The following is a 48,954-nucleotide window of genomic DNA, read 5'->3' on the forward strand; positions in this document are numbered from 1 at the left end:
CTGCACTGGAGTTGGAAAAAGATCTCCTTCGGAACCGCCATACCCTGACAACGAGCCCACCCTTGTAAAGCAGCACCTTGATTCTTTACGGCTTCACTACGCCCGCAACCTGCTCTCCCAGGTCCCCAAATCCGCCCAGCCGTGGGTGGCCACGCTCCTGCGGACCGTCTTCGAACAGCCCGACGCCGACGCCGTGAAGGCCCAGATGAGGCGTGTCCTGGACGCTCTGGAAGCCAGATTCCCCAAGGCTGCGAGCCACCTCGATGCCGCCCAGCACGATGTGCTGGCCTTCACCGCGTTCCCGCGCGAGATCTGGCGGCAGATCTGGTCCAACAACCCGCAGGAACGGCTCAACAAGGAGGTCCGTCGCCGCACCGACGTGGTCGGCATCTTCCCCGACCGCACGGCCCTGATCCGCCTCGTCGGTGCCGTCCTGGCCGAGCAGAACGACGAGTGGACCCAGGCCCGCCGCCACATGGGACTCGACCTACTGGCCAAGGCCCGCCCCACCCGATCGAGTCAGAAACAGACGACACCGACCTGCCCACCGAACTCACCGCATAGCCTCGAAGACGAGATCACCGAGTGGCCGTCGATACACCACTCCAGTGGACGTGACCTGGACCCGGTTCGGTGGCTTACGCATGGGGGTGAGGATTCGTGGGGCGTGACGAACTCGTCCCGTCGCGGGCGCTCAGCCTGAAGGAACCCCCGCGCGACCGTGGGCGACCGCCGAAGACCAGCTGAATGCAGCTGCCTCTGCGGGCCATGTCGAAGTTGCGTTTTCCCTGTCCAAGTGGCCTCTCGCACAGGTCCTTGCGGGAACTGGGGCGGTGGCGCTGCCTGCCGCCGTGGAAGTCCGCATCGGCCCAGCAAATACCGAGAAGCAGCATCGATGGATCCGGCCTGTCCCGGGTCCTTCGGCGATGGTGGCTTGGGCGGATTGACGTAGAAGATCACGTGTCCCAAAACCGGACAAACAAGGAAAAGATCGCGCCATGGATCTTGTGCGGCACCAGCGAACCCCCGAGGAACGACGGCGGCACGACACGCGTTCGATTTCACTGAGGGGGAAAGTGAAGGCACGTTTTGTCGCCCCGCTTCTCGCGGCGGGGGCCCTGCTGCTGTCGGCCACCACGGCGTCGGCTGTGCCGGCTCCGGTCGGGAGTACGGGCAAGGTCACCGTGAAGAATCCTGGTGTGTACGTGTGGTGCACGTTTCAGGGCGAGAAGCCGTTCCAGCTCACTCACAACGGGGGACTGATCGCCCAGGGGCACTACACGGGTTGCTCGACTCCGGCGCCCGACAAGTGCCGGGCCCAGGTCGATCTTCAGCGGCTCGAAGCCTATGACGGGCACTGGCACGCGGTGAAGCACAAGGACAGCGGGTGGACGAAGTGCAGCGGCCGTGTGACGACGAAGCCGCTCAAGTGCGTGCATGATGGCCACAAGGAAACGTACAACACGCAGGCGACGCTTCAGGTCGAGTACCACGGACGCTTCAGCGAACCCGGTATCGCGGACTCGCACAACACTTACGTGGACTGCTGACGAAGGAGCCCCATGGAGTTCGCGTTCGAGGCCGTTGATCTGGAACACATCCGTCGTTTCTGGAGTCTCGTTCCCGGAATGGACGGCATGACGATCTCCCAGGGACCGGTGTCGTCCATGCGGCCGGTCACTAGTCCACTCGTCGGAACAGTCCAGGAACTGGCCGAGACGCTGACCGCTATGGGGGGCCGGGTGCTGGAGTGGGACGAAGGTGGATGGGCTCTGATGGCTGATCCCGAGGGGAACGAGTTCTACGTCCGGCCGCCGGAGGATCTGTAGGCGCCGATCCTGGTACGTCTCACTAACTGATTACACCTCGAAGCCCCCGCCGGCCGGATCTCTCCGGGGCGGGGGCTTCGGGCTGGGGCAGGCTGCGGCGTGCGCGTCGAACGGATCCAGCGGGGTAGCGGAGCTCCTTCTGACGTCAAGGCTGATGCCGTGCCGTACCGGCCATTCGCGACACACCCCTGTGTCCGACGGCGGACAGCGCCCCTGCCCCGTTCCTGGGTGCATCAAGGACATGCCCAACGGCACCGACGTGGCTGTGACGTGGGGCATGGTCACTTTCCGGTCAGCCGTGTTCTGGGCGCGGCGTCAAGGTTTCGTGACCAGGGGTGATCATGGCTATCGTGCCTGGGCTGCTTCTGTTACGGATGGAGGTGGCAGGGGAGGGGCAAGGCGAGCGAGTGGCCCAGGGTTTGTTGAGGGGCTGACTGTACGGGGGGAGGACTCGATGGGCGACAACACGGGGGATCCGCAGGCAGCTGCGGCTGCGATGGAATCAGCGGCCGGCGCACTGGCCGCGTCCGGCATCGGGCCGATCGCAGGGATCGGTGCTGCCATGGCCCGGGAACTGCGGGTCGAGGCCGAGACTCTGACTGCCTTCAAGAACAGGGTGAATGACCTTCTGACTCGACTGGAGAAGTCGAAGGCTGCTCCGCACAGGATTGCGGACGGCTCCCTGCCGACGGGACGGTTGGGCAATTTCGACGAAGCTGACGCGCTCCACGGTGCCTACACCCAGGTGCACTCCCAGCTTGAACACCTGTCCAAAATGCTGGCGCTGCAGATCGAGGGGCTGATGGTGACGGTCGACGCGTCGAAGAGCGACTATCACCATCTCGACGCCGACGTTCGCGATCGCCTGCACCGCATCCGTGTCGAGGCCGACAAGCTGGCTGCCGATGAGGCCCGGCCGAAAGCAAAGGGACACGCTCACGGCGGGGCGGATGCGTCCGGGCATGGCGGACACGGCTCCACGTCGGACTCGCAGGCAGGTGGTCTGTGATGTCCGTGGTGAGGAGACTGCGCGACGGGATGGTCTTGACAGGAAAGGTGGCGGGGGTCCATGTCTGACTTTGCCGGCCGCATGTGGGAGACGGTCAGGCAGGAGCGGTTTCTGCTCCAGGACCCCGAACAGTTGTGGGCCATGGTCGAGCCGGGCGACGGGCCGACGGTCAGTGCTCTCGGTGAGCTTCTGACGGAGGCCGCCAAGACGATCAAGGAGATCGGCGGCGATCTGCGGACCCACAGCATGGCGGTCGAGTGGGAGGGTGAGGGCGGCAAGGCGTTCCGGACCTGGTGCCATCAAGCGGCGCTCACCACAGTGAAGTTGGGCGACTACAGCGAGAGCGCGGGCAAGTGGCTGGGTCACGCGGCGGACACGCTGCACGAGGTCAAGCCGCAGCTTGAGATGTTGAAGAACCAGAGTGTCAGCGCGCGTTCGGTGCTTGATGCGCATGCGGCGAAGGCGACGGATGTCGGCAGCCACGACGGCAGTCCGTCGGACTCCGCGGTGACGAAGGCCAAGACCCAGTACGCCAACACCCGTGGCGAGGCCGGCGGGCTGATGATGAAGCTCGCCCAGTCGTACACGGCGTCGACGGAGCAGATCAGCGCGCTGGAGGCACCGAAGTTCCCGGAGCTGCCGGAACGGTTCGTGCCGCCCAAGATCGATGGCGGAACGCACGTCTCCGCCCCGACCACACAGGGAAGCGCAGGTCCGGGGACGGACACGCGGATGAAGTCGAACACGTACGACGGCAACGCCGGTTCCCGTTCCGGCGGGACCGGTTCGGTGTCTCAGCCGTCCACGTCGCATCGTCTGAAGGACCCGGCCGATGGCCCCCATCATGTGCCGCCGAACGCTCGCATTGATGTACCGCACACGGCGATCGACAGCGCAGGAACCCTTCCGCCCGCGCCGACGGCGCCTTCCACTCACTCGGTGCCGTCGGCTGGGCCAAGCGGGCCGGACGTAGGGACGCCGTCGACGACAGGCGTGCTGCCACCCGTGTTCGGAGCTGGAACAACGCGGCCACCGGGTGTCCGGGAAGGCGGTGAGCGTCCCGTGTACAGAGGCCGGGACTCCTTGCCCACACCATCGGGACCCGGCACCTCAGGGAGCCCGCGCATTCCGGGAAGCGGGCCGTTCGGTCCCAGCGTGACCGGGAGTGAGCCCGCCCCTCAGCGCGGGTCGCTCAGCCCTGCTCCCGCCCGAGGCGCCAACGGCATCACGGGCGGCCGCCCGGTCTCACCATCGCCAGGACGGCCTGCTGGTGCGATTCCGCGCGGCAATGTCGTTGGTGGCGCTCCGAACCAGCAACAGCCTCCAAGGGGCCGTGGTGCGGTGTCCGGAAGCCCTACTGCCAGGAAGACGTCATCCCGCGGCGACAACTCCGCCGTGAACCGTGAGGGCGCACCGAGGGGGCGCATGCCTGGCACCTCCAACGGCATCGTAGGGGGACAGCCCAGACCAGCTCGCGACCGTGGACGGGCAGGGACCACTTCGCGAGGCCTACGGCCCGCAAGCGAAGCAGCCGCAGAGGAGCCGCTGCCGCGCCGTGGTGGACCACCTCGTGGTTCCTCGGATCCTGCCCCGAACCGCGATGACCGCTCCGCTCGCGACAAGCACTCGGGCAGCCGCGAGACCGACCAGGCGGAGGACAAGGATCTCCAAGCAGAGGACAGGAACAACTCACCGGTCCCGCCTTCCGTGCCCAAAGGGCCTGATGGAGACATAGGACGAGAAGCATGATCACGCTCAACCGTGGCGAGCACGCCAGATGGCGCGCTCGGGCCGTATCCGCAACCGTCGGGGTCCTGTTGGCGGGCATCGCCGTCACACCCGCGCACGCTGACACCGTCCGTGAGCGGCAGTGGCACCTCGATGCCATGCACGCCGATGAGATGTGGAAGACCAGCACGGGCAAGGGCATCACGGTCGCGGTGATCGACACCGGTGTCCAGGCCGACATTCCCGACCTGCGTGGCCAGGTCGTGCCTGGCAAGAACTATTCCAGGCATCCCGGGAACGAACGCAGTGACTACGACGGCCACGGCACCGGTATGGCCGTCCTGATCGCCGGCACGGGCGCCCGTGGCCCCGCCAACGGCTCCTACGGCCTGGCCCCGGCAGCGAAGATCATGCCGATCCGTATCCCGGACTTCATCGAGCAAAGCCGCGCCGATGGCAATCCGGATGACTACCCCACATACATGGCCAAGGCCATCCGGTTCGCGGCCGATTCGGATGCCCAGGTCATCAACATCTCGCAGGCGAGTACCGCACACTCCCAGGAACTGAGTGATGCTGTCGCCTACGCGCTTTCCAAGGGCAAGCTGATCTTCGCTGGTGTGGGCAATGACGGCGCTGCGCTCAACCGGGTGGAGTACCCAGCGGCCACACCTGGTGCGGTGGGCGTCGGAGCGATCGACAAAAGCGTTAAGGCGACGAAGGAGTCCGAGCACGGCCCCCAGGTCGATCTGGCCGCGCCCGGCGAGGACATGGTCGCCGCGTGCCTCGGCGGCACGGAACTGTGCAAGACGCACGGCACCAGCGACGCCACCGCCATCGCCTCCGCCTCCGCCGCCCTGATCTGGTCCAAGCACCCGAACTGGACCAACAACCAGGTCCTGCGGGTCATGCTCAACACCGCGAGCAAACCGACGAGCGGCAAGGAGCGTACCGACTACCTCGGCTACGGCGCCGTCCGCCCCCGCGTCGCGTTGACCGACCCCGGCGACCCCGGCCCGGCCGGCGTCTACCCGCTGCCCGACTTCAAGCAAGCGGCCTCCAAGACCCCTGACGGGTCGGCCACGGCCTCCGCGAAGGACGGCAGCAGCCCATCGCCTGCAGCATCCGCATCCTCGGGCGGCGGCTCTGCGCAGCCATGGATTCTCGGGGGTGCGGGAGTTGTCGTCGTTGCGGGTGGGGCTGTGGCTGCTGGGGCGGTACGCAGGCGCCGACGTGCGGCGACGGTGGCCCAGGCTCACGTGGCACCGGATGGACACATCGGCCGATAACGGCAATGCACAGGCCCGCGGCATGGCGGGAGCTCAGTGATGACACAACGACTTCGTTCCCCGCGAAACAAAGAAGTTCCGCCGCACTGACTAGGCGGCAGGGGATGCAGGCCAGCGGGACCGTGTCGGTGGGTAAGGAGAGAGACGGTCATGAACAAGCGCATCCAGGCGCCATCGCCATCCGGTAATGCACCTGACGAGCAGTCGCTGCGGGACGCCGACCGAATGGAAAAGTGGTCAATCCTTTGGATGCTCATGGCGATTGGCGTGTGGATCTGGTTTCTCTACCTACTCGTTTTCGGATACCACTCCGGTGGAGTCGATTGCCGTGCGCCGATGTTCCATGCCAATCAGGATGACGGCCCCTGTGACAGCGGCATGCGCCGGTGGCCCGTGCTTCTTGGCGTACTTGCCCTGGCGATCGTTCCGACGGTCGCTGCCGCGATCACATCGCTGTACGCGAAACTCCTCTACCGTATCGCCGGTTCGCCGAATCAGAACGCACATCAGAACCCACATTCCTCCGCGGGATCGTCTTCGTGAACTCGCGGGCGAGTGCTTGAACCTGGCCCCACCGGCACGACGGCCGGTCGTGACCACGTGTTGAGCGTGACGTCTGCGAAACGCGTTGTGAAAGGATCGGTCAGTCGCCCAGGACCCGCTCCCACAGCAGCCCGTCCCGCCAGCTTCCGTCGAGAAAGATCGAGGAGTGCGCGACGCCGTACGGGCTGAACCCGTTGCGCCGCAGCACCCGTTGCGACGGCAGATTCTCCAGATGGGTGGACGCCTCAGCGCGGTGCAACCCGAGTTCCTCCGTCATCACCTGAAGTGCAAGCCCGACGGCGCGCCCGGCGTGCCCTTGATTCTGGGCGACGACGGCGATCCAGTAGCCGACGGAACCGCGGCGAAGGTGCGGCTGCGGCAGGATGCCTCCGATGGTGACCTGCCCGATCACCCGGTCGTCGGCGAGTACCACGCCCGGCCAGGCCGTGCCGGCCCGGTATCCGGCCAGCAAGCTGTCGATCCGCTCCGCCTGGCCCTCCGGGGTGAAGAAGCCGGCCGGCTGGGCCGGTTCCCACGGCCGGAAAGCCTCGAAGTCCCGCGCCCGATGCGCGGCGATCGGGGCGGCATCGGTGGGCTCTATCAGGCGGATCCTGGTGCTGTCGTGCATGGACTGATCCTCGTCGCGGCGCGTCGGATGGGACCGGCCAGCCTATTCCCGGGCGGTGTTCGACGAGGGTGGGGGACGGCGACCACGTCGTCACGGCCCTGCACCGGCACCGCCGCCGTCATGGACATCGTCGGCGTCGTCGCACATGCCGCCCTAGCCGAGCATGTCGGGGAAGCCCGGATCGGTGGAGTCGGTGTCCGGCATCATGGCCGCGAGGATCTCCGCGGTGATGGTGGCCTGCTCGATGGAGCGGGGCAGCATGACGTTCTCGTACGCGGCGACAGCGTCCTCGATGCCGGGCCGGTCGACGACCGCCCGGGCGAGTTCGGCGCCGTCGAGCATGGCGAGGTTGGCGCCGACGCCGACGGGCGGCATCAGATGGGCGGCGTCGCCGAGCAGGGTGATGCCGGGGACGCGGTTCCAGGTGTGCGGCACCGGCAGGACGAACACGGGCCGGTCGATGAACGTGCCGTCGTTGTGGCGGATCAGGTCGAGCAGGCCCTCGTCGAAGCCCTCGTACATGCCCAGCAAGCGGGCGCGCACGGCTTCGGTGTCGGCCAGGTCGATGCCCGCGTGCCAGTCGAGCGCCCCGTGGACGGCGATGTAGACGCGGACGTGGGCGTCTGCGTTGCGCTGGGCCATCAGGCTCAGGCGCCCGGCCTTGGCCCACATGGTGCCCTGGCCGACCCGTTCGGCGATGGCGGGGAAGCGTCGGTCGACGTCGGTGAAGTGGACCTCGACGAAGGTGACGCCGGTGCAGGCCGGTTGGGCGTCCGAGAGCGCGGTACGCACCTGCGACCAGGCGCCGTCCGCGCCGACGACCAGGTCGAATTCTCCGGCGGTGCCTCGTGTGAGCTCCAGACGGACGCTGCCGTCGGGCAGCGGTACGGCCTTCTCGACCGGGTGGTCCCAGCGCACGGTGCCCGGGGCCAGGGAGTCGAGCAGGAGGGTGCGCAAGTGCCCTCGGTCGATTTCCGGGGCACCGGTCTCGCCGGGCTCGGGCCTGTGGTGGTGCAGCAGGGTGGCCGACCGGTCCATGAGGCGCAGTTCCTGGCCCTCGGGCCGGGAGAGCGCGAGGAACTGGTCGAAGAGTCCGGCGGCGCGCAGGCCCACCTGGCCGGTGTCCTCACGGATGTCGAGGGTGCCGCCCTGCGGCCGGGAGTCGGGGGTGGCATCGCGCTCGAAGACGGTGACGGGTATGCCGTGCTGCTGAAGCGTGCGGGCGCAGACGAGGCCACCAAGGCCCCCGCCGACGATCGCGATACGGGGGGTGGAAGACATGGTGGTGCTCCGATCGGAGGAAGGGGGGTACGGGAGCGGGCAGGCGCGTCCTGGCCGGCTCTGGGGAGGGCTGGGACCTGTGGCTCGTCAGGTGGTGAGGCTAGCGACCGGGTAGGTGAAGGGGCCACTGATATTTGCTCGTTGAAGCCCCGAACGCCCCATGAGCCCCTGGTTCCACATGACGACCTTGCGGATGACGGTCCGGGCGCCGATGGAGGCTTCCTCCTTGCGGTCATGCCGAATCGCCGGTCAGGGGCTTGACCATGACACGTTGATAAGGTGTGCCCTGGGTGCCGGAGGTGGTCCCGATCAACACGACAAACGGAACCCCGCACAACATTCATGTGGCCGACGCCCTGCGGGCCGAGGACTCGTCGGTCCGGCTTCAGGCGGCCCTGGCGGTCGGCTCCGACCCCCACCCCGACTTCCTGGAGACGCTCGTCGAGCGGTGCGCGGTCGAGCCGGACTTCTTCGTGCGCGACATGCTGTCCTGGGCGCTGACCCGCCTGTCGTCGGAGATCACCCTGCCCCGGATTCGCCGGGAACTCGACTCCGAGCGGGCTCAGGCCCGCAGCCAGGCGTTGCACATGCTTTCCAAGATCGGCGACAAGAGCGCGTGGGCCTGGATCACGCGCGACATGCTGCGCGACGCCGACGACGAGGTCGCGCGGACCGCGTGGCGCGCCGCGGTCGTCCTCGTGCCCGAGGACGAGAAGCAGGACCTGGTCGGCGAACTGGTCGGGCAACTCGGCCGCGGTGACCGCCATGTGCAGCTGAGCCTGAGCCGGGCCCTCGTCGACCTCGGCGACGTGACCAGGCCCGCCCTGGAGAAGGCCGCAGCGGACCCTGACCCGATCGTGGGCGCGCACGCCCGTGCCACCGAGCTGCTCCGGCAGAACCCGGAGACCGGATTCGACGCGGCCGTCGACGAGGCGAAGAGAGTCCTCACACTCGGCCCCGAACGAGTCGCCGCCGATCGAGTCGCTCCCGATCGAGTCGCTCCCGATCGAGTCGCTGCCTCTGTCGCGCTTGCGTCGGGAGTCGCCGAGCCCACGGAGACCGCCGACGTCGCGGCGACTGCTGACGCCGCGGAGAACTCCGACGTCGCGGAGACTGCCGACGCCGCAGAGACCGCCGAGCCCACGGAGATGGCCAAGGCCGCGAAGGCCGCAGAAGTCGCGGAGGCCGCGGAAGCCGTAGAGGTCGCGGAGTGCTGATCGGCGAAGTGGCCCGCCACTCGGGGGTGAGCCCCCGGATGCTCCGGCACTACGACGCCCTTGGGCTGGTGCGACCGACCGGTCGCACCGTCGGCGGCTACCGCGAGTACTCCGCCGAAGACGTCCGCAGGATCTTCCACGTGGAGAGCCTGCGGTCCCTCGGGCTCTCGCTCAAGCAGATCGGGCGCGCGCTGGAGGACCCGGCCTTCACACCGTCCGCCCTGGTCGGTGACCTCATCAGGTTGGTGGAAGACCGCTTGGAGCGGGAACGGGAGTTGCTCGGGCGACTCCGCGCGATCGACGCGTCGGCGCCCACCGGCTGGCGGGACGTCCTGCACATCGTCGAACTCATGCAGGGACTCGACTCGACCAGCCCCGCGCGCAGGAAGCAGGCTGTCCTGGCCGGGCCGGAGGGCGTTCCGGTTCCCGCCGAGCTGCTGGCCGGGGCGGTCCTGGCCGAATCCGACCCCAACGTCGCGGGCGCCCTGCGCTGGGCGCTCGCCCGATCGCGCGGCGACGGCATGGCGACACTGGCCGCCGGCGTGCACTCGGAGGACGTCGGCATCCGGCGGCGCGCGGTGCTGGCGGTCGCCGAGATGTCCGAAGCCCCGGGGGCCACCGCGGTGCTTGCGGACGCGCTCGGGGACCCGGACACGACCGTGCGCGGGCACGCCGCTCTGGCGTTGGGCAGGCGTGGCGTGACCGCGGCGGTGCCGACACTGGTCGGCATGGTGGTCGGGGGCTCCAACGACGTCGACGCGGCGGAGGTCCTGGGCACGCTGTCCCAGGATCCCGGGTGCGCTGACCTGATCATGACCGCACTGGTCGACGAACTCGCGGCGCCCACAACGGACTCCGCGACGCGGATACGTCTGGCCCAGGCCCTGGTGGAGCTGTCGGGGAACACGGCGCAGGAGGTCCTGCGCCGACTGGCCCACGACGACGACCGTGCTGTCGCCCTCGTTGCCTCGGCCTTCGTCGGAGTTCTCGACAAGAGGAGGTCCCCCGAGGACCGAGGCGACGCGATGTCCTGATGACACGCGACCAAGGCGCCGCGCCGTCCTGAAGGCACGCGATCGAGGCGCCGCGCCGTCCCCCCAGACACGCGACCGAGGCGACGCGGCGCCCCAGAGCGGGCGTGTCCGGGGCAGCGGGGATGAAGGGCTCCAGCTTGCCTTTGCGGGCGGGGTGCATGACGGTCGCCAGGTCCGTAAGGAGTCCGCGAGCCGGACGCTTCCCCGCACCCGTCGGATCGGCTGCCGCAGCGCGTCAGTGCGTCAGTACGTCGCAGTGGAGGAACGCCCAAGACCGTGACGCCCGTTCGGTGCTCCGGCCGCCTCGGAGCCCCCACCCTGATGCAGGAAAACCCGCCCCACCTGAACCACCTGCGTATTCTCCCAACTCCGCACTCCGTGACATGATTTCGATGACGCGTCATGCGGAGTCGGTGCCCGGCGGCCTCCGCACATGCCACGAACCCCTGACTCCCCGGATCCTCCGCCGAGGCGTGTCCTGAGCGCTCACCGGACCGGCCGTTGCGGGCAATCAGCGAGGTGAGAGATGCAGTTCACCACCCGGCCCACGCTTCAAGGATCCTTCGGCATGGTGTCCTCCACACACTGGCTGGCCTCCCAGTCGGCGATGGCGGTCCTGGAGAACGGCGGCAACGCCTACGACGCGGCCGTGGCGGGCGCCTTCGTGCTGCACGTGGTGGAGCCGCACCTGAACGGGCCGGCCGGCGAGGTGCCGATCCTGCTCGCCCCGGCCGGCGGTGAGGTACGCGTGCTGTGCGGACAGGGAGTGGCCCCGGCGGGCGCCACGGTCACGCACTACAGGGGACTCGGTCTGGATCTCGTACCCGGTACGGGACCGCTCGCCGCCGCCGTGCCCGGTGCCTTCGACGCCTGGCTGCTGCTCCTGCGCGACCACGGAACCAAGTCCCTCGACGACGTCCTGAAGTACGCCATCGGGTACGCCGAGCACGGACACGCGCCCGTGGAGAACGTCGGCGCGACCGTGGAGAGCGTCCGGGAGCTGTTCGAGAGCGAGTGGACCTCCTCGGCGCAGGTGTACCTCGCGGGCGGCAGGTCGCCCCGGCCCGGCGTGCTGCTGCGCAACCCCGCCCTCGCCGCCACCTGGAAGCGGCTGCTGGCCGAAACTGCCCGGGCCGGCGACCGCGAGGTCCGGATCGACGCCGCGCGCGAGGTGTGGCGCTCCGGCTTCATCGCCGAAGCCCTGGTCCGGCAGTCCCGGCGGCCCACCCTGGACACCAGCGGTGAACGGCACACCGGCACCCTCACCGAGGCCGACCTCGCCGGCTGGACGGCGGCCTACGAGGCGCCGGTGACGTACGACTGGAACGGCTGGACGGTGTGCAAGACGGGCCCCTGGAGCCAGGGCCCCGTCTTCCTGCAGCAGCTCGCGCTGCTCCCGCCCGAGCTGCCCGCCCACGGTTCGGCCGACTACGTCCATCTGCTCGTCGAGGGCTGCAAGCTCGCCATGGCCGACCGCGAGGCCTGGTACGGGGACGCCGCCGACGTGCCGCTCGCCGAGCTGCTGTCGGACGGCTACAACGCCGGCCGGCGGCCCCTCGTCGGCGCCAAGGCCTCCTACGAGCTGCGCCCCGGCAGCCCCGGCGGACGTACCCCGCGCCTTGCCGTACCGGCGCACGTGCGCGTGCACAGCGGCGACGACCGCGGCTTCGATCCCCTGGGCGTGGGCGAGCCGACCGTCGCGAAGCTGCCCGGCGAGCCCCGGGCGGGCGCCGACGGCAGTACCCGCGGCGACACCTGCCACCTGGACGTCGTCGACCGCTGGGGCAACATGATCGCGGCCACCCCCAGCGGTGGCTGGCTCCAGTCCAACCCCGTCGTGCCCGAGCTGGGCTTCCCGCTCGGCACCCGGCTGCAGATGGCCTGGCTGGAGGAGGGGCTGCCGAACACCCTCACCCCGGGCCGCCGCCCCCGTACCACCCTCACCCCGTCCCTCGCGCTGCGCGACGGCGTCCCGGTCCTGGCCTTCGGCACGCCCGGCGGCGACCAGCAGGACCAGTGGCAGCTGCACTTCTTCCTCGCCGCCGCCCTGCGCACCCCGGTCCGCGGCGGTCTCGACCTCCAGGGCGCCATCGACGCCCCGAACTGGCACAACGACGGATTTCCCAGCTCCTTCTACCCGCGCGGGCACCGCCCCGGCAGCGTGACGGTGGAGTCCCGGATGGACGCCGGCGTGGTCGAGGAGCTGCGCCGGCGCGGCCATGACGTCACGGTCGGCCCGGGCTGGTCGGAGGGCCGCCTGTGCGCGGTGGCCCGCGACCCGGAGTCCGGGATCCTGTCGGCGGCCGCAAACCCGCGGGGAATGCAGGGCTACGCGGTGGGCCGCTGAGGGCGCGGCGCCGACGGATGACGGAGGCGTCCGGGGGCGGTGCGGTGGTGGGCGGTGTGCGTGGGGCGCCGGGGGGCGGGTGTCCGTGGGCCCGGTGGTGGACGGGTGTGCGCGGCCCCGGTGGTGGATGGATGTGCGCGGCCCCGTGGTGGGTGGGTGTGCGCGGCTCCGGCGGTGGATACGTGTGCGCGGCCCCGGTGGTGGATGGATGTGCGCGGCCCCGTGGTGGGCGGGTGTGCGCGGCTCCGGCGGTGGACGGGTGTCCGTGGGCCCGGTGACGGGCGGATACGCGTGTACGTGGTGACTGACAGGTGGGCGCCGGCCTGGTGGCGGGCGGGTGTGCGCGCCTGCGGCCGGCCCTCGCCCGCCGAATCCGCCCGCACCCGTTCTTCATCCCGATTCCACCTTGCGTCCACCAGTGGGGCGGGGATTGTCAGTGGCGCGTGTTCTCATGGGAGGCATGATCCAAGACACGGAAACCATCGACGAGTTTCTCACCCGCTGCTCGGCCGATGTCGAGGAAGCGGTCCGCAAGGCGGCCGCGGCCGAGATCCTGCCCCGCTTCCGCCGCCTGGCCGCGCACGAGGTGGACCAGAAGAGCGGACCGCACGACCTGGTGACCGACGCCGACCGGCTCGCCGAGCGGCAGCTCACCGCAGTCCTCGGGGCGCTGCTGCCGGGCTCGGTGGTCGTCGGCGAGGAGGCCGTGCACGCCGACCCGGCCACGTACGAGGCGATCCAGGGCGACGCGCCGGTCTGGATCATCGACCCGGTCGACGGCACCCGGCAGTTCGTGCACGGCGACGACGGCTTCTGCACCCTGGTGGCGCTCGCCCACCGGGGCACCGTCCTGGCCTCCTGGACCTACGCCCCCGCACGTGACCAGCTCGCCACGGCCGTCCGCGGCCGGGGCGCCTTCCTCGACGGCGAGCGGCTGCTCGCGGGCCCGCCCGCACCCGGCCGTGACCTGCGCGTCGCCACCTCCCACCCCGACTTCACCACCGACGAGCAGAAGCGCGCACTGCGCGCCCTGTGGACCGAAGGCGTCGCCCCGCGCCCCTGCGGCTCGGCGGGCCTGGAGTATCTCGCCATAGCGCGGGGCGAGTTGGATGCCGTGGCGTTCTCCTGGGAGGCCGCCTGGGACCACGCGGCGGGCCTGCTCCTGGTCGAAGAGGCGGGCGGCACCCACCTGACCCGCAGCGGCGAACCCTTCCGCGTGACCGGCTCCAACGTGCTGCCGTTCACCGCCGCCCGCGACGCCGGCACCGCCCGCCGGATCGCGGAACTGCTGCGTACGGCCCCCTGAGGCACCCGGCCCGGGGGAGTGTCCGTCCTGCGGCATATCCTGATCCTGATTAGCCATCGGCTGACGAAGGGGTCCGAAGGTGTCGTCGATGCTCGATGCGGTCGTGGTGGGTGCGGGACCGAACGGACTGACCGCTGCCGTGGAGCTGGCCCGCCGCGGCTTCTCCGTCGCCCTCTTCGAGGCGCGGCCCACCGTCGGCGGCGGCGCCCGTACCGAAGAGCTGACCCTGCCCGGCTTCCGGCACGACCCGTGCTCGGCCGCCCACCCTCTCGGCATCAACTCGCCCGCGTTCCGCGCGCTGCCCCTGGACCGCTACGGCCTTCAGTGGCTGCACGCCGACCTGCCCATGGCGCATCCCTTCCCGGACGGCACCGCGGCCGTACTGTCCCGGTCCGTCGCCGAGACGGCCGCCTCGTTCGGGCCGCGCGACGCGGGCGCCTACCGCAGGCTGGTCGAGCCGTTCGTGCCGCACTGGGACACGCTCGCCCGGGACTTCATGTCCCTGCCCCTGACCGCGCTGCCCCGCGACCCGGTCACCCTCGCCCGCTTCGGCCTGGCCGGTCTGCCGCCCTCCACCTGGCTGATGAGCCGCTTCCACGACGAGCGGTTCAAGGCCCTCTTCTCCGGCCTCGTCGCCCATGTCATGGCCCCACTGAGCGGCCTCGCCACCGGCGCCGTCGGCCTGGTCTTCGCGCTGGCCGCGCACGCCCGCGGCTGGCCGGTGGCCCGCGGCGGCTCCCAGGCGATCTCCGACGCGCTCGCCGCCTACCTCAAGGATCTCGGCGGCGCCGTCCACACGGACTACGAGGTCAAGCGGCTGGACGACCTGCCGCCCGCGCGGGCGTACGTCTTCGACACCTCGCCGACCGCGCTCGCCCGCATCGCCGGCTTCGGCGGCTACTACGACCGCTACCGCTACGGACCCGGTGTCTTCAAGATCGACTACGCACTGGACGGCCCGGTTCCCTGGACCGCACCCGAGGCCCGCGTCGCCGGCACCGTGCAGATCGGCGCGAGCCGGGCCGAGATCGACACCGCCCTGCGCGCCGCGTCCCGCGAGGGTCACGCCCCCGACAAGCCGTTCCTGATCACCGTCCAGCCCAGTGTGGCCGACCCCACCCGCGCCCCCGAGGGCAAACATGTCTTCTGGGCGTACGGCCACGTCCCCAACGGCTGGCAGGGCGACCTCACGGACGCGATAGAACGCCAGCTGGAACGCTTCGCGCCCGGCTTCCGCGACCGCGTCCTGGCCCGTGCCACCGCAGGACCGGCCCAGATGGCCGCCCACAACGCCAACTACGTCGGCGGCGACATCGCCTGCGGCGCGGCCTCCGGACTCCAGCTCCTGCTGCGCCCCAGACTGTCCCTGTCCCCGTACCGGACCCCGCACCCGGCCGTCTTCATCTGTTCCTCGGCCACCCCGCCGGGCCCCGGCGTGCACGGCATGTCGGGGCACAACGCGGCCAGGGCGGTCTGGCGGCGACTGCGCCAACAACCGTGACGCACCAGCGTGTTGCCACCGCCTTCACCCGGTACTGAGCTGGTAGAGAGGCAGTCATGACCACCATCGAGCTGGTGCAGGGCGACATCACCCGGCAGAGCGCCGACGCCATCGTCAACGCGGCCAACTCCTCCCTGCTCGGCGGCGGAGGAGTGGACGGCGCGATCCACCGGCGCGGCGGCCCCGCGATCCTGGAGGACTGCCGTCGGCTGCGCGCCTCCCACTACGGCAAGGGCCTGCCCACGGGCCGGGCGGTCGCCACCACGGCGGGCGATCTGGACGCCCGCTGGGTCATTCACACGGTGGGTCCGCGATTCAGCCGCGAGGAGGACCGGTCGGAGCTGCTGGCCTCCTGTTATCGGGAGTCACTGCGGGTCGCGGACGAGCTGGGTGCTCGTACGGTCGCGTTTCCCGCCGTCTCCGCCGGTATCTACGGATGGCCGCTGGAGGACGCCGCCCGGATCGCGGTGGAGACGGTGCGGGCCACGGACACGGCGGTCGAGGAGGTCCGGTTCGTCCTCTTCGACGACCGGGCGTACGAGGCGTTCGCCCGGCAGGTCGGCTGACGCGGAGCTCGTGACGCGGCAGGCGGTCGGGCACCTCCGGTCCTGCTCCGGACCGCTCAACGACGCGGGACGGTACGTCTCTTACGGCCGTGTGGGCCGCCGCACGGCCACCGGCGGTACCCGGGCGACCTCGCGCGGGGGAGCGGACATGCTCGTACGGTGAAAGGAGGACGCCTTTTTCATCCGTACGAGCGTGCGCGCAAGGAGGTTGAACCGATGACCACCGCCGCAGACATCATGCACTCCGGGGCCCGCTGGATCCCGGAGACCGAGACCCTCGACCGGGCCGCGCAGCTGATGGCGCGCCTGAACGTGGGTGCGCTGCCCGTCAGCGACGCCAACGAGCGACTGTGCGGCATCATCACCGACCGCGACATCGTCGTGAAGTGCGTGGCCAAGGGCCATGATCCGGCGAAGGTGACGTGCGGCGATCTGGCGCAGGGCACGCCCCGCTGGATCGACGCGGACGCCAGCGTGGACCAGGTGCTGGACGAGATGGAGACGAACCAGATACGCAGGCTGCCGGTGATCCAGGAGAAGAAGCTCATCGGCATGATCAGCGAGGCCGACCTCGCCCGGCACCTGACGGAGGAGCAGATCGCCGGCTTCGTCGAGAAGGTCTACGCGTCCCGCTGAGAGCACCGGCTCCGGTGGCGGCCGAAGCGCCGGCCGGTCCCAGCGGTCCGTGACCCGCGTGGCATCATCGGGCGGGGTCAGGACCGCGGCCGTACGCCGTCGCGCACAGCCGTACGCGGGCGTACGCGGTCGTGGGCACCGCACGCCGTCGCACAAGGAGCACGATGAACCCCGCTCTCACCGCCCCTCCCGCGGTGGGCACCTCCCTGCTGGACGACTTCTCCCTGGAGATGACCGGCAAGGACGTGCCGAAGCTGGAGGAGGCGAGCGACAGCATCCCGCCGGGCACCCGGATCAACGTCACCTTCCTGGCGGGCGAGGACCTCGGCACGCGGCTGGCGGCCGCCCGCGCGGTCAAACGGCTCGGTTTCGTGCCCGTACCGCACATATCCGCCCGCCGCCTGCCCTCGCAGGTCCACCTGGAGGAGTTCCTGGCCGGCCTGGCGGCGGACGGCACCGCCGAGAACGTGTTCGTGGTCGGCGGCGACCCGGCCCGCCCGGAGGGCCCTTACGAGGACGCCCTGTCCGTCATCCGCACCGGGCTGCTCCAGCGGTACGGCGCACGGCACATCGGCATCAGCGGCTACCCGGAGGGCCACCCGGCGATCACGGACCGCACCCTGTGGGCGGCGCTCACCGACAAGACGGCGGCCCTCGGTACCGAGCGGCTCGGCGGCGATGTCATCACCCAGTTCGGCTTCGACGTCGACCCGGTCCTCGGCTGGCTGGAGGCCGCCCGCGCCCGCGGGGTCCATCTGCCCGTCCGCATCGGCGTCCCCGGCCCCGCGGGCGTGCGCCGGCTGCTGGGGTACGCGGCCCGGTTCGGCGTCGCCACCAGCGCCTCCGTCGCCCGCAAGTACGGTTTCTCGCTGACCAACCTCATGGGTACGACGGGCCCGGACCGCTTTCTGCACGCGCTGGCCAAGGCGTACGACCCCACGCGGCACGGCGCGGTGAAGGTGCACTTCTACACCTTCGGCGGGCTGCGGGCGACCTCGGAGTGGATCGCCCGGTTCCGGCAGGGGGACCACCACCGGTAGGCCCTGGTCCCGTCGCCCGGACGGCCCGCAGAAGATGCCCGGGGGCGGCCGGGCTGCGGCAATAGGGGGTGTCCAGGAGTACACCGTCCCGGAGGTCCCATGACCGAGCCGCCAGCCGCTACGCCCGGCGGACCGGACGGTACGGGGCCGCCCCCCGGGGGAGCGGCCGCGCACGGCGGGCGGCGGGCGGCCGGCGCCGCGGGACGGGTGGCACGCGCCACCGCCTCGGCCGTGCTCATCGTGCTGACCTGCATCTTCGTACCCGTCGCCCTGCTCGCCACCTGGGTGCACGACATCGCACTCGACACCGGCCGATACGTGTCCACGGTCGCCCCGCTGGCGGACGATCCCGCGATCCAGGACGCGGCCGTCCACCGGATCACCGAAGCGGTCGGCGCCAAGGTGAACGGCCCCCAGGCGGCCGGCGACATCGCCACCTGGCTCCAGTCGCAAGGGCTGCCGCCGCGCGCCGCGGACGCGGTCAGGGAACTGGGGCCGCAGATCGACGCCGTGGTGGAGCAGGCCGTCACCAGGGCCGCCACCCGGGTCGTGCACAGCAACCTCTTCGAACGGGTGTGGACCAACGCCAACCGGGACGCCCACCGGGCCGTGGTGCACGCCCTGACCGGCGAGGGCCGCGGAGCCTTCGAGGTGCAGGACGGCGCCGTCGTCCTCGACATCGGCACCGCCGTCGACCGGGTCAAGAAGGACCTGGTCGACGCCGGTATCAGCCCGGCCGCGAAGATCCCGGACGTCGACAAGCAGATGGTGCTCTTCCAGTCCGACCAGCTCGCCAAGGCCCGCAAGGGCGCCCATCTGCTCGACATCGTCGGCAACTGGTTCCCCGTCCTCGTCGTCGTCCTCGGCGTCGCCGGAGTACTGCTCGCCCGGCGCCGGCGGCGGGCGCTGGCCCGCACCGCGCTCGGCGCCGCCTTCGCCTGCCTGGTCGTGGCCATCGGGCTCGTCGTGGCGCGTCACTACTACCTGGACCACCTGCCGCCCCAGGTGCAGTCCCGGGCGGCCGCCGCGGCCGTCTTCGACACCCTGCTGCGCTTCCTGAAGGTCAGCCTGCGCACGGCCGTCGTCCTCGGCGTCGTCGTCGCGCTCGGCGCCTACTTCGCCGGGCCGGGACGGCTGCCCGTCGCCGTGCGCGGAGCCTCCGACCACACCGCGGACTCGGCGGCCCGGTGGGCGGCGGCGCACCATGTCACCACCGGACGCGCGGGAGCCTGGGCACAGGCCTACCGGCGCCCGCTCACCCTGGCCGCGCTGCTCGTCGTGGTCCTCGTCTTCGCCCTGTGGAACCACCCGACGGTCCTCACGGTCCTCCTGCTGGTCCTCGTGCTCCTCCTCGTCCTCGCGCTGCTGGCGCTGCTGGCGGCGAGCGGCAGAGCGGCGGTGACCGCATCCCCGCCTCCGCCCGCCTCCGGCCGGTCGGCCGAGGAGCGCTGAGAAGGGCTGGAGAGCGCTGAGGAGGGCTGGAGAGGGCTGAGGCAGCGCCGGTCGAGGCCGATGCCGTCGAACGCTGACCCTGTCGACCACACTGGTCCTGTCGGTCCTGTCGGTCCTGTCGAGCCCCCGTCGATCCCGCTGATCCCGCCCATGCTCCGCCCATGCTCCGCCCATGCCCTTCGCCTGGTCCGGACCGGTGAGCCCGCCTCGATCTGTGCCGAAGCCGGAAGGCTGGGATCCTGGTGGCAGGAAGCGCTGCCCGTGAACCGACGGACAGGCGGTGAGAGCCATGGCGGCGACGGAAGACAACCGGCCGAGACCGGAGGCGGCGTACGCCGATCCGCTGGGGGAGCCGTTCCTCCACACCCGCTTCGCCCCGCCGGCCAGGCCGGCCACATTCCTGCGGCGTGACCGCCTGCTCGAACACCTCGACCAGGCACTGCGGACGCCGCTGACGATGGTCAACGGCTCGGCCGGGGCCGGAAAGACCCTGCTGGTCGCCGACTGGGCCGCCGGACTGCGCCGCCCGGTCGCCTGGATGACCACCGAGTCCGAGGACGACAGCTCCGGCGTGTTCTGGGCCCACCTGCTGCAGGCGCTGCACGCCACCGGCGCACCGCTGCCCGAGGCCATCGGCTGCCCGGCGGACGCCGACCGCGTCGACCACGGGCTGCTGGCGCGCCTGGCCGCGGCACTGAGCGAAGGCACCCGCCCCCTGCTGGTCGTACTCGACGAGTTCGACCGCGTCACCGCCCCGCAGGTCGCCGAGGAACTGGAGTTCGTCCTGCACCACGCCGCGGACGGAATGCGGCTGGTCCTGGTCACCCGCACCGAGCCGCTGCTGCCGCTGCACCGCTACCGGGTGGCGGACGCCATCACCGAGATCCGCGACGCCGAAATGGCCTTCACCCCCGAGGAGGCGGCGGCCCTTCTGCGGCTGCACGGGCTGCACCTGTCGGCCGAGGCCACCCGTGCCCTGGTGACCCGCACCCGGGGCTGGGCCGCCGGACTGCGGCTGTGCGCCCTGGCCGCGCAGGAGACCGCAGATCCGCAGACGTACCTGAAGGAGTTCGAGGCGGCCCGCAGCACGGTCGCCGACTACCTTCTGGCCGAGGTGCTCAAGCGGCAACCGGCCCGGACCCAGGACCTGCTGCTGCGGGTCAGTGTCCTGGAGCGGTTCCGTCCCGAGCTGGCCGACGCGCTCACCGGCTGGAGCGGAAGCGAGCCCATCCTCGCCGGTCTCCACCGCCAGAACGCCTTCGTCGAGGACCTCGGACACCCGTGGTACCGGCTGCACCCGCTGTTCGCGGAGATCCTCCGCGCCCATCTGCGCGAGCGCTCTCCCGAACTGGAGCCGGAGCTGCACCGGCGCGCCGCCCGGTGGCTGCGTGTCTCCGGCGCCCTGCCGGAGACGCTGGCCCACGGCGCGGCGGCGGGGGACTGGGACCTGACCGCCGGTGCGCTCGTGGACGACCTGGCGATCGGGCAGCTCTTCACCGGGCTGCGCTGCGACGACCTGGACGAACTCTTCCGCTCGATGGGACCCGAGGCCACCAGCGCGGCGGCGGACCTGGTGCGGGCCGCGCGCGACCTGCGCCGCCGGGATCTCGACCACGGCCTCGCGCACCTGCGCCGCGCCGGCCAGACGCCCGCGGACGGAACGGGGGACGGCCCCGACGCGGCGGCCCGGCTGAGCTGCGCGGTGCTCGACGTCCTGGCGGCCCGGCTGGCCGGCTCGCCCGGCGGAGCCGAACGGGCGGCGCGGACGGCCGAGGCACTGCGCGACCAGGTCCCCGAGCGACTGCTGCGCAAACACCCCGAACTCACCGCCCTGCTGCTCACCCACCTGGGGTCGGCCCGCCTGTGGGCGGGGCGCCTCGACGAGGCGCGCGCCGTCCTGTCCGAGGTGGCCGACGGCCCGGGTGCGGCCTCGATCACCCTGCCCCGGGAGGAGTCCCTGGCGCACCTGGCGCTCATCGACTACCTGAACGGCTGGCCCGGCCGGGCGGAACGCAAGGCGCGGGCGGCGCTCGGCGACGGGGAGAGCGGTCTGCCGCCCCGCCAGTCCGGTTCCGGTCTCGGCCACATGGTGCTGGCCCTCGTGGCCGTGGACCGCGACGAGCTCGCGCAGGCGCAGGCGCTCCTCGACGAGGCCGCCGAGGCCTGCCTCGGCGGACCCGATCCGGTCGCCGCGGCGGCCCGGGCCCTGGCGAGCGCGCGTCTGCTGCTGGCCCGCGGCGACGCACGGGCCGCCGCGGGGGCCGCCGAACTCCCGGCGGGGACCGACGAAGCCTGCCCCTGGGCGGAGGCGTACACGGCGCTTGTCGCCTCGGCCGCCCATCGTGCCGAGGGCCGGCCGGACAGCGCCTCGAAGGTGCTGGACGACGTTGCCGGTGACGGGCGGCCGTACGCCGCCGAGCTGGCGTGGGCGCATCTGGCCGCCGGGAACCGCGACGCGGCCCTGCGCGCGCTCGACGGCCTGCACGGCCTCACCGGGACGGGCCCGGCGGTCGCCGTCCGTACGGCGCTGGTGCGGGCCCGGGCCGCACAGGAGGCGGGAGACACCGACACCGCCCGCCGGCTGCTCGCGCGGGCCCTGCTGCAGGCGCGCCGGGACCGGCTGCGACGCCCCTTCCTGGACGCCGGACCGCAGCTGCGGCGGCTGCTGGAGGCACCCCCGCTGGACGAACTGGCCGCCGGCTGGCTGATCCCCCCGCCCGCCGGGCAGGGCGCCCCCGGCGACGTACCGCTGGAACCGCCGTCGTTGGTCGTGGAGGAGCTGAGCGGACGCGAGCGGGACGTGCTGCTCCGGCTGTCCTGGATGATGTCCACGGAGGAGATCGCCGCCGACCTGACCCTGTCGGTGAACACGGTCAAGACCCACCTCAAGAGCGTCTACCGGAAGCTGGCCGTGAACCGGCGCAGCGACGCGGTGCGCCGGGCCCGCGAGTTGCACCTCCTCTGATACGACCGCCTTCCCCGTCCACGGCGCCCGGCGGTTGCCGCGGACGGCCCGTCTCCGCACCGCGCGCCACGCCGGCAGAGAGCGCGCGCCGCGCTCGCGGAACCGGTATCACCTGCACCGGGTGAGGTCCGAGGGCCCGGGGAAGCGGAGGATCGCGACCGAGGCGGCAGTACGCCCGCGGCGGGAGAGCAGGCCATGCGCTACGAGATCCGCGTCGACGGCCGCATGTCGGAGACGCTGACCAGGGCCTTTCCAGAGCTGGACCATGTCGTGATGTCCGGGCAGACACTCCTGTTCGGACCCGTCGTGGACGAGGCGCATCTCTACGGGCTCCTTGCCCGGTTCCGGTCCCTCGGACTGCGCGTTCTGGAGATGCGCCAGGTGCCGGAATGACCGGAGAGTGACTGGAGGGCCGGAAGGGCCTGAGTGACCGGAGGGACCAACGGGTGCCGGAGGGGGCGAAGGGCTCGGAGGCGGCATAGGGGGGCAGAGGGAGGGCAGAGGGGGCAGAGGGGCCGGCGGGTCGCAACGGCCTGTGGGGGCGAAGCAGCCGGAGTGGCCGGAGTGGCCGAAGTGACCGTCGAGTTCCGGAGGGGCGTCACAGGACGGCGGCGGTGACCCATGTGGAGCGGACCGCCGCGCCGGGCGCCGCGACAAGCCGCGACAGGACGGCCACGGCCATGGCACAGGGCGCAGTCATGGTTCGACCCGCTGCCCGGACCCGTCGGACCCGTCGGACCCGTCGGACCTGTGGGGCCTGTGGGCCCTGTTGGACCGGGGTGCCGACCGGTGCCCGGACTCGTCGGCCCCTTCCGACCCGTCGCCCCCCTCCGACCCGTTGGAGCCGGTCCCGCTCCCGCTCCCGCTGCCGTTGGAGCCGCTGTTGCCGTTGCCACTTCCGTCGCTGTCGCCGTCGTCGCCGTCGTCGCCGTCGCCGTCGTCGCCGTCGCCGCCGCCGCCGTCGTCGCCGTCGTTGCCGTCGCTCTCGCTCTCGCCGTCGTCGTCGCCATCCGTCCCGCCCCCCGGCCCCGGCCCGGCCGACCGTTTGCGTTGCAGACCCGACTCGATCGCGCCCGTGAGTACCCGAAGGGCGACGCCGGCCAGGAGCAGGCCGCATGCCATCTGCAGCATGGCCACCAACCGGGCCGACTGCGAGCGGGCGGTGATGTCGCCGTAGCCGACGGTGCTGAACGTGGTGAGCGTGAAGTACAGGGAGTCCGTCCTGGTCAGCCGTTCGCTGAACGAGCCCGGGGTGGTGCTGCCCATGACGTAGTAGGCGCCGGCGAAGAAGATCAGGAACAGTGCCAGCGTGACGGCCAGCGCTTCGATGGCCCGCAGCCGCGGATAGGGCGACTGCACGATGGACCAGACCTCCCAGGCGAACACCAGCCCCACGCCGAGCAGCCCGCACACCAGCATGACCGTGGTGACCCCCGGGCCCCGGGCGTTGAGGGGCAGCAGATAGTAGGCGGTGACCAGCGCGGCCGTGATGAGCAGCGGCCGCACCACGGCCAGCACGGTCGCCCGCACGGCCGCTCGCGAGACCGGGGGGCGCGCCCGGTTCCCCCGGCCGCCCCGGGTGCGTTCCGGGCGGGCAGTCACGGGATCCCTCATCTCGGCTCTCTTCGCTCCGGTCGGTCCCTCTTCGCTCCGTCCGGTCCGGCGCCGGTCGACCTCGCCAGCCCATCGCCCACGCGCCGCGCGGGGATCACCCGCCGTGGGTGATCCCGTGTCCGTACGGACACGGGAGGGTGGCCGCGAGGCCGCACGACGTTCCGACGGCGATCATCGCAGCCGTCCCGGACGTTTCGGCCGTTTACGGCGTTCCAGTCGTTTCGGCAGTGCTCGGTCTCGTGAGGAGGAACCATGAGCGAGTCGCGCGATCCGGAATCCCGGACCGGAACGGACCCCTTCGGCGGCAGGACGACTCCCGGCCGCACCGAGGACCCGACGGAGGCGCTGGCCCTGCTCGCGCGCTCCTGGACCTGGATCCTGTGGACGGCGATCGCCACCCTGGTGCCGGGCGTCCTGGTGCTGGTCTGGCCCGACGAGACACTGCACGTCCTCGCCGTCCTGATCGGTCTGTACCTGCTCGTGACCGGCGTCTTCCGGTTCGTCACGGCCTTCGGCCGCCAGGAGGCCGGGGAGCGGATCCCCGTACTGCTGCTCGCGGTCGTCTGCGTCCTGGCGGGCGTGCTCTGTCTGCGCCACCCCTTGCAGACCATCACGGCGCTGTCGCTGATCGTGGGGATCGTCTGGCTGGTGTCCGGCATCCTCACGCTCCACACGGCCCTCGCCACCAAGGACCTGCCGCACCGCGGCGTCCTGATCGGCGCGGCGGTGCTGGGCATCGTCGCCGGCATCGTGGTCCTGGCCCTGCCGGCCGAGTCGGCGCGTGCGCTGACCCGGCTGCTGGGACTCTGGCTCGTCCTGCTGGGGCTGGTGGAGCTGGCGGTCGCCTTCGCCTGGCGGCACGCGGTCCACCGGACGCTCACCCCTCCCGGGTGAGGCGCCGACTTCTTGCCGTGCCCACGCTGAAACGGCAGAGATCGTCTGCCGGGCACGGCCCCGGAACGGAGGAGTGACATGACCGCCCAGACGTACCTCGCGTACGACTATCCGTTGCTGAGCGCCTTCTGGACCATGCTGGTCTTCTTCCTCTGGATCATGTGGTTCGTGCTGCTCTTCCGGATCATCGTCGACATCTTCCGTGACGACAGGATGAGCGGCTGGGCCAAGGCGGCGTGGCTGCTGTTCGTCATCGTGGTGCCGTTCCTCGGCGTCCTCGTCTACGTGATCGCCCGCGGCAAGGACATGGGCCGCCGTGAGGTGGAGCAGGCCAGGTCGCAGCAGAAGGAGTTCGACGCCTACATCCGCGAGACCGCCCAGGGCGGGACCAGCAGCGTCGACCAGCTGGCCAAACTGTCCGAGATCAAGGCCCGCGGAGACATCTCCGAGGAGGAGTTCCGCAGGGCGAAGGAACTGGTCCTCAGCGACCAGGGTTCCCCCGGCGGAACGGGCTCCGCCCCTCGCTGAGCACATCCGACGAGACCGAAACGAGGAAACGGGATGTCCGCGACACACCGCACACACACGGAAACGACCCGGCAGCAGACGTGGGCCGGCGGCCTGACGACCTTCGCGGCCGTGATGCTCATGATCACCGGGGTGCTTGACCTCTTCCGGGGCATCATGGGGATCGCCCAGGACGACGTCTTCGTCACGACGCCGAACTACGTCTTCAAGTTCGATCTCACCGGCTGGGGCTGGATCCATCTGGCCCTGGGCGTGGTCGCGATGATCGTCGGCTTCGGCCTGCTCCAGCCCTCGCTGTGGGCACGGGTCGCCGGTATCACCATCGCCGGCCTGATCATCATCGCCAACTTCCTCTCCCTGCCGTACTACCCGGTCTGGTCGGTCGTGATGATCGCGATCTCCGGGTTCGTCATCTGGGCCCTGTGCGTGGTCCGGCGCGACGACTCTCCAGAAGGGTCACAGGCCGCCTGACCGCCTGACGGCCCCGGGGCGCGGCTGCTCCTGCTCTGCGGCGGCCGCGCCCCGCCTTCTGCCCGCGGTCCGCCCCCCGGTGTCGCCGGGTGGACGGGGTGGACGGGGGACGGCCCAGGCCGGCGCAGGCACGTGTCGGATTTCCGCCAGCGACCGGCCGGGGCGTGGACGATCCTGGACGCATGCAGACAGGGACGCACTTCGACAGGGAGCACTGTGTACGCGCCGTGCAGTCCAAGGACGCACGGTTCGACGGCTGGTTCTTCACGGCCGTCCTGACCACCCGCATCTACTGCCGGCCCAGCTGCCCGGTCGTTCCGCCCAAGGCCGAGAACATGACGTTCTACCCGAGCGCGGCCGCCTGCCAGCAGGCCGGGTTCCGGGCGTGCAAGCGCTGCCGCCCCGACACCAGCCCCGGCTCCCCGGAATGGAACCAGCGGGCCGACCTGGTGGCCCGGGCGATGCGGCTGATCGCCGACGGGGTCGTGGACCGTGAGGGCGTGCCGGGCCTGGCCGCCCGGCTCGGCTACAGCACCCGGCAGGTGGAGCGGCAACTGCTCGCCGAGCTGGGCGCCGGGCCCCTCGCGCTGGCCCGCGCCCAGCGCGCCCAGACCGCGCGGCTGCTCGTCGAGACGACCGCGCTGCCCATGGCGGAGATCGCCTTCGCGGCCGGCTTCTCCTCGATCCGCACCTTCAACGACACCGTGCGCGAGGTCTTCGCCCTGTCCCCGAGCGAGCTGCGCACGCGGGCACCGAAGGACAGTTCCCCGGCCGCGGGCACCGCCGGAACCCTCGTACTGCGGCTGCCGTTCCGCACCCCGCTCAACCCCGACAACCTCTTCGGACACCTGGCCGCCACCGCGGTGCCCGGTGTGGAGGAGTGGCGGGACGGCGCCTACCGGCGCACGCTGCGGCTGCCGTACGGACACGGGATCGTCGCGCTCGCCCCTCGCCCCGACCACATCGCCTGCCGGCTCACCCTGAGCGACCTGCGCGATCTGACCGTGGCCACCAGCCGCTGCCGGCGTCTGCTCGACCTGGACGCCGACCCGGTCGCCGTCGACGACCAGCTGCGCGCTGACCCGTTCCTCGCGCCCCTGGTCGACAAGGCACCGGGCCGACGGGTGCCGCGCACCGTCGACGAGGCCGAGTTCGCCGTCCGTGCCGTGCTCGGGCAGCAGGTCTCCACGGCCGCCGCCCGCACCCACGCGGCCCGCCTGGTCACCGCGCACGGCAAACCCCTGGACGACCCCGAGGGCGGCCTCACCCACCTCTTCCCGTCCCCCGAGGCGCTGGCCGAAGTGGACCCCGAGACCCTGGCCATGCCGCGCACCCGGCGTACCACCTTCACCACCCTGGTGCGTCAACTCGCCGACGGGACACTCCACTTGGGTGTGGAATCCGACTGGCCCGAGGCCCGTGCGCGCCTGCTCGACCTGCCCGGGTTCGGACCCTGGACGGTCGACGTCATCGCCATGCGCGCGCTCGGCGACCCCGACGCCTTTCTCCCCACCGACCTAGGGATCCGCCGCGCGGCACAGGAGCTGGGCCTGCCGTCCACCCCCGCCGCGCTCACCGCCCGCGCCGAGGCCTGGCGGCCCTGGCGGGCCTATGCGGTCCAGTACCTGTGGGCGACCGACAGCCACCCGATCAACTTCCTTCCCGTGTAAGGATCTCCTCGATGAAGCAGCACACCGTCATCGACAGCCCCTACGGCCCGCTCACCCTCGTCGCCGACGACGGCGTCCTGTGCGGTCTCTACATGACCGGGCAGCGCCACCGTCCGCCGGAGGAGAGCTTCGGCACCCGCGACGACAGCCTCTTCGCCCGGACCGAGGAACAGCTCTCGGCCTACTTCGCGGGCGAGCTGACCCACTTCACCCTCGAACTCCGGCTGAACGGCACCCCGTTCCAGCGCGGCGTCTGGGACCAGCTGACCCGCATCCCCTACGGCGAGACCCGCTCCTACGGCGAACTCGCCGACGCCCTGGGCAACCCCAAGGCGTCCCGCGCGGTCGGCCTCGCCAACGGCAAGAACCCGATCGGCATCATCGTCCCCTGCCACCGAGTCATCGGCGCGGGCGGCGACCTCACCGGTTACGGCGGCGGCCTGGACCGCAAACAGCGACTGCTGGACTTCGAGCGGGGAACGGCCCTGTTCTAACCCAGCGCGATCCTGCCGAGCAGTTCGGGCAGGGCGGTGCCGATCGGTTCGTGGATGACCTCCTGGGCGAGGTCGTCGTAGGGTGTCGGCTCGGCGTTCACGATGATCAGGTGGGCGCCGTGGTCGGCGGCGACGCCGACGAGGGCGGCGGCGGGCTGTACCTGGAGGCTGCTGCCGACGGCGAGGAACACGGTGCACGCCTTGCTGATCGCCAGGGCCTCGCCGAGCACCTCCGGGTCCAGCCGCTCGCCGAACATCACCGTGGCCGACTTCAGGATCCCGCCGCACTGCAGGCACGGCGGGTCCTCCTCGCCGGCCTCGACCCGGGCGAGGGCGTCCTCCATCGGGCCTCGCGCTCCGCACCCCGTGCACACAACGCTGCGGGCGCTGCCGTGCAGTTCCAGCACCTTGCGGGCGGACAGCCCGGCGAGCTGGTGCAGGCCGTCCACGTTCTGCGTGATCACCCGCACCGGTACGCCGGACTTCTCCAGGTCGGCGACGGCCCGGTGCGCGGCGTTCGGCTCGGCCTTGAGCGTGCGGTTCTTCCGGCGCATCTGCCATGACCGCCGCCGGATCTCCGGATCGCTCATGTAGTACTCGTACGTCACAAGCTTCTCGGCCTCCGGATCCCGCCGCCACAGCCCGTTCGGACCGCGATAGTCGGGGATCCCGGAGTCGGTGGAGATGCCGGCCCCGCTGAGGACGGCGACGAGGGGCTTGGTCATGCCGTCGAGGGTAGGCCGCGCGGAGCGGAGGCCGCGAGCCGATTTCACTCAGGCGACCGATGCCCAGCGCACCGCCGCCACCGCCCCCAGGGCCAGGGCCGGTGCCACCCAGCCCCACCCCATCACCTGTCGCACCGACGGAAGCAGCCGCAGGGCGAGCGCGGCGGCCGCGGCCGTGACCGTGAGGGCACAGGACAGGACGATCCCGGCGTACGCCTCGTCGTCCCAGGGGCCGGACGGACGCAGAGTGAGTGCCGTCCGGCAGAAGAACGCGGCGATGGCGGTGAGCAGGGCCAGGGGTACGGCGAGGACCAGGCGGAGACAGCCGCCGTCTTCGTCCGGGCGGGTGGGGCGGAGGGGCATCGGCGTGGCGGTTTCGGGTGTGGGGAGGGGGCGGCGTGGTGATTTTCGGGTGAGGGCGAGGGGGAGGGCGGCCGTGGCGGCCTTCAGGTGGGGGCGGCCGTGGCGGTTTCGGGGGCGGGCCGGGGCGGGCCGGCCCCGGTGGCCCGGTGGCCCGGTGGCCCGGTGGCCCGGTGGCCGGTGGTGTCAGGCCACCCGGTGGCCGTTCTCCAGCTCTGCCGTGCCCGCGTTCTCCGCCAGAACGTCCAGTGCGGTCAGGACGCGGCGGCCGAGGGCGCCCGGCAGGTGGCCGGGGATGTCCTCGCGGGGCACCAGCCGCCAGGACAGCAGTTCCTCCTCCTGCAGGCGGATGGCCTTGAACTCGGCCTCGGTGAGGACACCGCCGTCGTACACGTACGCCACCAGCGGCGGGCGTCCCGTGCCGTGCACCCAGTCCACCGCCAGCAGCCGGCCCGGCTCCCGGTCGAGGCCGATCTCCTCCAGCGTCTCCCGGCGGGCCCCCTGGCGCGGCGTCTCGCCGTCGTCCGACTCGATCGTGCCGCCCGGAAGCGCCCACCCCTCCCGGTAGTTGGGCTCGACCAGCAGTACGCGTCCCTCGGCGTCCCGGAAGAGCGCGGCGGCACCGGCGAGGACACGGGGCAGGCCGGCGATGTACGCGGCGAAGTCGTCAGTCGTGGTCATTCAGGAAGGGTAACCAGCCCCGGACGGCTACGGTCCGCTCGTCGCCAGGCGCAGGGTGCGCTCGGCCAGCGCACTGATCCGCGCGCCGTCGAAGCCGAACACCGCGCTCCGGACCGTGTCCTCCAGCGGGTCCTTCCACCGGGCCGGGACGGCCGAGGCGCCGGTGAGCACGCCGGCCACCGAGCCGGCCGTCGCGCCGTTGGAGTCGGTGTCCAGGCCGCCGCGCACGGTGAGGGCGAGGGTGCGGGTGAAGTCGCCGTCGCCGTACAGCAGCCCCGCCGTGAGGACGGCCGCGTTCGGGACGGTGTGGATCCAGCCGAGTCCGGCGGTCTCCGCGCCCACCGTGGCCAGGGTCTCCTCCCAGGGCAGGCGGGTCTCGTGCAGGGACACCACCCGGCGCACGGTACGGGCCAGGCGGCTGCTCGCGGGGATCACCGCGAGCGCGGTCTCCACCGCGTCCCGCACACCCGGCGCCGTGAACGCGGCCGAGATCAGCGCGGCCGCGAACATCGCGCCGTAGACACCGTTGCCGGTGTGCGAGAGCACCGCGTCCCGGCGGGCCAGCCCGGCGGCGCGGCGCGGGTCGCCGGGGGAGGTCCAGCCGTAGACGTCGGCGCGGATCAGCGCACCGATCCACTCCTGGTACGGGTTGTCGTACGTCGCCGTCAGCGGCGGCTTCAGACCGTTCGCCAGATTGCGGTAGGCCGCCCGCTCCGCGGTGAACGTCTGCAGGTACGGCAGCCGGAGCAGCCACAGGTCGCCGACCTGCTCGGTGCTGAAGCCGAAGCCGTGGGTCTCCAGCAGGTGCAGGCCGAGGATGGCGTAGTCGACGTCGTCGTCGCGGCAGCTGCCGTGGATCCTGCCGCGCACGCACTGGCGCCACTCCGGGCGCAGTACGGCGCCGTCGGCCGCGTCGGCGGGCTCGGGCAGGTAGTCGGTCAGCGGCAGGGCGGCGGCCTGCCGCAGATACCGGTCGATACGCTCCCGCGTCCACACCTCGCCCTGTTCGACCGGCTTGCCGAGCATGTTGCCCGCGATCCGGCCGAGCCAGCCGCCGTGGATGCGGTCGGCGAGGTCCGGCCCGGTGCCCTGGTTGCCCATGGCTGGGGTGTACCCGTTTTCCCAGCCGCCTCCCAGGGACTGCCCAGGGTTCGGTCGGTGCATGACGCCGGGGGTGTCCTCCGGTTATGGTCGCAGCGGCGCGACTGGCCCTGACGTGCGCGGGGCCCGGAGAGCAAGGGGAAAGCAAGGTGGCGGACGCTGCAGTGAACGAGACCCGTGGGGTACTCATCGCCGCGGACAAGTTCAAGGGCTCGCTGACGGCCGTACAGGTCGCCGAGCGGGTGACGGCCGGGCTGCGCCGGATCGTGCCCGGCCTCCGGGTCGAAGCGCTGCCGGTGGCCGACGGCGGCGACGGAACCGTGGACGCGGCGGTCGCGGCCGGCTTCGAGCGCCGCGAGGTACGGGTGGCCGGGCCGCTCGGGCAGGAGGTCACGGCCGCGTTCGCGCTGCGCGGCGGGACCGCGGTCGTGGAGATGGCCGAGGCGAGCGGGCTGCAGCGGCTGCCGGCCGGCGTCTTCGCGCCGCTCACCGCCTCCACGTACGGCTCCGGGGAACTGCTGCGGGCCGCGCTGGACGCGGGCGCGCGGACGATCGTGTTCGGCGTCGGCGGGAGCGCCACGACGGACGGCGGTGCCGGGATGCTGTCGGCGCTCGGCGCGCGGTTCCTGGACGAGGACGGGGAGCCGGTGCCGCCGGGCGGCGGCGGTCTCGCCGGACTTGCGCGGGCGGATCTGTCCGGCCTCGACGCACGACTGTCCTCGGTGGAGCTGGTGCTCGCCAGTGACGTCGACAATCCGCTGACCGGGCCCAAGGGCGCGCCGGCGGTGTACGGCCCGCAGAAGGGGGCGTCGCCGGACGACGTGCGGACGCTGGACGCGGCCCTCGCCCACTTCGCCGAGGTGCTGGAGACGGCCGTGGGGTCGCGTGCCGCCGAGTACGCGGCGGCTCCGGGCGCGGGTGCGGCCGGCGGCATCGGGTACGGCGCGCTGCTCCTGGGCGCGCGTTTCCGGCCCGGTATCGAGGTCATGCTGGACGTCCTAGGTTTCGCACCGGCGCTGGCGCGGGCCTCGCTGGTGATCACCGGTGAGGGGTCGCTGGACGAGCAGACCCTGCACGGGAAGGCGCCGGCGGGGGTCGCGGCGGCGGCGCGTGCCGCCGGCAAGGAGGTCGTGGCGGTGTGCGGCCGGCTCGCCCTGCCGGAGGAGGCACTGCTGCGGGCCGGTATCGGCCGGGCCTACCCCCTCACCTCGGTCGAGCCCGACGTCGCCGAGTGCATCGCGGACGCCGGGCCGATTCTGGAGCGGGTCGCCGCCCACATCGCCGAGGCTCACTTGTCCTGACCCCGCTCCGCCCACTCCACCCCACTCCCCACTCCGCCCACCCGCCCCGGCAACACGCGAGGCGAGGGGACGGGCGGGTCAGGGGATGGGAAGGTGAGGGGGTGGGATGGGGTGGGGTGAGCGGTCTCGCCTCGGACGGCACCCTCGCGACTGCCCGAGGCCACGGCGCCTTCGTGGCTGCCCGAGCCACGGCGCCTTCGTGGCTGCCCGGGGCTGCGGTGCCTTCGTGGTCGCCCGGGGCTGCGGTGCCTTCGTGGTCGCCCGAGGTCACGGCTCCTTCGTGGCTGCCCGGGGCTGCGGTGCCTTCGTGGCTGCCCGAGGCCACGGCACCCTCGTGGCTACCCGAGGCGACGGCACCCTCGTCGCCGCCCGGGGCGGGTGGGAATCCCGGTGGTGGACCCCGGAGGCCGGGGCGGAGAGACAGCAAAGGGCCCCCGGACCAGGCAGGTCCGGGGGCCCTTTCGGCGGAGCGTCACGGCTGGGCCGCCCGCGCCTCCCGCCGGTTGTCGCGGAAGTTGTTCACCCGGCGGGCCGTGGCGAACAGCGGGATCACCGCACCCATGACCAGCTGCAGGGCGCAGCCCGTCTGGAGCAGCAGCTGACCGCTCGGGGCGTCGAAGGCCCAGGCGGCCAGGAGGCCCATGGACAGCACGATCCAGGCGAGCATCGCGCCGGCGAGGCGGCCCCGCGGCTTCGGGTACTCGACCCGGCTCACCATCAGCCAGGCGGTGCCCAGGATCGCCAGCAGGGTCGCCACGAAGGGCAGCTCCAGCAGCACGATCGAGACGACCGTCAGCGCGCCGAACGGCGAGGGCATCCCCTGGAACATGCCGTTCGGCGGCGTCACGCACGAGAAGCGCGCCAGTCGCAGGACGACGGCCAGGAGCACCACGATTGCCCCGAGCGCCGCCATGCGCTGGTGCGCGTCGTCCGCGACCATGCCGTAGACGAGGACGAAGTACGCGGGCGCGAGTCCGAAGCTGATCAGGTCGGAGAGGTTGTCCAGCTCCGCGCCCATCGGGGAGGAGCGGAGCTTCCTCGCCACCAGGCCGTCGAACAGGTCGAACACCGCCGCGCAGAGCATCAGGATGACCGCCGTGGCCGCGCTGTGGCGGGCCATGCCGGACTCCTGGCTGCCGGTGAGGTGCGGGATCAGGATGCCGGTGGTGGTGAAGTACACCGCCATGAAGCCGCACGTGGCGTTGCCCAGCGTCAGGGTGTCCGCTATTGAGAGGCGGAGAGAAAGAGGCATCTCCTCCTCTTCGTCCACCTCTTCGGCCTCGGGCACCCAGCCCGCCTGGGTCTCCGGATCAATCACGGTCAATGCGAGTCACCCCAGCCACGGTCTTCTGTCCGACCTCGACCGCGACCTCCACGCCCTCGGGCAGGTAGAGGTCGACACGCGAGCCGAAGCGGATCAGACCGATTCGGTCGCCCTGCTCGACCTTCGTGCCCTCGGGGAGGTAGGGCACGATGCGACGGGCCACCGCGCCGGCGATCTGGATCATCTCGATGTCGCCGAGTTCGGTGTCGAAATGCCAGACTACGCGCTCGTTGTTCTCGCTCTCCTTGTTGAAGGCGGGAACGAAGCCACCGGGGATGTGTTCGACCGACGTCACCGTGCCCGCGAGGGGTGCGCGGTTGACGTGGACGTTCAGCGGGCTCATGAAGATCGCGACGCGGGTGCGGCCGTCCTTCCACGGCATGATGCTCTGCACCACACCGTCGGCGGGCGAGATGACCCGACCCGGGGCGATCTCGCGCTCGGGGTCGCGGAAGAACCACAGCATGCCCGCCGCGAGCGCGGTGGCGGGTACGGCGACGGCCTTGGCGGCGCCGGAGCGGCGTGCGCGCAGGAGGCTGACGGCTGCGGTGGCGACGGTCGGGAGAAGCCACGGCGATGCTCCGCGCGCGAGGCGTACGCCGGCCAGGCTGTCTCGATGTGCAGAGGTTTGGCTGTGGGGCATGGATGACCTTCGTAGCGGATGATGCCGCGCTGGATCTGGGGACGGCGGCTTTCCCGGGATCGTACCGGTCGCGGACCGCAACTGGGCAAGCCAGGAAGCCGAGTCGGCGGCCGAACACCGTTGACGGGGTGTGATCTTCTTCTCGAAGAAAACACCCCGTTTCCGGACAATCAGCCCTGGAATCGATACTCTTCGAGCAACCTGCGCCCGATGATCATTTTCTGGATCTCGGCGGTACCTTCACCGATCAGCAGCATCGGAGCCTCGCGGTAGAGGCGCTCGATCTCGTACTCCTTGGAGAAGCCGTAGCCGCCGTGGATCCGGAAAGCATCCTCCACGACCTCCTTGCAGTACTCGGAGGCGAGGTACTTCGCCATCCCAGCCTCAAGGTCGTTTCGTTCCCCAGAGTCCTTTTTGCGTGCCGCGTTGACCATCATGGCATGCGCGGCCTCGACCTTGGTAGCCATTTCGGCCAGCTTGAACTGGATGGCCTGGTGCTGGGCGATCGGCTTGCCGAAGGTGTGCCGCTGCTGGGCGTACTGGACGCCCAGCTCGAAGGCGCGCTGAGCGACGCCGCAGCCACGCGCCGCCACGTTGACGCGGCCGACCTCCACGCCGTCCATCATTTGGTAAAAACCCCGGCCGGTGACGCCGCCGAGCACCCGATCGGCCGGAATGCGCAGGCCGTCCATGATCAGCTCGGTGGTGTCGACGCCCTTGTAGCCCATCTTGTCGATCTTGCCCGGGATCGTCAGGCCGGGGCGGACCTCGCCGAAGCCGGGCTCCTTCTCGACCAGGAAGGTGGTCATCGACTTGTGCGGGGCCGTGCCCTCGGGGTGTCCTTCGTCACTTCGGACGAGGACGGCCACCAGGGACGAGGTGCCGCCGTTCGTCAGCCACATCTTCTGGCCGTTCAGGACGTACTCGTCGCCGTCCTTGACCGCCTTCGACGTGATCGCCGACACATCGGACCCCAGGCCAGGCTCCGACATCGAGAAGGCGCCCCGGATGTCGCCGGCGGCCATGCGGGGCAGGAAGTGGTCCTTCTGCTCCTGCGTGCCGTGCTGCTTGAGCATGTACGCGACGATGAAGTGGGTGTTGATGATGCCGGAGACCGACATCCAGCCGCGGGCGATCTCCTCCACGCACAGCGCGTAGGTGAGGAGCGACTCGCCCAGGCCCCCGTACTCCTCCGGGATCATGAGGCCGAACAGGCCGAGTTCCCTGAGGCCGTCGACGATCTGCTGCGGGTACTCGTCGCGGTGCTCCAGTCCGGTGGCGACCGGAATGATCTCTTTGTCGACAAAGTCCCGGACGGTGGAGAGGATCTCCTGCTGGACGTCGGTCAGACCGGCGGTCTGGGCGAGGCGGCTCATTACTTCTCCTGCTGCTTGAGCTCCGGGCGGCCGGGCTGCTCGCCGCCGCGCTCCTTGATGTAGGTCTCGGTGGGCACCATGACCTTGCGGCGGAAGACGCACACCAGGGTGCCGTCCTGCTTGTAGCCCTTGGTCTCGACGTAGACGATGCCGCGGTCGTTCTTCGACTTGGACGGCCACTTGTCGAGCACGGTCGTCTGGCCGTAGATCGTGTCGCCGTGGAAGGTCGGCGCCACGTGCTTGAGCGACTCGATCTCCAGGTTGGCGATCGCCTTGCCGGAGATGTCCGGCACGGACATGCCTAGCAGGAGGGAGTAGATGTAGTTCCCGACGACGACGTTCTTGCCGAAGTCCGTCGTCTTCTCCGCATAGTTGGTGTCCATGTGGAGCGGGTGGTGGTTCATGGTGAGGAGACAGAACAGGTGGTCGTCGTACTCCGTGACCGTCTTTCCGGGCCAGTGCTTGTACGTCGCCCCGACCTCGAACTCCTCGTAGGTGCGTCCGAACTGCATCGCGCTCAGGCCTCCGGGATCTCGAACTTCGACGTGCGCTGCATGCCGGCGGCGCGGCCCTTGCCGGAGACGACCAGGGCCATCTTGCGGCTGGCCTCGTCGATCATCTCGTCGCCGAGCATCGCGGAGCCCTTCTTGCCGCCCGCCTCGGACGTGTAGTAGTCGTACGCGTCCAGGATCAGCTCGGCGTGGTCGTAGTCCTCCTGGGAGGGCGAGAAGATCTCGTTGGACGCCTCGACCTGGCCCGGGTGCAGCACCCACTTGCCGTCGAAGCCGAGCGCCGCGGCGCGCTGGGCGACCGCGCGGTAGCCCTCGACGTTGCGGATCTGCAGGTAGGGGCCGTCGATCGCCTGGAGGTTGTTGGCGCGGGCGGCCATCAGGATCTTCATCAGGATGTAGTGGTAGGCGTCCGCCGGGTAGCCGGGCGGCTGCTCGCCCACGACCAGGGACTTCATGTTGATGGACGCCATGAAGTCGGCCGGGCCGAAGATGATCGTCTCGATGCGCGGGGAGGCCTGCGCGATCGCGTTGACGTTGTTCAGGCCCTGCGCGTTCTCGATCTGCGCCTCGATGCCGATCTTGCCGACCTCGAAGCCCATGGTCTTCTCGATCTGCGTCAGCAGCAGGTCCAGGGCGACGACCTGCTCGGCGTTCTGCACCTTAGGCAGCATGATGCAGTCGAGGTTCTGGCCCGCGCCCTCGACCACCGTCACGACGTCCCGGTACGTCCACTCGGTCGTCCAGTCGTTGACCCGCACGACCCGCGTCTTGCCGGTCCAGTCGCCCTCGTTGAGGAACTTGACGATGGTGTGCCGCGCCTCGGGCTTGGCGAGCGGCGCGCACGCGTCCTCCAGATCCAGGAAGACCTGGTCCGCCGGGAGGCCCTGTGCCTTCTCCAGGAAGCGGGGGTTCGAACCGGGCACTGCCAGGCACGAGCGCCGCGGGCGGAGACGGTTGACGGTCATGCGGGGACCTCCAGGGGGTCGAGCTTGTTCGCTTTCCGGATCTCGTCGACGATCCGGCCGATGATTCCGGTGATGTCGAAGTCCTTCGGGGTGAAGACCGCGGCCACTCCGGCGGCCCGGAGCTCCTCGGCGTCACCATTCGGGATGATGCCACCAGCGATCACCGGTATATCCGTGGCACCGGCCACTCGGAGCCGTTCCAGCACGTCCGGCACCAGCTGCGCGTGCGAGCCGGAGAGGATGGACAGGCCGACCGCGTGCACGTCCTCGGCGAGGGACGCGTCCACGATCTGCTCCGGGGTGAGCCGGATGCCCTGGTAGACCACCTCGAAGCCGGCGTCGCGGGCGCGCACTGCGATCTGTTCGGCGCCGTTGGAGTGGCCGTCCAGGCCCGGCTTGCCGACCAGGAAGCGCAGCTTGCCGACACCCAGGTCGCGGGCGGTGGCGTCCACCTTGGCGCGGACCTCGGCGAGCGCCGAGCCCGCCTCGACCGGGACGGCGATCGGCGCCGAGGAGACACCGGTCGGCGCCCGGAACTCCCCGAAGATCTCGCGCAGCGCACCGGCCCACTCGCCGGTCGTGACCCCGGCGCGGGCGCACTCCAGGGTGGCCTCCATGAGGTTGGCCGTGCCCTGGGCGGCCTCCTTCAGCCGCTCCAGCGCCTTGCACGGGCGCGGGTGGTTGAAGGGCGGCTGGTAGCGCGTGTCGCGCCAGTTGCCGATGGCCGCGACCACCCGTGCCTCGACGGCCGGGTCGACCGTCTGGATGGCGGCGTCCAGGTCGGCCGTCAGCGGGTTCGGCTCGGTCGTCTCGAAGATGTTGACGCCGACTATCTTCTCCTGCCCGGACTCGATCCGGCCGCGGCGCTCGGCGTGCGAGGAGACCAGCTGCGACTTGAGGTAGCCGGACTCGACGGCCGCCATCGCGCCGCCCATCTCCTGGATCCGCTCGATCTCCGCGAGGGACTCCTCGACGAGCTGGGAGACCTTGGCCTCGATGACGTGCGAGCCGTCGAAGATGTCCTCGTACTCCAGCAGGTCGCTCTCGTGCGCGAGGACCTGCTGGATGCGCAGCGACCACTGCTGGTCCCAGGGCCGGGGCAGGCCGAGCGCCTCGTTCCAGGCGGGCAGCTGCACGGCACGCGCGCGGGCGTCCTTGGAGAGGGTGACCGCGAGCATCTCCAGCACGATCCGCTGGACGTTGTTCTCCGGCTGGGCCTCGGTCAGGCCGAGCGAGTTGACCTGGACGCCGTAGCGGAACCGGCGCTGCTTGGGGTTCTCGATGCCGTACCGCTCGCGCGTGATCTTGTCCCAGATGCGGCCGAACGCCCGCATCTTGCACATCTCCTCGACGAAGCGGACGCCCGCGTTCACGAAGAAGGAGATGCGGGCGACCACGTCGCCCATGCGCTCCTGCGGCACCTGGCCGGAGTCCCGCACGGCGTCCAGCACGGCGATCGCGGTGGACATCGCGTACGCGATCTCCTGCACCGGCGTGGCCCCGGCCTCCTGCAGGTGGTAGCTGCAGATGTTGATCGGGTTCCACTTCGGGATGTGGGAGACCGTGTACGCGATCATGTCCGTCGTCAGGCGGAGCGAGGGCCCCGGCGGGAAGACGTGCGTCCCGCGGGACAGGTACTCCTTGACGATGTCGTTCTGGGTCGTGCCCTGGAGCTTGGTGATGTCCGCGCCCTGCTCCTCGGCGACGACCTGGTAGAGCGCCAGCAGCCACATGGCGGTGGCGTTGATCGTCATCGAGGTGTTCATCTGCTCCAGGGGGATGTCCTGGAACAGCCGGCGCATGTCACCGAGGTGCGAGACCGGCACGCCGACCCGGCCGACCTCGCCGCGGGCGAGGATGTGGTCGGGGTCGTAGCCGGTCTGCGTCGGCAGGTCGAACGCCACCGACAGGCCGGTCTGGCCCTTGGCGAGGTTGCGCCGGTACAGCTCGTTGGACGCCTCGGCCGTCGAGTGGCCCGCGTACGTCCGCATGAGCCAGGGACGGTCCTTCTGACGCTCTGTCATCTATTGCCCTCAGACGTTCCGGAAGCGGTTGATGGCGTCGATGTGCCGGGCGCGCATCTCCTCGTCGCGCACGCCCAGGCCCTCCTCGGGTGCCAGGCACAGCACGCCGACCTTGCCCTGGTGCAGGTTGCGGTGGACGTCGTAGGCCGCCTGGCCGGTGTCCTCCAGGGAGTAGGTCTTCGACAGGGTCGGGTGGATCTTGCCCTTGGCGATGAGGCGGTTGGCCTCCCAGGCCTCGCGGTAGTTGGCGAAGTGCGAGCCGATGATCCGCTTGAGCGACATCCACAGGTAGCGGTTGTCGTACTCGTGCATGTAGCCCGAGGTCGAGGCGCAGGTGGTGATGGTGCCGCCCTTGCGGGTGACGAACACGGAGGCGCCGAAGGTCTCGCGGCCGGGGTGCTCGAAGACGATGTCGATGTCCTCCCCGCCGGTGAGCTCGCGGATGCGCTTGCCGAAGCGCTTCCACTCCTTCGGGTCCTGGGTCTGCTCGTCCTTCCAGAACCTGTAGCCCTCGGCGTTGCGGTCGATGATCGCCTCGGCGCCCATCGAGCGGCAGATGTCCGCCTTCTGGTCGCTGGAGACGACACAGATCGGGTTGGCGCCGCCGGCCAGCGCGAACTGGGTGGCGTACGAACCGAGTCCGCCGCTCGCGCCCCAGATGAGGACGTTGTCGCCCTGCTTCATGTCGGCGCCGTTGCGGGACACCAGCTGCCGGTACGCGGTGGAGTTGACCAGGCCCGGGGCGGCGGCCTCCTCCCAGCTCAGGTGGCCCGGCTTGGGCATCAGCTGGTTGGACTTGACCAGCGCGACCTCCGCGAGGCCGCCGAAGTTGGTCTCGAAGCCCCAGATGCGCTGCTCGGGGTCGAGCATCGTGTCGTTGTGGCCGTCGGAGGACTCCAGCTCGACGGACAGGCAGTGGGCGACGACCTCGTCACCGGGCTTCCAGGCGTTGACGCCCGGGCCGGTGCGCAGGACGACGCCGGCGAGGTCGGAGCCGATGATGTGGTACGGCAGGTCGTGCCGCTTGGTCAGCTCGCTGACCTTGCCGTAGCGCTCCAGGAACCCGAACGTGGACAGCGGCTCGAAGATCGAGGTCCACACCGAGTTGTAGTTGACCGACGAGGCCATGACGGCCACCAGGGCCTCGCCCGGGCCCAGTTCGGGCACCGGCACCTCGTCCAGGTGGATCGACTTGCGCGGGTCCTTGTCGCGTGTCTCCAGGCCCGCGAACATCTCCGTCTCGTCCTTGTGCACGGTGATCGCACGGTACGAATCGGGGAGCGGCAGGGCGGCGAAATCGGCGGACGTGGCGTCCTTCGACTGGATCGCGTCCAGGATGTCCTTCACGGTCACGGTGTTGCCTCCGGCGGTGAGCGCCCTGAGGGAGGGGCGCTGAGGGTTCGTCGGTGCTGCTGGGAGTGCTGCTGAGGGTTGTGGTGCAACATGCCGTCGGTTCGGCGGGTGGTGCTTCGGCAGCGCTTTGTGGCGCGGGAGGGTTGCCTGTGACGCAGGCGTCCGGGCGCGCAGGCCGTCGGCTTGCGGGGACAGCCGACGCACGAATGGTCTCTGCGCGCCGGCCGCCCGGACTCCTTCAACGTATGACACCGCGTGTCATGTGACAAGGCACTGAGTGCCAGAACTTCCTCTCAGATGAAATCTTTACGTAACAAATGAGCGATGATCGATCGAACGGTTTCCGAAATCCGCGCGAAAAGGTGCCCTGACATGCCAAAACGGCCACCCGAGGGGGTGGCCGTCATCACAACGGGCCGGCTGCCCAGATGTGCCGGGGAGGCGCTCAGCGCTCCTTGAGCGCCTCCTCGATGGTTCGCATGACCTCGTCCAGCGGAGCGTCCGTGCGGGCGACCGTCACGAGCACCTCGCCGTGCGCGGAGACCGTCGCCGGTGCGGTCGTGGCCGGCCTTGCGGCGGGGCCCCGCCCGGCGCCGATGCCGTTGCCGAAGGTCTTGCGCACGATCGCGAAGGCGTGGTCGAGCTGGGCCTCCACGTCGCCCTGGCCGCCGGCCCGCAGCCAGCGCCTGAGGACGTGGTTGTGGGCGGTGACGACGGCGGAGGCGGCGACCTCGGCGAGCAGCGGGTCGTCGTTGGCGTCGTCGGCGTGCGCATGCTCGTCGAAGTGGCCGAGCAGATAGCGGGTGAACAGGCGCTCGTAGCGGGCCACCGAGGCGATCTCGGCCTCGCGCAGGGTGGGCACCTCACGCGTCAGCTTGTAGCGGGCGACCGAGATCTCCGGCCGGGCCGCGTACATCTTCATGACTTCCTTGATGCCGCGGCACACCGTGTCGAGCGGGTGCTCGTGCGCCGGGGCGGCGTTGAGGACCGCCTCGGCGCGGACGAGCGTGTCGTCGTGGTCCGGGAAGATCGCCTCTTCCTTGGAACGGAAGTGACGGAAGAAGGTGCGGCGGGCGACCCCGGCCGCGGCCGCGATCTCGTCGACGGTGGTCGCCTCGTACCCCTTGGTCGCGAACAGTTCCATCGCTGCGGCCGCCAGCTCCCGGCGCATTTTCAGCCGCTGGGCGGCGGCGCGACTGCCTGCGGCACTTTCCGGCGCGTCGGGCGTGGCTGGTGTACGTGAGGACTTGGCGGGCTGGGACATGACCCGAACGTACTGCATCTGCGCAGCTGGATGCGCAGGTCCGGGGTTTCCCCCGCCCGTGAAGGGCGGGGGGCCGCCGGTTCGGTCGGGCGGGGGAGACCCGGCGGGATCGAGCAGCCCGCCCCAGTCCGCGCCCTCGGGGGCGCCGTCGAACCAGTCGCCGACGCCGTCAGCGGCGGGCATACTCGCGGAAGCCGCGGCCGGTCTTGCGGCCGAGGCAGCCCGCGGCCACCAGGTGCTCCAGCAGCGGGGCGGGGGCCAGGCCCGGGTCCCGGAACTCGCGGTGCAGCACCTTCTCGATCGCCAGCGAGACGTCCAGGCCGACGACGTCCAGCAGCTCGAAGGGGCCCATCGGGTAGCCGCCGCCGAGCTTCATCGCCGCGTCGATGTCGTCCAGGGACGCGTAGTGCTCCTGGACCATCTTGACCGCGTTGTTGAGGTACGGGAACAGCAGCGCGTTCACGATGAAACCGGCCCGGTCGCCGCAGTCCACGGCGTGCTTCCTGACCTTCGCGCAGACCTCGCGGACGGTCGCGTGGACGTCGTCGGCGGTCAGGACCGTGCGGACGACCTCGACCAGCTTCATCGCCGGGGCCGGGTTGAAGAAGTGCATGCCGATCACGTCCTGCGGACGCGAGGTGGCGCGGGCGCAGGCGACCACGGGCAGCGAGGAGGTGGTGGTGGCCAGGACGGCGCCCGGCTTGCACACCTTGTCCAGCGTCGCGAACAGCTGCTGCTTGACCTCCAGGTCCTCGGCGACCGCCTCGACGGCCAGATCGACGTCGGCGAAGGCGTCGTAGGAGCCCGCCGGGGTGATCAGGTCCAGGATCCCGGCGGCGGCCTCGGCGGTCAGCCGACCCTTGTCGACAGAGCGCGAAAGCGACTTGCCGATACGCGCCTTGGCCGTCTGGGCCTTCTCCTCGCTGCGGGCGGCGAGGACGACCTCGTACCCGGCCTTGGCGAACACCTCGGCGATACCGGAGGCCATGGTGCCGGAGCCGGCCACACCCACGGAGCGGACCGGGCGGCCGGGGGTCTCGGCGCCGCCCGCGGCGGGGGTCTGGGCGTCGGCGACGACCGTGGCACTGCCCGGCGCCTCATAGGTGTAGAAGCCGCGCCCCGACTTACGGCCGGTCAGGCCCGCCTCGCTGAGCTGCTTGAGGATCGGCGCGGGGGCGTGCAGCCGGTCGCGGGACTCGGTGTACATGGCCTCCAGAACCGTGCGCGCGGTGTCGACGCCGATGAGGTCCAGCAGGGCGAGCGGGCCCATGGGCAGGCCGCAGCCCAGCCGCATCGCGGCGTCGATGTCCTCGCGGGAGGCGTACTTGGCCTCGTACATCGCGGCGGCCTGGTTGAGGTAGCCGAACAGCAGCCCGTCCGCGACGAATCCGGGGCGGTCGCCGACCGCGACCGGCTCCTTGCCCAGCTCGATCGCGAGGTCGGTGACCGCGGCGACGGCCTGCGGCGCGGTCAGCACCGAGGAGACGACCTCGACCAGCCGCATCGCCTGCGCCGGGTTGAAGAAGTGCACGCCGAGCACGCGCTCCGGACGGGCCGAGTCGGCGGCGAGGCGGGTGACCGACAGGGCGTTGGTGCCGGTCGCGAGGATCGTCTCCGGGCGGACGATGCCGTCCAGTTCGCGGAAGATCTGGTGCTTGATCTCGTACGACTCCGGGACCACCTCGATGACCAGGTCGGCGTCGGCCGCCGCGCCGAGGTCGGTGGAGGTGCGGACCCGGGCCAGGACGTCGGCGCGCTGCTGCTCGGTCAGCCGGCCGCGCTCGACGGCGCGGGCGGTGGCGGACTCCAGGGCGGCGACGGACTTCGCGGCCTGGGCCTCGCTGATGTCGATGCCGATCACCTCGCGGCCGGCCTTCGCCAGGACTTCGGTGATGCCGGTGCCCATGGTGCCGAGGCCGACGACGGCGATCGTCTTGAGCGGGGACAGAGGGGTGTCGGACAGGGGAGTGGCCATCGCGGGACTCCAGGAAATGAGGGTGACGACGAGGAGCGCGCCGGGTGCGCCCAGAGGCGCACGCCGGTGCGTTGATGAGTGCGGGTGTGGCCGGGCTGCAAGCGCACACGCCCGGTGCCGGTGCCGCGGGCGTGCACACGCCCGGGGAACGGCGGAATCCGACCGGCCCTGTCCCGGAGCCGGGTCGTACTGCGGTACCCATGTACCGAACCGACCACGCTCACGACGGCTGCGTCACCAAACCGTCGTCAGCGGAAAGGCGAGGGGGTTACCTCGCTCGTATGAGCTTAACCGGCGAGTAACGAGCGCGCCAGATCTGAGCCGGACCGAGTTTGTGATGTAGCTCCCTCCGCGGCGGCGACCCGCCTACGCTGGTCGTCGTGGACGAAGAGTTGCGATCGCTCACGGAACGCTTACAGCAGGAGTCGCACGGCTCGACGGCGTGCGAGCGGCTGCTGGCGACCGAGGACCACGGTGAACTGGCGGAGGTGCTCAGCGCGCCCGGACAACCGCTGTGGGCCCGGGAGCTGGCCGCGTTCCGGCTGGGCCTCGCGGGTGACCGGAGGGCCTTCGAGTCCCTGGTGCTGCTGCTCAACCACCGCGACCCGCCGCGCTGCGCCTCCGCCGCCTACGCCCTCGCCCGCCTCGGCGACCCGCGCACCGCCCGCGCGGCAGCCGCCCTTGCCACCAACGAACTGCGCGTCGCCTACGCCCTGCACCCGGTACGGCTCCTGGCCGAGCTGCGGGCCCCCGAGTCCGTGCCCGCGCTGATCACCACCCTGGAGCGGCGGTTGCGCCCGCACGACCCGTACCGGCGGGTGGCCCTCGCCTGCGTGGAGGGCCTGGGCGCGCTGGGCGACGCCCGCGCCCGGCGCGTGCTGAACGAGGCGCTCGCCCATCCGGCGCTCGCGGAGGCGGCCGTGCACGCGCTGGGGCGGATCCCGCAGCCGACGTGACCAGGATTCAGCGGATCCGCTCCCTGACGTACCGGACCCCTCGGCCGGTGTCGCCCGGGGCTCAGCGGATCCGCTCCCTCACGTACCGGACCTCGCGGCCGATGTGCCCCGGGCCCGGCGGATGCGCTCCTTCACGTACCGGACCTCGCGGCCGATGTGCCCCGGGCCCGGCGGATGCGCTCCTTCACGTACCGGACCTCGGGCATGGCCACGCCCCCCGCCTCGAACGGCTCCTGCATGCCGTCCGCACGGAAGCCGGCCCGCTCGTAGAAGCGCCGGGCGCGCGTGTTCTCCTCGAGGACCCACAGGAACATGCGCGGGTGGACGCCGCAGTGGTACTCCGACTTCTCCAGCAGTGCCCGCCCGACTCCGGTGCCCAGATGGGCCGTGTCGACATAGAGGGCGTACAACTCGGCGTCGGTGGTGCGGACTTCACCGTCCCGGTACGGCCCGTGCGCCGCCCAGCCGACGATCCCGCCGTCCCGCTCGGCGATCAGGTTCACCACGCCGTCCATGGCGTGCGGGGAGAAGCGGGCGCGCCGGTGGGCCGCGTCCTCGGCCACGTCGAGTCCGTCCAGATAGGACTGCGGCATCAGCCCCTGATACGCCTTCTGCCAGCCACGCACGCGTATCTCGGAGACCCGTTCGCAGTCGGCGAGGGTCATCAGACGGAGCCGCACGGCGCTCATTGGCCCACCACAGCCAGCGCCTCGATCTCCATCAGGAACTCCGGGGCGACCAGCGCGGCCACCTGCACGGCGGAGGCCGCCGGCAGCCGGTCGTCGGGTATGTGCGCGGCCCGGGCCGCGCGGATCGCCGGCATGTACGCCATGTCCGTGACGAAAAAGGTCAGTTTGACGACATCCGGGAAACCGGCCCCGGCGGCGGCCAGGCACCGCTTCAGGTTCTCGAACACCTGGCGGGCCTGGGCCGCCGGGTCGCCCGCGCCGACCGGCTTGCCGTCCTCGTCCAGGGCGAGCTGGCCGGAGACGGCGACGAGGCGGCCGGCGGCCGTCACCACCTGGCTGTACTGGGCGGCGGGGGCGACCCCGTCGGGGGCGGGGATCCGGATCGGTGCACTCATGCGTCCATGGTGTAGCACGGGTGTGACAATGCCCCCGGCGGACCGGGAGGTTGGCTACCGGCGGAATCCCAGCAGGCGGTGCAGGGTCGAGCCGCGGGACGACATCGGGGAGGCCTTCGCCGTCAGCGGCTTCGGATCCGGGGATTTCTGGCAGACCGCGTCGGCCTCGCCACTGCCGTGCGGGACCGTCCCGTCGGTCAGATAGGCGGCCAGATACCTGTCCAGGCAGGCGTTGCCGCTGAGCGTGATGCCGTGGTTGCCTCCGCCCTGCTCGACCACCAGGCTGGAGCGGGCCAGCAGCCGGTGCGCCGCGACGCCGCCGGGGTAGGGGGTCGCCGCGTCGTCGGTCGCCTGGAACAGCAGCGCCGGCGGCAGTTTGCCGTTGGCGACGCTCTTCGGTTGCCCGGAGCTGCCCGGCCAGAACGCGCAGGGGGCGTTGTACCAGGCGTTGTTCCAGGCCATGAAGGGCGCCTTCGCGTACACGGCCCAGGTGTCCCGCTGCCAGCGCGCCCAGTCGCGCGGCCAGTCGGCGTCACGGCACTGCACGGCCGCGTAGACGCTGTACCCGTTGTCACCCGAGGCGTCCACGGCGGCGAAGTTCCGGTACGCCGTCGCCAGCGGTCCGGCGTTCTGGTCATGGACGTAGGCCGCGAACGCCTCGGCGAGGTAGGGCCAGTAGCCGTTGTAGTAGCCGCCGCGGATGAAGGTGTCCTCCAGCTCGGCGGCGCCGACCTCGCCGTCGGCGGGCTTCTTCGCGAGGTCCGAGCGCATCGCGTACCACTGCGCCTCGACCTTGGCGGGGTCCGTGCCGAGCCGGTACGTCGAGTCGTACCGGGCGATCCAGGCCATCAGGGCGCGGTGGCGGGCGTCGAAGGCGTAGTCCTGGCCCAGGTTGTCCTCGTACCAGACGCCCGTCGGGTTCACGATCGAGTCCAGCACCAGGCGGCGCACCCGCTCGGGGAAGAGCTTGGCGTACACCGCGCCGAGGTAGGTGCCGTAGGAGTACCCGAAGTAGTTGATCTGCTGCTCGCCCAGGGCCCGGCGGACGGAGTCCATGTCCTGGACGGCGGCGACGGTGTTGATGTACGGCAGCACGCTCGCGTACTTGGCGCCGCAGGCGGCGGCGAAGGACCGGGCGCGCTGCACGCTCGCCTGTTCCATCGCGGTGGTGGCGGGAACGGTGTCCGTGCGCACCGGCTTGAAGCGGCCGGACGAGCAGTTCAGCGCCGGTGTGCTCCTGCCGACGCCGCGCGGGTCGAAGCCGATGACGTCGTACTGGGCCGCCACGTCCTTGGGCAGCGCGGAGGCGACGAATCCGGCGAGGACCAGACCGCTGCCGCCGGGCCCGCCGGGGTTGACCAGTAGTGGCCCCTGCGAGGTCTTCGCGGTGTGCGGAACGCGGGACAGGGCGAGGCTGATCTGTGTGCCGGACGGGTGCGCGTGGTCCAGCGGCACCTTCAGGGAGGCGCACTGGAGCGTCGGGTAGTCATGGGTGCCGCAGGTCTTCCAGGCGAGCTTCGCCGCCGGAGCAGCGGGGCCCGCCTGCGCGGGCACGGCGGTGACCGAGCCCGCCACCATGGCGACGGCTGCGCACAGCACGGCTGCGCGTGTTCTCATGGGTCCTCCCGGGACGGAGGGTGACGCGAACCGCGGAGGTCACGGTTCTCGCCGGATCGTCCCGAGGACGCGGCCCGAAAGAACGTATTGTCCAAATAGTTGACCCCATTGGGTCGAAGGATGCCTCCCTACGCGCTCACATGAGGGTGAGTTGGGTCGGTTCGGACACGGCCGGGGTATCGGCGGCCTCCGGGACCCCGGCGGGCCGGATGCGCCGGGCCGGCCCCGGACGGCTGGGGCCGATGCCGTACTCCTGGGCCAGTTCGTGGACCTGACGGGTGATCCGGCGCTGGTACCACCTGGGTGCGTAGGCGCCCTCGGCGTACAGCAGCTCGTAGCGGGCCACCAGGTGCGGGTGGTGCTGCCCGAGCCAGCTCATGAACCACTCCCGGGCGCCCGGCCGCAGGTGCAGCACGAGGGGCGTGACCGAGGTGGCCCCGGCCGCCGCGATCGCGCGTACGGTCTCGCGCAGTTGGGCCGGACGGTCGCTCAGGAACGGGACGACCGGCGCCATCAGCACCCCGCAGCCGATCCCGTGCTCACCGAAGGTGCGGACGACGTCCAGGCGGCGCTCGGGTGCGGGCGTGCCCGGCTCCACCGTGCGCCACAGATCGGTGTCGGTGAAGCCCACGGAGACCGAGATGCCGACGTCCGTCACCCGGGCCGCCCGGGTCAGCAGGTCCAGGTCGCGCAGGATCAGCGTGCCCTTGGTCAGGATCGAGAAGGGGTTCGCGTGCTCGGTGAGCGCCGAGACGATGCCCGGCATCAGCCGGTAGCGGCCCTCGGCGCGCTGGTAGCAGTCGACGTTGGTGCCCATCGCCACGTGGTCGCCCTGCCAGCGGCGGGAGGCCAGCTGGCGGCGCAGCGCCTCGGGTGCGTTCACCTTGACCACGATCTGGGTGTCGAAGCCGATCCCGGTGTCGAGGTCCAGATAGCTGTGCGTCTTGCGGGCGAAGCAGTACACACAGGTACTGCTTCTCCCGCGGTGTCTTCTCGTGCCTGACGCGGGAGGCATGAGGCAGGGTCGTTTCAAAGTCCTGTTTGCGGGTGATCGTGCAGGTCAGGCGATGCCGCGTAGGTCGAGCGGCCTGTTGAAGGGGTCGTGGTCGCCGAGGTCCGGGCTCTGGGCCTGAGCTGGGGGTGCTTCACGTCGAGCTGCGGCTGACGGCGAGCGGTCCCCGCGTGATCGAGGTCAACGGCCGGCCGCCGGCGACTCGCGGGCCGTACCGTCGCACGACGCAGGGGGCTCCGGGATGGTCGCCGCCTACGGAATCACCACCGAGCACGCGGCACAGGCGTCGGCGAGCTGCCAGGTCCGCCCCCGGTCCGCCCGGATCAGCACCAGTTGCTCTGAGCCTCGCTCTCGCCCGGGCCTGGAGCCAGGAGCTTCGCGGGGCCGCCGCGGAGAAGGAGTGCGAGCGGCCTTGCGGCATCGTGTCCACCGCTCTCCGCTACCTGCGCGAAGCAGGAGAGGGCCGCCGGGCAGGCCGGATCGAGCGAGACCTGAACGGGAGGTAGCTCAAGTCGGTCGGAGTGTCAGTGGTCGCCGCCATACTGGGTCTGTTTCTGAATAACTGTCAGGGTTGATCTTCCGGATGGTCCTCGTCAGGCAAGCGAACTCGAAGCTGTTCGAGGGTCCGGGCGGGCGACC

At 71.1% G+C, this 48,954-nt stretch carries 43 protein-coding genes and 2 pseudogenes; 25 read left to right on the forward strand and 20 right to left on the reverse strand.

All coding sequences use genetic code 11. The features are described 5' to 3' along the window. From ACZ7P3_RS40790 to ACZ7P3_RS40820, 7 genes and pseudogenes are all read left to right on the forward strand, one after another. Positions 1-559 (forward strand): annotated as a pseudogene (locus ACZ7P3_RS40790) (transposase); the annotation flags it as partial. A 439-nt stretch (positions 560-998) separates the two neighbouring features. After that, on the forward strand, positions 999-1,550 hold the full coding sequence (locus ACZ7P3_RS40795) for a hypothetical protein (protein ID WP_472089701.1): 552 nt from the start codon (positions 999-1,001) through the stop codon (positions 1,548-1,550). Between the two features lie 12 nt (positions 1,551-1,562). Then, positions 1,563-1,829: a VOC family protein gene (locus ACZ7P3_RS40800; RefSeq protein ID WP_472089703.1), complete on the forward strand. Its 267-nt coding sequence runs from the start codon at positions 1,563-1,565 to the stop codon at positions 1,827-1,829. Positions 1,830-2,283: 454 nt separating this feature from the next. Next, the gene (locus ACZ7P3_RS40805) at positions 2,284-2,838 is read left to right on the forward strand and encodes a hypothetical protein (RefSeq protein ID WP_472089705.1); all 555 of its coding nucleotides are present in this window, start codon (positions 2,284-2,286) and stop codon (positions 2,836-2,838) included. 60 nt (positions 2,839-2,898) lie between these two features. Continuing rightward, entirely contained in the window at positions 2,899-4,587 is a 1,689-nt protein-coding gene (locus ACZ7P3_RS40810; protein ID WP_472089707.1) for a WXG100 family type VII secretion target, read from the forward strand. After that, the gene (gene mycP / locus ACZ7P3_RS40815) at positions 4,584-5,855 is read left to right on the forward strand and encodes a type VII secretion-associated serine protease mycosin (protein WP_472089709.1); all 1,272 of its coding nucleotides are present in this window, start codon (positions 4,584-4,586) and stop codon (positions 5,853-5,855) included. The genes ACZ7P3_RS40810 and mycP overlap by 4 nt, the downstream gene beginning before the upstream one ends. Before the next feature lie 150 nt (positions 5,856-6,005). Then, a complete protein-coding gene (locus tag ACZ7P3_RS40820; RefSeq protein WP_472089711.1) occupies positions 6,006-6,398 on the forward strand; it encodes a hypothetical protein in 393 nt (130 codons plus the stop codon). Positions 6,399-6,498: 100 nt separating this feature from the next. Here the strand turns inward: ACZ7P3_RS40820 and ACZ7P3_RS40825 are convergent, their stop codons facing one another. Both ACZ7P3_RS40825 and ACZ7P3_RS40830 read right to left on the reverse strand, forming a co-directional pair. Continuing rightward, positions 6,499-7,026, reverse strand: coding sequence for a GNAT family N-acetyltransferase (locus tag ACZ7P3_RS40825; RefSeq protein WP_472089713.1), 528 nt, complete (start codon positions 7,024-7,026; stop codon positions 6,499-6,501). 153 nt (positions 7,027-7,179) lie between these two features. Continuing rightward, positions 7,180-8,307 (reverse strand): FAD-dependent oxidoreductase, encoded by a 1,128-nt coding sequence (locus ACZ7P3_RS40830; RefSeq protein WP_472089715.1) that lies wholly within the window; start codon positions 8,305-8,307, stop codon positions 7,180-7,182. A gap of 290 nt (positions 8,308-8,597) precedes the next feature. Between ACZ7P3_RS40830 and ACZ7P3_RS40835 the strand changes: the two genes are divergently transcribed. The 11 genes from ACZ7P3_RS40835 (at position 8,598) to ACZ7P3_RS40885 (ending at position 22,764) form a co-directional block, all read left to right on the forward strand. Then, on the forward strand, positions 8,598-9,524 hold the full coding sequence (locus tag ACZ7P3_RS40835) for a HEAT repeat domain-containing protein (protein ID WP_472089717.1): 927 nt from the start codon (positions 8,598-8,600) through the stop codon (positions 9,522-9,524). Beyond that, positions 9,518-10,558: a MerR family transcriptional regulator gene (locus ACZ7P3_RS40840; protein WP_472089719.1), complete on the forward strand. Its 1,041-nt coding sequence runs from the start codon at positions 9,518-9,520 to the stop codon at positions 10,556-10,558. The genes ACZ7P3_RS40835 and ACZ7P3_RS40840 overlap by 7 nt, the downstream gene beginning before the upstream one ends. Before the next feature lie 526 nt (positions 10,559-11,084). Further along, positions 11,085-12,905 carry a gamma-glutamyltransferase family protein gene (locus tag ACZ7P3_RS40845; RefSeq protein ID WP_472089720.1) on the forward strand — a complete coding sequence of 607 codons (1,821 nt, stop codon included), beginning with the start codon at positions 11,085-11,087 and terminating at the stop codon, positions 12,903-12,905. Between the two features lie 460 nt (positions 12,906-13,365). Continuing rightward, positions 13,366-14,211 carry an inositol monophosphatase family protein gene (locus ACZ7P3_RS40850; protein ID WP_472089722.1) on the forward strand — a complete coding sequence of 282 codons (846 nt, stop codon included), beginning with the start codon at positions 13,366-13,368 and terminating at the stop codon, positions 14,209-14,211. 88 nt (positions 14,212-14,299) lie between these two features. Beyond that, complete coding sequence (locus ACZ7P3_RS40855) at positions 14,300-15,712, forward strand: phytoene desaturase family protein (RefSeq protein ID WP_472089724.1); 1,413 nt, start codon at positions 14,300-14,302, stop codon at positions 15,710-15,712. A gap of 56 nt (positions 15,713-15,768) precedes the next feature. Continuing rightward, on the forward strand, positions 15,769-16,278 hold the full coding sequence (locus tag ACZ7P3_RS40860) for an O-acetyl-ADP-ribose deacetylase (protein WP_472089726.1): 510 nt from the start codon (positions 15,769-15,771) through the stop codon (positions 16,276-16,278). Positions 16,279-16,494: 216 nt separating this feature from the next. After that, complete coding sequence (locus ACZ7P3_RS40865) at positions 16,495-16,914, forward strand: CBS domain-containing protein (RefSeq protein ID WP_472089728.1); 420 nt, start codon at positions 16,495-16,497, stop codon at positions 16,912-16,914. A gap of 164 nt (positions 16,915-17,078) precedes the next feature. After that, positions 17,079-17,954 (forward strand): methylenetetrahydrofolate reductase, encoded by an 876-nt coding sequence (locus ACZ7P3_RS40870; protein ID WP_472089729.1) that lies wholly within the window; start codon positions 17,079-17,081, stop codon positions 17,952-17,954. 99 nt (positions 17,955-18,053) lie between these two features. Next, positions 18,054-19,406 (forward strand): hypothetical protein, encoded by a 1,353-nt coding sequence (locus ACZ7P3_RS40875; RefSeq protein WP_472089731.1) that lies wholly within the window; start codon positions 18,054-18,056, stop codon positions 19,404-19,406. A 289-nt stretch (positions 19,407-19,695) separates the two neighbouring features. Next, positions 19,696-22,371 (forward strand): winged helix-turn-helix domain-containing protein, encoded by a 2,676-nt coding sequence (locus ACZ7P3_RS40880; protein WP_472089733.1) that lies wholly within the window; start codon positions 19,696-19,698, stop codon positions 22,369-22,371. 195 nt (positions 22,372-22,566) lie between these two features. Continuing rightward, positions 22,567-22,764: a hypothetical protein gene (locus tag ACZ7P3_RS40885; RefSeq protein WP_472089734.1), complete on the forward strand. Its 198-nt coding sequence runs from the start codon at positions 22,567-22,569 to the stop codon at positions 22,762-22,764. 303 nt (positions 22,765-23,067) lie between these two features. Here ACZ7P3_RS40885 and ACZ7P3_RS40890 read toward each other — a convergent pair whose 3' ends face one another. Further along, positions 23,068-23,973, reverse strand: coding sequence for a potassium channel family protein (locus ACZ7P3_RS40890; RefSeq protein ID WP_472089736.1), 906 nt, complete (start codon positions 23,971-23,973; stop codon positions 23,068-23,070). Between the two features lie 264 nt (positions 23,974-24,237). Between ACZ7P3_RS40890 and ACZ7P3_RS40895 the strand changes: the two genes are divergently transcribed. The 5 genes from ACZ7P3_RS40895 (at position 24,238) to ACZ7P3_RS40915 (ending at position 28,042) form a co-directional block, all read left to right on the forward strand. Next, complete coding sequence (locus ACZ7P3_RS40895; protein ID WP_472089738.1) at positions 24,238-24,879, forward strand: HdeD family acid-resistance protein; 642 nt, start codon at positions 24,238-24,240, stop codon at positions 24,877-24,879. Positions 24,880-24,957: 78 nt separating this feature from the next. After that, entirely contained in the window at positions 24,958-25,407 is a 450-nt protein-coding gene (locus ACZ7P3_RS40900; RefSeq protein ID WP_472089739.1) for an SHOCT domain-containing protein, read from the forward strand. A 33-nt stretch (positions 25,408-25,440) separates the two neighbouring features. Beyond that, on the forward strand, positions 25,441-25,878 hold the full coding sequence (locus ACZ7P3_RS40905; RefSeq protein ID WP_472089741.1) for a DUF7144 family membrane protein: 438 nt from the start codon (positions 25,441-25,443) through the stop codon (positions 25,876-25,878). A gap of 182 nt (positions 25,879-26,060) precedes the next feature. Next, positions 26,061-27,548 (forward strand): AlkA N-terminal domain-containing protein, encoded by a 1,488-nt coding sequence (locus ACZ7P3_RS40910; protein WP_472089742.1) that lies wholly within the window; start codon positions 26,061-26,063, stop codon positions 27,546-27,548. Positions 27,549-27,559: 11 nt separating this feature from the next. Beyond that, positions 27,560-28,042 (forward strand): methylated-DNA--[protein]-cysteine S-methyltransferase, encoded by a 483-nt coding sequence (locus ACZ7P3_RS40915; RefSeq protein ID WP_472089743.1) that lies wholly within the window; start codon positions 27,560-27,562, stop codon positions 28,040-28,042. On the opposite strand, the gene ACZ7P3_RS40920 is transcribed toward ACZ7P3_RS40915, so the two are convergent. The 4 genes from ACZ7P3_RS40920 to ACZ7P3_RS40935 form a co-directional block, all read right to left on the reverse strand. Further along, positions 28,039-28,767 (reverse strand): SIR2 family NAD-dependent protein deacylase, encoded by a 729-nt coding sequence (locus tag ACZ7P3_RS40920; protein WP_472089744.1) that lies wholly within the window; start codon positions 28,765-28,767, stop codon positions 28,039-28,041. The genes ACZ7P3_RS40915 and ACZ7P3_RS40920 overlap by 4 nt on opposite strands. Positions 28,768-28,815: 48 nt before the next feature. After that, on the reverse strand, positions 28,816-29,130 hold the full coding sequence (locus ACZ7P3_RS40925) for a hypothetical protein (RefSeq protein ID WP_472089745.1): 315 nt from the start codon (positions 29,128-29,130) through the stop codon (positions 28,816-28,818). A 183-nt stretch (positions 29,131-29,313) separates the two neighbouring features. After that, complete coding sequence (locus tag ACZ7P3_RS40930; RefSeq protein WP_472089747.1) at positions 29,314-29,808, reverse strand: NUDIX domain-containing protein; 495 nt, start codon at positions 29,806-29,808, stop codon at positions 29,314-29,316. A 27-nt stretch (positions 29,809-29,835) separates the two neighbouring features. Then, a complete protein-coding gene (locus tag ACZ7P3_RS40935) occupies positions 29,836-30,909 on the reverse strand; it encodes an ADP-ribosylglycohydrolase family protein (protein WP_472089750.1) in 1,074 nt (357 codons plus the stop codon). Positions 30,910-31,073: 164 nt separating this feature from the next. Between ACZ7P3_RS40935 and ACZ7P3_RS40940 the strand changes: the two genes are divergently transcribed. Next, positions 31,074-32,210 carry a glycerate kinase gene (locus tag ACZ7P3_RS40940; RefSeq protein WP_472089752.1) on the forward strand — a complete coding sequence of 379 codons (1,137 nt, stop codon included), beginning with the start codon at positions 31,074-31,076 and terminating at the stop codon, positions 32,208-32,210. A gap of 472 nt (positions 32,211-32,682) precedes the next feature. Here the strand turns inward: ACZ7P3_RS40940 and pssA are convergent, their stop codons facing one another. The 9 genes from pssA to ACZ7P3_RS40985 all read right to left on the reverse strand — a co-directional run bounded on the left by pssA (position 32,683) and on the right by ACZ7P3_RS40985 (position 43,646). Then, positions 32,683-33,534, reverse strand: a complete 852-nt coding sequence (pssA, locus tag ACZ7P3_RS40945) for a CDP-diacylglycerol--serine O-phosphatidyltransferase (protein ID WP_472089753.1) — start codon at positions 33,532-33,534, stop codon at positions 32,683-32,685. Next, positions 33,521-34,177, reverse strand: coding sequence for a phosphatidylserine decarboxylase (locus ACZ7P3_RS40950; RefSeq protein WP_066991150.1), 657 nt, complete (start codon positions 34,175-34,177; stop codon positions 33,521-33,523). The genes pssA and ACZ7P3_RS40950 overlap by 14 nt, the downstream gene beginning before the upstream one ends. Positions 34,178-34,347: 170 nt before the next feature. Next, positions 34,348-35,553 (reverse strand): acyl-CoA dehydrogenase family protein, encoded by a 1,206-nt coding sequence (locus ACZ7P3_RS40955; RefSeq protein WP_472089755.1) that lies wholly within the window; start codon positions 35,551-35,553, stop codon positions 34,348-34,350. Beyond that, positions 35,553-36,065: a MaoC family dehydratase gene (locus ACZ7P3_RS40960; protein ID WP_062716551.1), complete on the reverse strand. Its 513-nt coding sequence runs from the start codon at positions 36,063-36,065 to the stop codon at positions 35,553-35,555. Before ACZ7P3_RS40960 ends, ACZ7P3_RS40955 begins: the two co-directional genes overlap by 1 nt. A 5-nt stretch (positions 36,066-36,070) precedes the next feature. Then, positions 36,071-37,030: an HpcH/HpaI aldolase/citrate lyase family protein gene (locus tag ACZ7P3_RS40965; RefSeq protein WP_472089757.1), complete on the reverse strand. Its 960-nt coding sequence runs from the start codon at positions 37,028-37,030 to the stop codon at positions 36,071-36,073. After that, positions 37,027-39,054, reverse strand: coding sequence for a protein meaA (locus tag ACZ7P3_RS40970; RefSeq protein ID WP_472089758.1), 2,028 nt, complete (start codon positions 39,052-39,054; stop codon positions 37,027-37,029). Before ACZ7P3_RS40970 ends, ACZ7P3_RS40965 begins: the two co-directional genes overlap by 4 nt. Before the next feature lie 9 nt (positions 39,055-39,063). Beyond that, entirely contained in the window at positions 39,064-40,401 is a 1,338-nt protein-coding gene (ccrA, locus tag ACZ7P3_RS40975; RefSeq protein ID WP_472089767.1) for a crotonyl-CoA carboxylase/reductase, read from the reverse strand. Positions 40,402-40,852: 451 nt separating this feature from the next. Beyond that, on the reverse strand, positions 40,853-41,671 hold the full coding sequence (locus ACZ7P3_RS40980; protein WP_472089760.1) for a TetR family transcriptional regulator: 819 nt from the start codon (positions 41,669-41,671) through the stop codon (positions 40,853-40,855). A gap of 169 nt (positions 41,672-41,840) precedes the next feature. Beyond that, positions 41,841-43,646 carry a 3-hydroxyacyl-CoA dehydrogenase family protein gene (locus tag ACZ7P3_RS40985; RefSeq protein WP_472089761.1) on the reverse strand — a complete coding sequence of 602 codons (1,806 nt, stop codon included), beginning with the start codon at positions 43,644-43,646 and terminating at the stop codon, positions 41,841-41,843. Positions 43,647-44,026: 380 nt separating this feature from the next. Here ACZ7P3_RS40985 and ACZ7P3_RS40990 point away from each other — a divergent pair, with 380 nt between their 5' ends. Further along, positions 44,027-44,602 carry an adenylosuccinate lyase gene (locus ACZ7P3_RS40990; protein ID WP_472089762.1) on the forward strand — a complete coding sequence of 192 codons (576 nt, stop codon included), beginning with the start codon at positions 44,027-44,029 and terminating at the stop codon, positions 44,600-44,602. 131 nt (positions 44,603-44,733) lie between these two features. Here the strand turns inward: ACZ7P3_RS40990 and ACZ7P3_RS40995 are convergent, their stop codons facing one another. The 4 genes and pseudogenes from ACZ7P3_RS40995 to ACZ7P3_RS41010 all read right to left on the reverse strand — a co-directional run. Next, entirely contained in the window at positions 44,734-45,291 is a 558-nt protein-coding gene (locus tag ACZ7P3_RS40995; RefSeq protein ID WP_472089763.1) for a GNAT family N-acetyltransferase, read from the reverse strand. Beyond that, positions 45,288-45,686 (reverse strand): RidA family protein, encoded by a 399-nt coding sequence (locus ACZ7P3_RS41000; RefSeq protein ID WP_472089764.1) that lies wholly within the window; start codon positions 45,684-45,686, stop codon positions 45,288-45,290. The genes ACZ7P3_RS40995 and ACZ7P3_RS41000 overlap by 4 nt, the downstream gene beginning before the upstream one ends. A gap of 54 nt (positions 45,687-45,740) precedes the next feature. Beyond that, positions 45,741-47,303 (reverse strand): alpha/beta hydrolase, encoded by a 1,563-nt coding sequence (locus ACZ7P3_RS41005; protein WP_472089765.1) that lies wholly within the window; start codon positions 47,301-47,303, stop codon positions 45,741-45,743. A 136-nt stretch (positions 47,304-47,439) separates the two neighbouring features. Then, a pseudogene (locus tag ACZ7P3_RS41010) lies at positions 47,440-48,360 on the reverse strand (radical SAM family protein); the annotation flags it as partial. Between the last annotated feature and the right edge of the window lie 594 nt (positions 48,361-48,954).

The organism is Streptomyces sp. NPDC107581 (assembly GCF_055657175.1).

Coding starts and splice junctions, on each gene's coding strand:
- ACZ7P3_RS40795 (WP_472089701.1), top strand. CDS start 999: ATGGATCTTGTGCGGCACCAGCGAACCCCCGAGGAACGACGGCGGCAC.
- ACZ7P3_RS40800 (WP_472089703.1), top strand. CDS start 1,563: ATGGAGTTCGCGTTCGAGGCCGTTGATCTGGAACACATCCGTCGTTTC.
- ACZ7P3_RS40805 (WP_472089705.1), top strand. CDS start 2,284: ATGGGCGACAACACGGGGGATCCGCAGGCAGCTGCGGCTGCGATGGAA.
- ACZ7P3_RS40810 (WP_472089707.1), top strand. CDS start 2,899: ATGTCTGACTTTGCCGGCCGCATGTGGGAGACGGTCAGGCAGGAGCGG.
- mycP (WP_472089709.1), top strand. CDS start 4,584: ATGATCACGCTCAACCGTGGCGAGCACGCCAGATGGCGCGCTCGGGCC.
- ACZ7P3_RS40820 (WP_472089711.1), top strand. CDS start 6,006: ATGAACAAGCGCATCCAGGCGCCATCGCCATCCGGTAATGCACCTGAC.
- ACZ7P3_RS40825 (WP_472089713.1), bottom strand. CDS start 7,026: ATGCACGACAGCACCAGGATCCGCCTGATAGAGCCCACCGATGCCGCC.
- ACZ7P3_RS40830 (WP_472089715.1), bottom strand. CDS start 8,307: ATGTCTTCCACCCCCCGTATCGCGATCGTCGGCGGGGGCCTTGGTGGC.
- ACZ7P3_RS40845 (WP_472089720.1), top strand. CDS start 11,085: ATGCAGTTCACCACCCGGCCCACGCTTCAAGGATCCTTCGGCATGGTG.
- ACZ7P3_RS40850 (WP_472089722.1), top strand. CDS start 13,366: ATGATCCAAGACACGGAAACCATCGACGAGTTTCTCACCCGCTGCTCG.
- ACZ7P3_RS40855 (WP_472089724.1), top strand. CDS start 14,300: ATGCTCGATGCGGTCGTGGTGGGTGCGGGACCGAACGGACTGACCGCT.
- ACZ7P3_RS40860 (WP_472089726.1), top strand. CDS start 15,769: ATGACCACCATCGAGCTGGTGCAGGGCGACATCACCCGGCAGAGCGCC.
- ACZ7P3_RS40865 (WP_472089728.1), top strand. CDS start 16,495: ATGACCACCGCCGCAGACATCATGCACTCCGGGGCCCGCTGGATCCCG.
- ACZ7P3_RS40870 (WP_472089729.1), top strand. CDS start 17,079: ATGAACCCCGCTCTCACCGCCCCTCCCGCGGTGGGCACCTCCCTGCTG.
- ACZ7P3_RS40875 (WP_472089731.1), top strand. CDS start 18,054: ATGACCGAGCCGCCAGCCGCTACGCCCGGCGGACCGGACGGTACGGGG.
- ACZ7P3_RS40880 (WP_472089733.1), top strand. CDS start 19,696: ATGGCGGCGACGGAAGACAACCGGCCGAGACCGGAGGCGGCGTACGCC.
- ACZ7P3_RS40885 (WP_472089734.1), top strand. CDS start 22,567: ATGCGCTACGAGATCCGCGTCGACGGCCGCATGTCGGAGACGCTGACC.
- ACZ7P3_RS40895 (WP_472089738.1), top strand. CDS start 24,238: ATGAGCGAGTCGCGCGATCCGGAATCCCGGACCGGAACGGACCCCTTC.
- ACZ7P3_RS40900 (WP_472089739.1), top strand. CDS start 24,958: ATGACCGCCCAGACGTACCTCGCGTACGACTATCCGTTGCTGAGCGCC.
- ACZ7P3_RS40905 (WP_472089741.1), top strand. CDS start 25,441: ATGTCCGCGACACACCGCACACACACGGAAACGACCCGGCAGCAGACG.
- ACZ7P3_RS40910 (WP_472089742.1), top strand. CDS start 26,061: ATGCAGACAGGGACGCACTTCGACAGGGAGCACTGTGTACGCGCCGTG.
- ACZ7P3_RS40915 (WP_472089743.1), top strand. CDS start 27,560: ATGAAGCAGCACACCGTCATCGACAGCCCCTACGGCCCGCTCACCCTC.
- ACZ7P3_RS40920 (WP_472089744.1), bottom strand. CDS start 28,767: ATGACCAAGCCCCTCGTCGCCGTCCTCAGCGGGGCCGGCATCTCCACC.
- ACZ7P3_RS40925 (WP_472089745.1), bottom strand. CDS start 29,130: ATGCCCCTCCGCCCCACCCGCCCGGACGAAGACGGCGGCTGTCTCCGC.
- ACZ7P3_RS40930 (WP_472089747.1), bottom strand. CDS start 29,808: ATGACCACGACTGACGACTTCGCCGCGTACATCGCCGGCCTGCCCCGT.
- ACZ7P3_RS40935 (WP_472089750.1), bottom strand. CDS start 30,909: ATGGGCAACCAGGGCACCGGGCCGGACCTCGCCGACCGCATCCACGGC.
- ACZ7P3_RS40950 (WP_066991150.1), bottom strand. CDS start 34,177: ATGCCCCACAGCCAAACCTCTGCACATCGAGACAGCCTGGCCGGCGTA.
- ACZ7P3_RS40955 (WP_472089755.1), bottom strand. CDS start 35,553: ATGAGCCGCCTCGCCCAGACCGCCGGTCTGACCGACGTCCAGCAGGAG.
- ACZ7P3_RS40960 (WP_062716551.1), bottom strand. CDS start 36,065: ATGCAGTTCGGACGCACCTACGAGGAGTTCGAGGTCGGGGCGACGTAC.
- ACZ7P3_RS40965 (WP_472089757.1), bottom strand. CDS start 37,030: ATGACCGTCAACCGTCTCCGCCCGCGGCGCTCGTGCCTGGCAGTGCCC.
- ACZ7P3_RS40970 (WP_472089758.1), bottom strand. CDS start 39,054: ATGACAGAGCGTCAGAAGGACCGTCCCTGGCTCATGCGGACGTACGCG.
- ACZ7P3_RS40980 (WP_472089760.1), bottom strand. CDS start 41,671: ATGTCCCAGCCCGCCAAGTCCTCACGTACACCAGCCACGCCCGACGCG.
- ACZ7P3_RS40985 (WP_472089761.1), bottom strand. CDS start 43,646: ATGGCCACTCCCCTGTCCGACACCCCTCTGTCCCCGCTCAAGACGATC.
- ACZ7P3_RS40995 (WP_472089763.1), bottom strand. CDS start 45,291: ATGAGCGCCGTGCGGCTCCGTCTGATGACCCTCGCCGACTGCGAACGG.
- ACZ7P3_RS41000 (WP_472089764.1), bottom strand. CDS start 45,686: ATGAGTGCACCGATCCGGATCCCCGCCCCCGACGGGGTCGCCCCCGCC.
- ACZ7P3_RS41005 (WP_472089765.1), bottom strand. CDS start 47,303: ATGAGAACACGCGCAGCCGTGCTGTGCGCAGCCGTCGCCATGGTGGCG.